Genomic DNA, 55855 nt, shown 5'->3' with positions numbered 1-55855 from the left:
ACAGTACGGCGGTGTGGATCGTGCTGCGGCTGCTGGCCGGTGTCGCCAGCGCCCTGATCTTCGTCATCGCCGTCAGCTCCCTCCACAGCCATCTGCGCGAGCACCCCGCCCACCTGCCGGGCTGGGCCTTCGGCGGAGTAGGTGCCGGTATCGCCCTGTCCGGCTGCGCATCGGCTTCCCGGACCGCGCGGTGGTGGTGCGACACGGCGCCGCCGCACCACAGTCGACATCCGGGGAGGATGTCGCGGACCCGGACAGGGGTGGTGTCCGAGGAGCCGGGTCCCGGTAGGGCCGGATCCCGGCGCGGCCACCCGCATGCGCCCCTTGTCCCGCCCACCGCGTGTCCCGCGGCGGGCGGGCGTCAGACACCGGCCACGGCCTCCCGCGGCGCACGAGCGCCGAGCAGGGCAAGGCAGTTCGTCCACAAGGGACCGAGCTGGTGGGTGCTGTTGTAGAGCTTGGCGAACAGCACCTGCCCCTCGAGCTGGGCGACCACCGCCCGCGCGGCTTCCCGGGTCTCGGCCACCTCGACTTCCCGCCGTTCAAGAGCCTCGGTGATGACCGAGTCGACCATCTCGACCTGCTCGTCGAAGATCTCCTGCAGCCGAGCGCGGATGGCCTCGGTCTGGTTGCTCATCTCCAGGGTGAGGTTCCCGAACAGACACCCCGAGACGGTGCCGCAACTCCGCTGGGCGGCGCGGAGGCCGACCTCCGTCTCCTCGAACAGCCGACGCAGACGCAGCAGCGGTTGAGCCCCACCGCTGAGAGCCGTTTCCCAGGTGCGTTTCTGCCCGGTCCAGTGCTCATCGATGACGGCCAGCGCGAGGGACTCCTTCGAAGCGAAGAAGTAGTAGAAGCTCCCCTTGGGCACACCGGCCGTCCTGCATATCTCGGCCACCCCAAGGGCTGAGTAGCCATGGGTCTCGATGAGCGACCGAGCGGCGCTCAGAATTCTCTCGCGAGCATCACTGGTCCGTCCCATGAAGCCAGTTTACGACCGGTCGACTACTACGCTTCCGTGTCCCTGTGATCAGGGGTGTCACAGGCGGTCGGGGTGCGGGGTGCCCGCGCCGCGGAGGAGGGTGTCCACGACGAGCGTCGCGAGGGTTTCGGTGTCCTTCTCGCTCTCGTTCCTGCTCTGTGCGGCCTCGTGGATGAGGGCGTAGTAGACGCGCCGGGTCCACGGGATGTCGATGTCGGCGCGCAGGACGCCCGCCTCCTGGGCCCGGCGGAACAGCCGTTCACATGTGTCCCGTACATCGCTGTGGATGCGCGCGACCTCCGGGTTGACCGATGACGCCTGGCTCATCGCGAATCCCCAACCGACCTTGACGCCCAGGACGTTCGCGGTCGTCTGGTAGAGGGCGACCAGCGGCGGAGCCGTGTCGGGGTGGGCGGCGTCCACCGCTGCGGCGAACCGCTGGGTGGCCCACCCCGCCAGGGCGTCGATGAGCGCTTCGCGGGTGGCGAAGCGCCGGTGCACGGTGGTGCGGGCGACGCCGGCGGCTTCGGCGATCTGTTCCATCGTGGCCGAGGGGTCGCGGCTGAGGGCGCGTTCGGCCGCTTCCAGGATCGCCGTCATCGTCCGCTCGGCGTCCGCGCGCAGCGGACGGCTGCCGGCGGGGGTCGACTGCCTCTGCGTCTTCATGGGGAAAGCATACGGCAGCGTCACGGTTCACTTCAGACTTGCGTCACTAGTGTTGCAAGTCGTACCTTCATTGCATCCTGCTTGACGCGACTATGACGCGACGAGCACCACCTCCTGAAAGGTTGGAGCACGTGGAGTACACCCGCCTCGGCCGCAGCGGACTCTCGGTGTCCCGGCTCGTCCTCGGCACCATGAACTTCGGGTCGCGCACGTCCGAAGAGGACAGTCGCGCGATCATGGACCGTGCGCATGAGCGCGGCATCAACTTCTTCGACACGGCCAACTCGTACGGCGCCCAGCAGGGCGAAGGCCTCACCGAGCAGATCCTGGGCCGGTGGTTCGCCCAGGGCGGCGACCGGCGCGAGAAGACCGTCCTCGCCACCAAGGTCTACCTTCCGATGGGGGAGTGGCCCAACGACAGAGGGCTGTCCGCGCTGCACATCCGGCGCGCCGTCGACGCGTCGCTGAAGCGGCTGCGGACCGACTACATCGACCTGTACCAGATGCACCACATCGACCGGGACACGCCGTGGGAAGAGATCTGGGAGGCGTTCAGCGTCCTTCGCCAGCAGGGAAAGGTGCTCTACTTCGGCTCGTCCAACTTCGCCGGCTGGCATATCGCCCTGGCGCAGGAGGCCGCCCGGTCGCGGCACTTCCTCGGGCTGGTCAGCGAGCAGTCGATCTACAACCTCATGGCGCGCTGGGCCGAGCTGGAGGTGTTGCCCGCCGCGCGCCACTACGGGCTGGGCGTGATCCCGTGGTCGCCGCTGCACGGCGGCGTACTCAGCGGTGTTCTGCGCAAGCAGCGTGAGGGGCTTGCCGAACGCAGCGGCTCGGGGCTGTGGGCCGCCGCGCTCGCCGAGCAGCGGGAGGCGGTCGAGGCCTATGAGAAGTTGTGCGCCGAGATCGGCGAGGACCCGGCGCACGTCGGACTGGCGTGGCTGCTCGCGCAGGACGGGGTGACCGGGCCGATCGTCGGACCCCGGACGGTCCAACAGCTCGACGGCACGCTGCGCGCACTGGAGATCACGCTCGACGACGGCACCCTGGCCGAGCTGGACCGGATCTTCCCGCCGCCCGCGCCCAACGGGGCCAAGCCCGCGCCCGAGGCGTACGCCTGGTGAACCCGTGGCCCCCGGCGAGGAGGCCGCCGGAACGGCCAGGGCCTGGAGTGGGCTCACCTGGCCGTTCGGCGGTGGCGGGAGGACGCCGGTCGCGCTACGGGGATTCGCCCGGCCCCGCCTCGTCGACCAGCGTGTCGACCCGGCTCAGGACCTGGTCGATGATGTGCAACCCCTCGCGGGCCTCGGATTCGGTGACGGTGCACGGCGGTACGAGGTGGATGCGGCCCGAGTTGGTGAACGGCAGCAGCCCGAGCTTCTTCGCGGTGCGCACGGCCTCGGCCATCACCGGGCTGCCGCCCCCGGTCGGCGCGACGGGCCGGCGGGTGTGCCGGTCGCTGACGAGCTCGATCGCCCAGAACACGCCGCGCCCGCGGACCTCGCCGACGCTGGGGTGGCGTTCGGCGAGCCGGAGCAGTTCGGGGCCGATCACGTCGGTGCCGATGCGGCGGGCGTTGTCGATGATGCCGTCGCGCTCCATGACGGTGATCGCGGCCACGGCCGCCGCACACGCCAGGGGGTGCCCGGAGTAGGTGAGCCCGCCGGGGTAGGGGCGGTGCGCGAAGTGTTCGGCGATCCGGTCCGCGATGACGACACCGCCCAGCGGGACGTACCCGGAGTTGACGCCCTTGGCGAAGGTCAGCAGGTCGGGGACCACGCCTTCGTCGTCGCAGACGAACCACGCGCCGGTGCGGCCGAAGCCGGTCATCACCTCGTCGACGATGAACACGATGCCGTACCGGTCGCACAGCGACCTCACGCCCGCGAGATAGCCCGGCGGGGGCGGCATGATGCCGGCCGTCCCGGGGATGGCCTCCAGCAGGATCGCGGCGATGGTCTGCGGCCCTTCGAGTTCGATGACCTGCTCGAGGTGTGCGAGGGCCCGCCGGCACTCCTCCTCTTCGGTCGTCGCGTCGAAGTGGCTGCGGTACAGGTAGGGGCCGAAGAAGTGGACCACCCCGGAGGTCCCCTCGTCGTTGGGCCAGCGGCGCGGGTCCCCGGTCAGGTTGATCGCGGTCTGCGTGCCGCCGTGGTACGAGCGGTAGCGGCTCAGTACCTTGGGCCGGCCGGTGGTCAGACGGGCCATGCGCACGGCGTGTTCGTTGGCGTCGGCACCGCCATTGGTGAAGAACACCCGGTTCAGATCGCCGGGGGCGCGTTCGCAGATCAGGCGGGCCGCCTCGGAGCGCTGGTCGTTGGCGTGCTGCGGGGCGACGGTGGCCAGGGTGCGGGCCTGGTGGGCGATCGCCTCCACGACATAGGGGTGCTGGTGGCCGATGTTGGTGTTCACCAGCTGGGAGGAGAAGTCGAGCAGCCGGTTGCCTTCGCCGTCCCAGATGTACGAACCCTCGGCGCGGGTGATGACCATGGGGTCGAGTTCGGCCTGGGCGGACCAGGAGTGGAAGACATGGCGGCGGTCGAGCTCGTACGTCCGGGCGACGGCCTGGGGATTGAGCTCGTGGTGGACGAGAGTCATGGCGGGCGTCTCCTTCAGGCGGTCTGCGGGAAGCCGAGGTTGAGGCCGCCGTGGCGGGGGCCCCGCCAGCGGGTGGTGACGACCTTGCCGCGGGTGAAGAAGTGCACGCCCTCGGTGCCGTGCGCATGGGTGTCCCCGAACAGGGAGCTCTTCCAGCCGCCGAAGCTGTAGTAGGCCATCGGCACGGGAATCGGCACGTTGATGCCGACCATGCCGACCTCGACCTCGTTGTGGAAGCGGCGCGCGGCCCCGCCGTCATTGGTGAAGATCGCCGTGCCGTTGCCGTACGGGTTGGCGTTGATCAGCTCCAGGGCCTCGTCGTAGGAGTCGACCCGCAGGATGGACAGGACAGGGCCGAAGATCTCGTCGGTGTAGCAGCTCATGGTGGGGGTGACGCGATCGACCACGGTGGGGCCGAGCCAGAAACCGTCCCGGCCGCCGTCGGCCACGACCTGCCGTCCGTCCACGACGATGGCCGCGCCCTCCTGCTCGGCCCGGTCGACGTAGGAGGCGACCCGGTCGCGGTGCGCGGCCGTCACCAGCGGCCCCATGTCACAGTCCCGGGTGCCGTCGCCGGTCTTGACGCGCCGGGCGCGCTCGGCGATCTTCGCGACCAGCTCGTCGGCGACACCGCCGACCGCCACGACCGCGGAGATCGCCATGCAGCGCTCCCCGGCCGACCCGAATCCGGCGTTGACCATGGCGTCGGCGGCGAGGTCCAGGTCGGCGTCGGGCAGCACGACGGCGTGGTTCTTCGCCCCGCCCAGAGCCTGGACCCGCTTCCCCGCGGCGGTTCCCGCGGCGTACACATACCGGGCGACCGGCGTGGAGCCCACGAAGCTGATGGCCTTGACGGCCCGGTGGGACAGCAGTTCGTCGACCGCGACCTTGTCACCCTGCAGTACGTTGAACACGCCGGGCGGCAGTCCGGCCTCGGCCCACAGCTCGGCCAGCCACAGGGCGGCCGAGGGGTCCTTCTCGCTCGGCTTGAGCACCACGGTGTTGCCGGCCGCGATGGCCACGGGGAAGAACCACATCGGCACCATGGCGGGGAAGTTGAACGGCGAGATGATGCCGACGACCCCGAGCGGCTGCCGGATCGAGGTCACGTCCACCCCGGTCGAGGCGTTCTCGCTGAACCCGCCCTTGAGCAGATGCGGGATGCCGCAGGCGAACTCCACGACCTCCTGGCCGCGGGTGACCTCGCCCAGCGCGTCGGACAGGACCTTGCCGTGCTCACCGGTGATGATCTCGGCGAGCTCGCCCTTGCGCTCGTTGAGCAGCTCACGGAACCGGAACATGATCGCGGTGCGCCTGGCCAGCGAGGTGTCGCGCCAGCCGGGGAAGGCTGCCGCGGCCGCCTCGATCACCGCGTGTGAGTCCTCCACATGGGCGAGGGCCACCTCGCGCGTCACCGCACCGGTCGCGGGGTTGGTCACGGCGGCGGAGCGGCCGCTCGTGCCGGGGAAGGCCTTGTTGTTGGCCCAATGGCCGATGCGTGACAGATCGCTGGTCGCCACTGATTCCTCGCCCTCGCTCGGTCGTTCACGACGCCGCCGTCCGGCGCCTGGGAAGGGCCGTCGGCCTGCTTGCTGTGAGGCTGCCAGAGCCCGGGCGGACAGACTGTAAAACCATCCGGCCGACTGCTTACACTTCGGCAATGCAGCTGACCATCCGGGAAGTCCTCGCGCTCCCCGTCATGGCCGCGGGCCGGCCACGTGTCATCGGCGGCCGGGACCACCTCGACCGACCGGTCCGCTGGGTCCACATCAGCGATCTCAGCGACCTCACCGATCTGCTCGAGGGCGGTGAACTCGTCCTGACCACCGGTCTGCCCCTGTCCGTCGGTGCCCGCCAGGCATCCGCCTACCTGGCCATGCTGGCCGAGCAGGACGTGGCGGGGCTCGTCGTCGAACTGGGCACCCACCTCAAGAGGGCGCCCGACCACCTGGGGACCCTGGCCGACTCCGTCCGCCTCCCGGTCGTGGTCCTGTCCGCCACCATCCGCTTCATCGAGGTCACCCAGCAGGTACACCGGCTGATCGTGGCGGACCAGTACGACGAGGTGGAATTCGCCCGGACCACCCACGAGGTCTTCACCTCGCTCAACATCGCCCGCGCCTCCACCACGGACATCGTGACGCGCGCGGCGCAGACCCTGGGCGCCCCCCTGGTCCTGGAAGATCTCAGCCGGCATGTGCTGGCCTTCTGCGCGCTGGGCACCCCGACGGCGCGACTGCTTGACCAGTGGGCGGAACGATCACGCCTCCACGCCTCCGCGGACACCCACACCACCGCGTCGGCCTGGTCGGCCGTCCCGGTGGGCGTCGGCTCCGAACGGTGGGGCCGACTCGTCCTGCCCACCCGGACACCGAACGCGTCCCGCGCACGCATGGTCCTCGAACGCGCCGCGCAGTCCCTGCAGCTGCACCGGATGATCCAGCAGGAGCGCGACGCGCTCGTCGTCCACGCGCTCGGCGGCCTCCTGGACGACCTGCGGGGCGGCCGGATCAACGACGACACCGAGGCCCTGGCGCGGGCGAGCGCCCTCGGCCTCACCCCGAGCACCCACTATGTGCCGCTCTCCGTACGGGTCCCCGGGCGGCCCGATGCCGACGCACTGACCCAGGGCGAGGTCGACCGCCGGCTGCTGAGCGCCGTACGGCAGGCGGTCGCCGCCGCCGGTCAGAGCGCGATCGTCTCCATCCGCCGGGAAGGAACCGTCTCGGCGATCATGTCGTGTCCCCCCAAGGGCGCCGACAGCGCGCTGGGCGCCGTGTGCGGCGGTCTGCGCGAGCGGCTGACCGGACGAGGCGGCACGGACGGCTGGGTCGCCGGCACCGCACCCGCCTCCCCGAGCCTCGTCGCCGCGGCCCAGGGCATCACCGAGGCGGAACACGTGGCCGACGTCGGGCTGACCATGCCGGAGACCAACCGCCTCTACCGCTCGACCGACGTACGTCTGCGCGGGCTCGTCGCCCTCCTGCGCGACGACCACCGCGTCCAGGCGTTCGCCGAGACCGAACTGGGCCGCCTCCTCGACCACGACGCCCGCACGGGCGACACCCTCGTGGCTCTGCTGCGCACCCACCTCGACTGCGCGGGCTCCAAGACGCACACCGCTCGGCTGACCGGCCTGAGCCGCCCCACCCTCTACAGCCGCCTGCGGACCATCGAACGCATCCTTGACGTGTCACTGGAGTCCGCCGAGTCACGCACCTCGCTCCACACCGCCCTCATGATCATCGACGCCCGCTGAACCGTCACAGGCGGTAGATCTGCCCGGTCTGTGCCCCCTCCACCGACCGCACATACACCTGGGCGACGTCCTCCAGCGGCACGGAGCCCATGCCGGGGAAGAAGTCGCCGTAGGTGTCCAGAGACTCGGTGAACACGTTGGGGGAGACCGCGTTCACCCGCAGGGGTGCGATCTCGATCGCGGCGGCCCGGACGAAGGCCTCGACGGCGCCGTTGGCCAGCGACGCGGCGGCACCGGTCGGGATCGGCTCGTGCCCGAGCACACCGGTGATCAGCGTGAAGGAGCCGCGCGCGGCGACATGGTCGAGACCCTGGCGGACCAGCTCGATCTGGGAGAGCACCTTGCCGGTGAAGGCGGCCTGCCAGTCCTCGGGGCGGAACTCCGCCAACGGCTTGAACGGCACCGAACCGGCCGCGCTGACCACGGCGTCCAGCGGTCCGGCGGCCTCGTACAGCGCGCTGATCTGCGCCGGATCGCCGATGTCGAAGCGCAGGTCACCCGAGGTGCGCCCCACGGTCAGGACCTGGTGGCCGCGGGAGCTGAGGGTCCGGTGCAGGGCGTGGCCGAGCGTCCCGCTCGCGCCGATCAGGAGGATGCGCTGCTGTGGATTCGTCATGGCGGCCACGCTAGGCGGGCGCCCCGCGCCGAAGAAATGCTTTCCGCGCACTGCTTATGCTTACCGGTCATGAATCTGGAGCTGCGCCATCTGCGGGCCCTCGCGGCGATCGGCGATGAGGGCAGCCTGACCGGTGCCGCCCGCGCACTGCACACCACGCAGCCCGCCCTTTCCCGCACCCTCGCCCAGCTCGAACAGCGCCTCGGCGTACGGCTGGTGGAGCGGACGACGCGCAGGGTGCGCCTGACCGAGTCCGGTGAGCGGCTGTGGGAACACGCGCATCGCATTCTCGGCCAGCTCGACGACGCCGTCGCCGAGGTCGTGGGGGACCGCCGGCCGCGTCCCCTGCGGCTGGCCTTCACCTGGGCGGCGCTGGGCAGCCACACCGTGCCGCTGCTGCGCACCTGGCGCGAGCGGCACCCCGAGGTTCCGGTGCACATCCGCCGGGCCGACGACCCGGTGGGACTGCTCCGCCGTGGCGAGGCGGATCTGGCGTTCGTGCGGCTGCGCCCGGAGCCGGACGACCGGCATGTGGTGCACAGCGAGCTGACCCGGGAGCGCCGCATGGCCGCCCTGCCGATGGGGCATCCGCTGGCGGACCGCGCGGACGTGGCCCTCGCCGACCTGGGCGACGATACGGTGGCGCTGTGCGCGACGGCCTCGACGACCAGCGCGGAGCTGTGGCCGGAGGGCCGCCGACCGCGTACGGTGACCGTCCCCGGCGTGGACGAGTGGCTGACGACGATCGCGACGGGCGCGGCGATCGGGGTGACCGCCGAGGGGACCGTGCACCAGCATCCGCACCCGGGCGTGCGCTACGTGCCGTTGCGCGACGCCGACCCGGTCACCGTCCACCTGGCGTGGCCCGCGCGCTCCGCCCACCCGGCGACGGCCGCCTTCCTGCGCCACACCGAGCGCCATGTCGCGGGGAACGGCGGGCCGCCCACGTCGGGAGGGTGACCCGGGGGGTTGCGGCGGTACGCCGGGAGCGGCGGCGAGGCCGAGGTGTGTCAGCCGACCAGGCTCGCCGGCGCCGGCGCGAGGGCGATGGTGTGGTGGGTGTGCTGGACCTTGGCGCGCCGCCCGACCAGGTACGGGCGCTCGCCGACGGCCTCGGCGAAGCGAGCCGCCGGATGACCGCCGGGCCCGGCGGAGCCCGTGCCGGGGCCGACGGGACCGCGTGCCCGGGTGCCGGCGCCGGTTGACCGGCTCAGCGCAGGAGTAGCCCCTACGAGTACGAGAGGAACACGCGGTGCGGTACGAGGACGGGTCCCCTTACGCGTACACCCCCGGCATCGGGGTGGCCCACGGCGTCCAGGCGGTCAATGTGGGGTGGTTGGAGAGGCAGGACGAGTTTCCCCGCGGTGCGGTGCCGGCGGAGTTCGTCCGCGCGCTCGGGGTCCTCTGCCGGGACAACTCGACCAACCGTACGCGGGGTTGGCAGAGCTGCACGCTGTCGCATCCCGAAGGGAAGCCGCCCTATCCCGTCGTGGCGGATGTCGACGGTACCGAGGTCACCCTCGGCAGCGCCGAGATCAGGGTTCTGGCCCGGGACGGCAGGTGGCTGATCGCCCCCAATCTCGTCCTCCACTACGTCATCGCCCACGGCTACCTCCCGCCACAAGAGTTCATCGAGGCGGTGATGGCGCGGCGGGTCATCCCGGAACCGCCCTCCCGAATGCCCGGGTTCTAGCAGGAGCGCGCCGCGGACCTGCCGGACGCCTGACCGGCCGGGTCATTGCGTACGCTTTCGTCGTTCGGCCTCGCCGACCCGGGCGAGGATCCGCGGCGGTCTGGGGGACGGGCCTTCGTGGAGTGGTGCGGTGTCCCGAGGTGACGATGGCGATGGCCGACAGGACGAGGCGGGACGAGCAGGTCAGTGCGACGCGGGTGGCGCTGCTGGACGCGGCGGAGCGGCTGTTCGCCGAGCGCGGGGTGCACGCGGTCGCCAACCGCCAGATCAGTGAGGCCGCCGGGCAGGGAAACAACGCCGCGGTCAGCTACCACTTCGGCACCAAGGTCGACCTGGTGCGTGCCATCACTCGCCGGCATGCCGAGCGGGTGGAGGTCGGCCGGCTGCGCATGATGGCCGAGATCGGTGACTCGACTGATCTGCGGGACTGGGTGGCGTGTGCGGTGCGTCCCGTGACCGAGCATCTGGAGGCCTTGGGCACTCCCAGCTGGTACGCGCGGTTCATCGCCCAGGTCACGGCGAACCCGGCGCTGCGTGCCATCCCCACGGAGGAGTTCGCGGCCGGCTCGTCGTCGATGCGGCGGTTGCAGGAGGGTTTTGACCGCTGTCTGCCCGGTCTGCCGGCTGAGGTGCATGCCGAGCGTGCGGCCATGACGCGGCATTTGATCGCGCAGGTGTCCGCGGAGCGGGAGCGTGCCCTCGCGGACAACGCCTTCACTCCACGCGCCAGTTGGCGCGAGGCGGCGAACGGGCTGATCGATGTCGTCGTCGCCCTGTGGCAGGCGCCGTTCACGCGCGAGGACTGATCGGCGGCCCCGCCCGAGGCTCATGCCACCGTCGGCGGGGGAGCGGATGCTCTGAACACTCGGACTCGGGAACCATCTGAATTCTCGGAGTATCGTGGCCGTGGACTGGGAGGGAGCCGCGATGGTCCGCCTGACTCGGGCGCAGCAGCAGGAACTCACCCGCGCGACGGTGCTGGCCGCGGCGAGGGAGGAGTTCGCCGACCACGGATACGCCGAGGCGAAGGTCGACCGGATCGCCGAGCGAGCCGAGCTGACCCGTGGCGCGGTGTACTCGAACTTCCCGAGCAAGCGCGCGCTGTACCTCGCGGTGCTGGTCGACGTGGCGCAGGCGTCGGCGGCTGAGGAGCTCCCGCGGTCCTCGCCGGAGTCGGTGGCCGATGCCCTGGGGGCGTTCGCCCGGGTCTGGCTCGAACGGCTGCCTCTGGTCGGCGAGCCTTCGGCGGGCGGCCATCTGCGCCTGCGCTCGCTGTCCGGCGTGCTCGACGACGAACCGGCTCGGACCGGGCTGGCCCAGATCGTCCGGCTGGAGGCGCTGCTGCTCGCGCTGGCGCTCGAATCACACCGTCCACGGGGCGCGAAGCGGGTGCGCCGGGTGAGGCTGGCGGAGTTGGTGCTGACGCTGTTGAACGGTTCGGCGGGTCTGGCGGAGACGGCGCCGGGGTTCGGCGACCCCTTCGACGTGGCGCGCGCGTGTGAGCATCTGGCGGGGATCGACCTCGCGGATGTGTGGGACCCGCCGCATCTGCCCTACGTGGACCCGGCGCGGCCCTGCGACGAGGACTGGACCCCGCCGGCCGAGGTGTTCGACGAGATCACCGGCCGCCCGGTCGCCCTCGACGCCGATGGCGTGATCGCGGTCCTGGGCACCGGCCGGCTGGCCGCGGCCGAGGAGGCCGTCCGCGGCGCACGCCCCGGCGAGCAGGTGACCGTGGCCGTCGTGACGAGCGATCCGGCCGAGATCGGACGGCTCGTCCGGCTCAGGGTCAGCGATCTCAGCGGCTGTCTGCGGCGCGTGTTCGCCGCCGACGCGTGGCCGGGCCTGCGTCTGGTACTCGACGACCACGCCCTGACCGCCTCGTCGGTCGGCCTCACCGAAGCCGGCGACGCGACCGAAGCGGCGGTGCGCGTCCGCGACGGCAGGGTCGTGGCCCGGGCCGAGGGCCGGGGCGCGGCCCACGCCGCGGCGACCACCGGCCCCTCGAAGACCGCACGATAGTGCTGGAGGGGCGGCGGCCGGCCGTGCGTCGGGTCCGGACTCAGCTGCCGGGCGTGAGCTCGAGCGTGTCGAGCACCCCGTACACCCCGAGGAACAGGATCGCCGCGCTGCTCACCACGAGGGCGGCGGTCAGCCAGGGGTTGGCGCGGAAGCGGGGCGGCACGCCGGTGTAGCGCAGGCGCCAGACCGCGACCACGACCGCGAGCAGGAAGACACCACCGCCGATGCCGCCGATCTGCACCATCAGGACCGGGGACTGGACCCACAGGAAGATGCACATCCACACCGGGGGCAGGCAGCAGGTGAGGATGCGGATGGTGCGCGTGCGTACGCGCATGTCCTTCCAGTTGATCACTCCGAGCAGACCGAGGGTGTTGGTCCACAGACGGGGGACGCTGGCCGACGAGGCGACGGTGACCGAGAAGAGGACCGCGATCGCGCCACCCAGGAACAGGTACTCGGCCCACGGGCCGAGCGTGTCGGTGTAGATGTGCGAGAGCGTGGTGATCATGCCGTTGCCCTCGGGCACCAGGCCCTGCGGGTGGAGCACCGAGGCCCCGATCACGTAGAAGGACAGGGTGCAGACGGTGCACACGATCCAGGAGACGCCCACGTCGAGCCGCATGACCTTGAGCCAGCCCTCGGCCCGCCGGGCGCGCTCCTCGCTGCCGTCGTCGGGGCCGGTCCAGCGGGCGTAGCCCTTCTCCATGCACCAGTAGGTGTACGTCGTCATCTCATCGGCGCCGACACCGGTGATGCCGAACATGGCGAGTGCGATGCCGATCGTGCCCGCGGGGATCTGGAAGCTCAGCCCGTCGGCGAACTGCTCGGTGCCGTACCCGAAGGCGGTGAACGGCAGGGCGAGCGCCAGGCCGACGGTGATGACCGTCTTGAGCGTGATGCCGATGACCTCGACCCGCTCGACGACGTGGTACTTGCCCGTCTGGAGGATGAGGATGGCGACGCCGGTGACAATCAGGGCCCAGATGGTCAGGGACGATGTGCTCAGCGCCGCCCCGTGGATCGGCAGCAGGATCGAGCAGGCCGCCGCGGTGCCGCCGATGATGCCGCCGCGCTGGAACATCTTGGCGAAGTCCATGCCGATCCAGAGCCAGTTGATCCAGCTCAGCCGGCCGATCCGGGGGCCGACGTCACGGAAGCCGTCGAGCGCGGGGCGGCCGTTGAGAATGGTCCAGCGGGCCAGCTCCATCTGCACCCACACCTTGACCGCGGTGGAGACGATCACCAGCCACAGCAGCGCGAACCCGGCCTTGGCGCCGAGCGACGTGGTGGTGATCAGCTCACCGGAGCCGACGACGGCGGCGGACAGCACGAGACCGGGGCCGAGCTCGCGCACCCGGCCGCGAAAGCTCTCGGGGGCCGGGCGGGCGTCTTCGGCGCGCAGCGCGTACGGGTCGGCCTGCGCGGGGGGTGGCGCGGCCGTGGTGCCGTCGGTCGTGGTGGCCATATCAGGTCCTTAGAGGGATTTTCCGGCGTCGTCGCCGGTATCCGGAAACGGGGACGGGGGGTGGCGTGGGGGCGTGTGGCGGGGTGTCTCAACGCGCCTGGTGGTGCGGCTCCTCGCCCGCCAGGACACGGACGACGTCCTCGGCCACCATCGTGCCCATGGCCTGGTTGGCCTCGGGCGTACAGGCGGCCATATGGGAGGTCAGCAGGGTGCGCGGGGCCTCGCGCAGCGGGTGGTCGGCGGGCAGCGGCTCGGTGCTGAACGCGTCGAGGGCCGCGGCCCCGAGGTGGCCGGAGCCGAGCAGGTCGGCGAGCGCGTGTTCGTCGACGAGGCCGCCGCGCGCGGCGTTGACCAGGATCGCGCCCGGTTTCATCGCCGCCAGGCGGGCGCGGTCGAGCAGCGGGGCGCCCGACGGGTCGGGCGGGGTGTGCAGGCTGACGGCATCGGCGCGCGCCAACAGGGCGTCGAGCGCGACCGGTTCGGCGCCCTGCGCCCGGACGTCTGCCTCAAAGACGTACGGGTCGTGGGCAAGGAGCTCCATCCCGAAGGCACGGGCGTAGCCGACCAGCAGACGGCCGATGCGGCCGAAGCCGACGATGCCCAGCGTCTTGCCGTGCAGTTCGGGGCCGAACAGCTTCGGCCAGCCGCCCGCCGCCACCGCGGTGTGCGAGGCGGTGAGGGAGCGGGCGGCGGACAGCAGCAGGCCGAAGGCGTACTCGGCCACCGCGCGCGAGTTGCTGCCCGGCGCGCAGACGACCGGTATCCCGCGCGCGTGGGCGGCGGCCACGTCGATGGTGTCGACCCCGACGCCGTGCTTGGCGATCACCTTGAGGCGGGGCGCGGAGTCCATCACTTCGGCGGTGATCGGGTCCATGCCAACGATCAACGCGTCCGCTCCGGCCGCGCGCTCCAGGAGTTCGGCGGTGGGCAGCGCCACGTCCTCGCGGGGGCGCAGGGGGCCCGCTCCGGCCTCCTGGAGGATCTGCCAGGGGCGCTCCGAGTACCGGGCGAAGGTGGGGGTCGTGATGAGCGTGGTCGGCATCAGCGCGCCTGGCCGCGTGCCGCCTGGAGGTGGGACGTCGCGATCTGCTGCAGATGTACGACATCGGCCGCGACCGTGGCGAACGTGAACCCCTCGGCGAGGCGGCGGGCGGCGCTCGCGCCGTCGGCGTTGTGGATACCGGCCGCGATGCCCGCCGCCTCGGCCGCCTCGCGGACGCGGATGAGGGCCTGCTCGAACTCCTCCTGTACGGACGGGTCGGTGGAGGTCGCGCCGCCGATGGCCAGGCGCAGGTCGGACGGGCCGACGTAGACGCCGTCCAGACCGGGGGTCGCGCAGATCTCCTCGACGTTGGCCAGGCCGTCGGCCGTCTCGATCATCGCGAGGACGGCGGTCTGCTCGTGTGTGTCGGCCGGGTTCGGGCCGATGCGCAGCTGGGCGCGCATCGGGCCGTACGAGCGGCGGCCCAGCGGCGGATAGCGCACGGCGGCGACGGCGTCGGCGGCGTCCTGGGCGTTGTCGATCAGCGGGACGATCACGGCGCTCGCCCCCGCGTCGAGCGCCTTGCCGATGTAGGTCAGGTCGTTGGCCTCCACGCGCACCATGCCGACGGCGGTGCTGCCCTTGGTGTCGGTGGCGAGGAGGTTGTTCAGCATGCCCTGGTAGCCGAAGAGACCGTGCTGGGCGTCGAAGGCCAGGTAGTCGTAGCCGACGCGGGCAAGGCGCTCGGCGGCGATCGGCGAGTCGAGCAGCGACCAGTAGCCGATGAGCTGCTCGCGATTGCGCAGTGCGGCGGTGAACTCGGCGGACGTGCGGCCGGTGGCCATGTGTGTCTCCATTGCGAGGTGGGCTACGAGGTGAGCGGCGTGGGGGCGAGGTCAGCGGTTGTAGGCGGGCATCGGGCCGCGCAGGCGGGCGCCGACCTCGTCGCAGGCGGCCAGGACGTCCGCGGGCAGCGGGCCGGCGGAGGCGGCGGAGATGTTGGCCTTCAGGTGCTCGACCTTGGAGCCGCCGAGCAGCAGCGCGTCGGTGGAGGGCCGCGACAGCAGCCAGCGCAGGGCCAGGTCGGTCAGCGGCAGGCCCGCGTCGGAGGCGATCCGGGTGAGGTCCGTGACGGCGCGGAACAGATCCTCGTTCCAGTACCGCTCCCGGTACATCGCGGCCAGCTTGGAGTCGCCGAAGCGCCCGCCCGCCGGTGCCTGCTCGAAACGGTGGCGGCCGGTGAGCAGGCCGCCGCCGAGCGGGTTGTAGACCATCGTGTGCAGTCCGGTGACGGCGGCGAACTCCGTGTACTCCTCCTCGACGCGGCGCGCGAGGAGATTGTGCAGCTGCTGGGCTACGACGGGGCGCGGGGCGCCGACCTGGTCGGCCACGCGGTTGAGTTCGGCGATCTGCCAGGCGGCGAAGTTGGAGACGCCGAGGGCGAGGACCTTGCCCGCCGCTACGAACTCGGCGACGGTCGCCAGGGTATCGGCGAGCGGTGTCCTGCGGTCCGGCTGGTGCAGATAGAAGAGGTCGACGCGGTCGGTGCCCAGACGCTTGAGGCTCCCGTCGAGCGCGGCGCGCAGGCCCTCGGGGGAGAGCGGCGCGTGTTCGCCCTGGTCGGGGTGTGGAATGCCGGCCTTGGTGGCGAGAACCACCCGGTCGCGGCGGCCCGGCAGCAACTCGGCGAGCATGCGCTCGCTCTCCCCGCCCGCATAGCCGTTGGCGGTGTCCACACCGGTGATGCCCGCGTCGAGCGCGGCGTCCACCATCGCGGCGGCCGTCGCGCGGTCGGCGGTGTCGCCGAACGTCATCGTGCCGAGCACGAGACGGGACAGCGGGACGGGGACGTGCGGGAGTTCTGGGCCGACGGTCACGGCGGGTCCTTCCGAGGCGGGTGGTGCGGGTGGTGCGGTCTCGTGCTGATCGCGCGATCTCATGCGTGATGTGCGCATCACGGATGGTGCCGTGCGGCTGCGCGGCCCCGACCGGTCGCCGAGGTGGTTCCCGGCGGTGCCCGCGCTGCGGCCATGTACGGCGCGACGTGCAGGGTAGCCCGTACGCGACGCGCCCACGAGGGCGACACGGTCCGCGGGTGACGGCCGTCGACGCCACGGGAACGCTCGCACGGCTGCGTAATTCGCGCAAGAGGTCTCGCGCGCTTCACGCAAATTGTGTCATGATCCTAGCCGGGCGGCCCAGGCCGGGCGCGCCCAAGGAGGTTCGATCCCGTGCCCCGCCCCCACCCCCGCATCCGTCCGGCTCGCCGCCCGTACCGCCGTATGTCGTCGCGCTCGCGGACGACCTGTCCGGCGCGGCCGCCTGCGCGCTCGGCGGCCCGGTCCGTCTGTCGCTCGACACCGCCGGCATCGCCACACCCCCGCCCGCGCCCGCCCGGGACGGCATCCCGCTGCTCTTCGTCGTGGGGACCGCCGAGCCCGGCGCGGTTGCGCAGATCGCGCGCCTCACCGCGCCCGGCGCACACCATGCGCCACTGGATCCGGCCGGCCTGGCGGCGGGCACCGTCCGCCTGCCGCCCACCGCCACCGCGCCTGTTCTGACCGTGTTGTCCATCGACGGCTCGGCAGGCCCGCGCCCCGGCGCGGGGCGGGCCCTCAGCACCGCCCTGGGGGCGCTCGCCGCCGGGTACCCGGGCCGCCCCGATCTCGTCCTGACCGGCGGCGAAACCGCCCGCGCCACCCTGGACGCGCTGGGCGTACGCGAGCTGGAACCGCTCGGCCGCCTCCACGGCAGCCGCCTGAACCCGTCACCCACCCCTCCCGCCTAGGAGCTGTTCTCATGACCGCCCCCCTCCCCCTGATCGCCGTCACCATGGGCGACGGTGCCGGCATCGGCCCCGAGGTCGTCGTCTCGGCCCTCCTCGACGACGCCGTCCTGACCCGCTGCCGCCCCGTCGTCGTCGGCGACGCGCGGCGGCTGCGCGAGGCCGCCCGCGTCCTCGGCCTGGACTGCGAGATCGCCGCCGTCGACCACCCGCGCGACGCCGCGTTCACGCCCGGCCGCGTCAACGTGGTCGACCTCGGCCTGCTCCCCACCGACCTGGCCTGGGGCGAGCTGTCGCCGGTCGCGGGCGGCGCCGCGTACGCGTACATCGAGCGCGCCGCCGAACTCGCCGTGGCGGGCGAGGTGCACGCCATCTGCACCGCACCTCTCAACAAGGAGGCCCTGCACGCCGCGGGACACATCTACCCCGGCCACACCGAACTCCTCGCCCATCTGACCGGGACCGAGGAGGTCTCGATGATGCTCTCCACCGAGAAGGTGAAGGTCATCCACGTCACCACCCACATCGGCCTGATCGACGCCGTCAACCGCATCGAGCCGGGCCTCGTCGAGCGCACCGTGCGCCGCGGCCACGAGGCGATGGTCCGCGCCGGAAACCCGAACCCCGTCATCGGCGTCTGCGGCATCAACCCGCACGCGGGCGAGAACGGCCTCTTCGGCTACGGCGAGGAGGACGAGAAGATCGTCCCGGCCCTGGAGAAGCTGCGCGCCGAGGGCGTCGACGCCCGGGGCCCGCTCCCCGCCGACACCGCCTTCTTCCTCGCCGCGCGCGGCGACTACGACCTGATCGTGGCGATGTACCACGACCAGGGCCACGGCCCCGTCAAGGTGCTGGGCATCGAGGCGGGTGTCAACCTCACCGTGGGCCTGCCCGTCATCCGCACCTCCGTCGACCACGGCACCGCGTTCGACATCGCCGGAACGGGCACGGCGGAGGCCGGCAGCATGGTCGAGGCGCTGCGCCAGGCGGCCGAGATGGCCACGGTCCCGGTGTCCTAGCCGCGGGGCGCCACCGCCGGCGCGATCGAGGCCGGTGGCATGCTCGGCGCCGGGCACACCGTGGTGCCCGCGAAACTCGCATGACGGTGGCCCACGTGCTCCCTAGGATGGGATCTTGTGCGTTCCCGTCCTTCCTTCATCAATGATGAGGCGATCGCGAGTGCGATTGCCGCCCACTGGCTGCCCGAGGTGGTCGACATCGACTACCTGCCCTGGGGTTTCGGCGCGTACCACTGGCGGGTGGCCGGTGGCGGTCAGACCCTGTTCGTGACGCTGGATCAGCTGGCGCCCCGTCACACCGCCGCCTCGCTGGAGGCCGCCTACACGGCGGCGGCCGCCCTGGCCGCCGGTGGTCTGGAGCTGGTGTGCGCGCCGTTGCCCGCGCGGTCCGGGCGGCTCACCATCGATGTCGGACCCGGTGTGCTCAGCGCGACGCCGTGGCTGGACGGCCGGTCCCCGACCGAGGCGGAGGCCGGTGCGCTCCGGCACGTCCGCGAGGTGATCGCGGTGCTGGCCGCCTTGCATCGCGCCGCGCCACCGGAGGGCCTGCCGTGCTGGACTCCACGGGTCGGCCCGGAGTTCGCCGACGAGCTGCGGGCGCGCACCGCCCGGCCTTGGGCGTCCGGCCCGCTGGCGGAGGAGGCCCGGGGCGCCCTCGCCGCACACCATGACGCGATCAAGCGCTGGACCGGCCGTTATCGGGAGCTGGCGGACATCGCGTACGCCCGCCGGGACACCTGGGTGCCGACCCATGGCGAGCCGCACAACGACAACCAGGTCGTGGTGGCCGGTGGACTGAAGCTGGTCGACTGGGAGTCGCTGGCCCTCGCGCCGCGCGAGCGGGACTACGCCGATCTGCTCGACACCGATGAGGGCGAGGGATTGGCCGCCGATCCCGCGATGGCCGAGCTGTTCGCGCTCGACTGGCGGCTTTCCGAGCTCGTCGACTACGCGCGCTGGTTCGCCGCTCCCCACACGGGCACCGACGACGACCACATCGCGCTGGAAGGGCTGTACGAGGAACTGTCGGAGGCCACCGATTGACACGGCGGGGCGGAGCGCGGCGTTCGCCGCGCTCCGCCGGCCGGGCTTTGAGCGTCGTGGCGTCAGAGCCTCATGAACCGGTGACGGCGAGCGTCCCGGAGACGGTGACGGTCTCTCCCCGGCCGTCCGCGGGGGCGGCGGTCAGGATCCAGGTGTAGGCGCCGTCGGGGGCGGTGGCGCCCTCGTCGGTGGTGCCGTCCCAGGAGACCTTGACGGTGCTCGCGGCCGCGTCGCCGGTCCAGGTGCGCACCTCGGTGTCGGTGTCCGGGTCGTGCAGTGTCAGCTTCCAGGACGCGGCGGGCTTGGACAGCCACCACTGGGCCCTCCAGGCGGTGGTGTCCTCGGCGCGGTCCCAGGTGGCGGGGGCGCTGCGGTCCGGGACGGACAGCGCGGACACGCCGTGCTGGGGCGCGAAGACGTGGACGGTTTCCGCCCTGTCGACATAGGCGAGCTTGCCCGCGCGGCGGTCCACCGCCCAGGTGACGCCCCGGCTGTCGGCGGCGGAGCCGGACTTCACCCCGAGGACGGTGCCCAGATCGGTGGTAGTGCCGTCCTCGCCGAGCCCGGTGAGGCTGAGTGCCCCGTCGGTGTCGTTGTACCGGGCGATGAAGCCGTCGCCGAGGAGGACTTCCTCGGCCGGGGCGGAGTAGGCGCGCCCGGAGGCCGGGTTCTGGACGCCGGCCTTGCCCTGTTCGGGGCAGCTCCAGTAGAGAAGTGTGCCGTTGCTCTGCAACTCCTCAGGTGTGCAGGAGGCGCCGAGCGACACGGTGTCGGTCTGCTTCCCCGTCCGCAGATCGGTGGCGATCACGGTGCCGGGCCGGTCGGGGGAGGCCGTCCAGAGGGTGGAGTAGTCCAGGGCCGCGGCCTGGACGGCCTGTTCCTCGACGATCCGGTCGCGCACGATGTCGATGACGTACTGCCGCTGGTAGGGGCCCTGCGACTGGTAGAGGACGTACTCGGGGGAGACGTCCAGGATGCGGCCGTCCGAGGCGGGCAGCGGCAGCCGGTCGACGGGCCGGTCCGGGTCGTCACCGGTCACCAGCACGTCCTTGCCGCCGTTGTCCGGGTCCGCCACCAGCCGGGCCAGGCCCTCGTCGCCGCCGTCGGCGAACCGCCCCGGCGCGGAGTCGCCGTGGACGGGCAGATCGTCCCCGGCGGACGGGTCCAGCGCGGTGCCGACGTCCTTGCCGTGCAGCCGCTCCGTCTGCTGCAGCGCGTTGACGTAGCGGACGGTTCCCCGGTCCAGTCCGAGCGCCTCGATCGAGCCGTAGGCCAGCGTGACCGGTGTCACCTCGCGCAGCCGCTGGTCGAACACGAGCCCGCTGCCGTCCACGGTGAACCCGTGGATGGTCCGCTTGCCGTCCGCGTCGCGGCCCAGGGCGGTGAGCGTGCTGTCGCCCCCCTGCAGACCCTGTTCGATGTCGGTGAGCAGGACGCGCGGGGTCTCCGCCCCGTCGATCGGCGTCAGACGCAGCGGGCCCCGGTCGCCCTCGTGCCACAGCACGTTCCGGCCCACCGTGTAGGCGGTGATCTCGCTGTCGGGGGACTGCGGGGTGAGCGGGACGATCCGCGGTGTGCTCGTGGTGCCGTCGCGCGGCAGCACACGTACCCCCTGCCCGTCCTGCCGGCTGAACCACGTCACCGTGTCACGTGTGATGCGGAAGCTGCTCGCCTCGCCCGTGACCGGCAGCGGGGTGACCGCGCCGGTGATCCCGTCGAGGATGCCGTAGCCGTGGGTGGAGCCGGTGCGGTAGCGGATGAGGAGCGAGGTGCCCTCGCCGCCGAACAGCACCGGTTCGGACTCGGCGGTGGCGTCCGCCGGCAGCCGCACCTGCACGTCGTAGGGCGTGCCGCCGGTGCGGGGCCGCAGCACCCGCAGTTCGTCCGAGCCGTCCTCCCCGGTCCGGGAGGCGAGGACGAACCCGCCGTGCACCCGGGGGTGGGCGTAGCCGTCCGGCAGTCTCAGGGTGGCCGTGGTGTTCCGCTCGATGTTGAGCAGGGTGATCGAGGTCCCGCCGTCCTCGCCGGTGGTGGCGTAGGCGACCCGGTTGAGCTCGTCGTAGCTCGAGAAGATCGACTCCCGTGGCACACCGTCAAGCGCCTTCACCGGAACGGTCCGGCGGTTGTAGGTGTTGGTCCACAGGTAGCTGTTGGAGCCCTGCTCCTGGTGCAGCACACCGTTGGCGCCGGTGAACAGCAGCGTCTCGGCCCGATCGCCGTAGGCATCGGGCGACGGGATGACCACCTCGGTGGCGTCGGCCGCCTGGGCGGTGGCCGGCGGCAGCGATACGGCCACGCCCGAGGCGAGCGTGAGCACGGCCGCGGCCAGCGCCGCGGAGCGTCTGAGACGCGATTGACGTACGTTCATTTCTCTTCCCCCTCGCTGATCGACCAGCGGCGACCAGTCGCCTCCCGGTCACCCGTGGGCCTGCCGACCGGGCAAGGCCCACGTCAGGGTAAGGACAACTTCCCCGCTGCGGCGGCTCTTGCCGAAGATTGCGCATCGGGTGGACCGGAGTCTGATGATCGAGTAGAGGCGCCGGGCCGGGCGGACGCGGACGCGGATCCGGTGGGATGCGGGCCTGCTGCTAGGCTGGAGCGGACGTAATCGTGTACCGAGGAGCGGTTGACATGGTGGGTGACGACGACATCTGCGGGTGATACCCGGATGTGAGCGGCCACCGGCTGGTGCGGAGGAGCATCGCCGACGTGGCCCGGCCGTCGTTCCCTTTTCCTGTCTGCCCGGGGTAGAGGTCTCTTTCCTCCCCCTCTCACATCGCACGAGGTCACCCCATGTCCGATGCTGCCATCGTCTGCTCGAACCTCTCCTTCACCTGGCCCGATGACACCCCCGTCTTCCAGGACCTGTCGCTGACCGTGGGCACCGGCCGTACGGGGCTGGTCGCTCCGAACGGCTCCGGCAAGAGCACCCTGCTCAAGCTGATCGCCGGCGAACTGCGGCCCGGCGCCGGGTCCGTATCGGTGCTCGGCACCCTCGGCTATCTGCCCCAGAACCTTCCCCTCACCGGCACACTCACGGTGGCCGAGGTGCTGGGCGTCGCCGAGGTGATCCGGGCCATCGACGCCGTCGAGTCCGGCGACGTCGACGAGAAACACTTCACCACCATCGGCGACGACTGGGACATCGAGGAACGCACCCGCGCCCAGCTCGACCGCCTGGGCCTGACCGACCTCACCCTGGACCGGAGGCTCGCCACACTCAGCGGCGGTCAGGTCGTCTCCCTCGGACTCGCGGCCCAGTTGCTCAAGCGGCCCGATGTGCTGCTGCTCGACGAGCCCACCAACAACCTCGACCTCGAGGCGCGCCACAAGCTCTATGACGTGCTGGAGGACTACAACGGCTGCCTGCTGCTCGTCAGCCACGACCGGGCCCTGCTCGACCGCATGGAGCGCATCGCCGAACTCGGCGGCGGCGAAGTCCGCTTCTACGGCGGCAACTTCACCGCGTACGAGGAGGCGGTGCGGGCCGAACAGGAGGTCGCCGAGAAGAACCTCCGCAACGCCGAGCAGGAGCTGAAGCGGGAGAAGCGGGAGATGCAGCAGGCCCGTGAGCGCGCCGAGCGCCGCGCGAGCAACGCCGCCCGCAACCTCAAGAACGCCGGACTTCCGCGTATCTTCGCCGGCAACATGAAGCGCGGAGCCCAGGAGTCCGCGGGGCGGGCGGGGCAGATGCACGCCTCCCGGGTCAGCGAGGCCAAGGCCCGGCTGGACGAGGCGGGGCGGGCGCTGCGCGACGAACAGCGCATCACCGTGGACCTTCCGGACACCGATGTACCCGCCGGGCGCACCCTCTTCCTCGGCGAGGCCATGCAGGTCCGCCACGGCGAGCGGCCCGTGTTCGCCGGCAAGGGCGTCGACCTGACCATCCGAGGGCCCGAACGCATCGCGCTCACCGGGCCCAACGGAGCGGGCAAGAGCACACTGCTGCGGCTGGTCAGCGGCGACCTGACGGGGGACAGCGGCGAGATCAAGCGAGCCGACGGGCAGATCGCCTACCTCTCGCAGCGGCTGGACGTACTGGACCGCGACCGTACGGTCGCGGAGAACTTCGCCGCCTTCGCCCCCCAGCGGCCGCAGGCCGAACGGATGAACCTGCTCGCCCGCTTCCTCTTCCGCGGCGCGCGGGCACATCTGCCGGTCGCGGTCCTCTCCGGCGGCGAACTGCTCCGAGCCACCCTGGCCTGTGTCCTGTGCGCCGAACCGGCCCCCCAACTGCTGCTCCTGGACGAGCCGACGAACAACCTGGACCTGGTCAGCGCGGGCCAGTTGGAGAGCGCCCTGGGCTCCTACCAGGGCGCTTTCGTGGTGGTCAGCCACGACCAGCGGTTCCTCGCCCGGATCGGCGTCGACCGGTGGCTTCGGCTGGCCGACGGCGAGCTCACCGAGACGGGCGCACCTCAGCAGTAACGGGCCGACGACCGCCGGCCGGGCCCGCCGAGGTGTGTCACCCGGCGGGCCGGGCACCTTTCACCCGGGACGGATCACCATGCCGCAATCACCCCTGCTCGCCCACGACCTCGTCCGCACCCTCGGCAGCAGACGGGTGCTCGACGGCGTCTCCCTCGCCGCCTCCCCCGGCCACCGCGTCGGGTTGATCGGGGAGAACGGCGCCGGGAAGTCAACGCTGCTCAGGCTGCTCGCCGGGGCGGACACACCCGATGCCGGACGGGTGACACGCCCGGCCGGCCTGGGCTTCCTCCAGCAGGAGATGCCCTTCGACGCCGGGGCCACCATCGCCGACGTCATGGACGACGCCCTGCGCGAGGCGCGCGAGGACCTCGCCGAGCTGGAACGCCTCTCCGGGGAACTGGCCCGCACACCGCAGGATTCCCCGGCCTACGAGGAGTTGATGGAGGGGTACGGCAGGCGGCTGGAGCGGGCCGAGGAGCGCGAGGCGTGGGACGCCGACCGGCGGGCCGCGCTCGTACTCGACGGGCTCGGTCTCGGCGCGCTCGCGCAACGCCTCACCCTCGGGTCGCTCTCCGGCGGCCGGCGCGGCCGGCTCGCGCTGGCCGCCCTCCTGGTCCGGCGGCCCTCGGCGCTGCTGCTGGACGAGCCGACCAACCACCTCGACGACGATGCCGCCGCCTTCCTGGAGGAGCAGGTGCGCGGGCTGCCCGGCGCCGTGGTGCTGGCCAGCCACGACCGGGCCTTTCTCGACGCCGTCTGCACCGATCTGATCGACCTCGACCCGGCCGTGGACGGCCCGGTCCGCTACGGCGGCAACTACACCGCCTATCTGTCGGAGAAGAACGCCGAGCGGCAACGCTGGGAGCGGCGCTACGCCGAGGAGCAGCAGGAGCTCGAGGCGCTGCGGCAGACGGCCGGTGTCACCGCCCACGCGCTCGCCCCGAACCGCGAGCGCCGCGACAACGAGAAGATGGGATACGGCCACCGCGCCGGCCGGGTGCAGAACCAGATCTCACGCCGGGTGCGCAACGCGACCCGCCGGCTGGAGGAACTGGAGCGCGCACAGGTCGGCGCGCCGCCGTGTCCGCTGCGGTTCCAGCGCACCGCGCTCGCGGCCGAGTCGGCGGACGGCACCCTGGTGGCGCTGCGCGACGCGCGGGTGGCGGGCCGCCTGTCCGTCGGGCGTCTCGAGGTCTCGGCGACGGAACGGCTGCTCGTCACGGGTGGCAATGGAGCGGGCAAATCCACGCTGCTGGCCGTGCTCGCCGGGCGGATCACCGCACAGGGCGAGGTACGGCGGCGCCGCGGGCTGACGGTGGGGCTGCTGGCCCAGGACACCGTGTTCGACCGGCCGGAACGTACGGTTCGGGACACCTACGCGCTCGCGCTCGGCGCCGAACGGGCAAAGGCCGTCCCACTGGACTCGCTCGGTCTGATGCACGAGGCGGACCTGGACAAGGCGGTCGGGCATCTGTCGGTCGGTCAGCGGCGCCGCCTTGCTCTGGCGCTGCTGGTGGCGCGCCCGCCCGCGCTGCTGCTGCTCGACGAGCCCACCAACCATCTCTCACCGCGGCTGTGCGACGAGTTGGAGGAGGCCCTGGGGACCGGCCCCGGTGCGATCGTGGTGGCCAGTCATGACCGGTGGCTGAGAAAGCGCTGGCAGGGCCGGGAGATCCGGCTGGACTCCGGCGCGCCGTGAGCCATGGCGTAAGGCTCCGCTCCGCCTCTTCGCCAAGCGGGCCGCGGGAGCGTCAACACCGGATGGCCGTGTGGTTCCGCTGGAAGGCGTCCACCTTCAGGTCCCGGGTGCGGGACAGATGGTGGATCATCGTCGTGCGCGCCGCTTCCGCATCGCCTCGGCGGATGGCGTCCAGGATCGCGAGGTGTTCTTCCTGACCGGCCCGGAGGGCCTTGTCCAGGTGGTCGACCGGCGTCATCTGCGCGTCGTAGATCTGCTGGAGGACGCCGAGTCCGTCGAGCAGCCGGGACATCGTGCCGTTGTGTGCCGCGGTGCGCAGGGCCTGGTGCCACTCGGTGTTGAGCCCGAGGTGCTTCTCCGGGTCGGTGCAGTGTTCGGCCTCGGCGGTGATGCGCTCCAGTGACGCCAGGTCGCGGCGGGACGCCTGTTCCGCGGCCGCCGCCGCGCAGGCCGATTCGAGGGTGATCCGGACGTCGTAGATCTCGCGGATCTCTTCCGGGGTCCGTGTCTTGACGACGTAGCCGCGGATCTCACGGTTGATCAGCTCCTCCTGGGCCAGCCGGGCGAGTGCTTCCCGTACGGGGGTGCGGGAGACGCCGAGCTTCTTCGCCAGGGCCGTCTCCAGGAGGACGGCGCCCGGGGGGAGTTCACCGCCGACGATCATGGCGCGGATGGATTCGTACTGCGCGGCGGCGGAGTCGTAGACGCTCATGTGAAGGTCACCGGCCCGTGTGCGGTGTCAACGGTGAAGGAGAGCCGCAGCGGGCCGGTGCTGAGCGGCAGGCTGGTGCCCAGGGCCAGGATGAGGGCACGGACCCCGTCCGGGTCCGGGGTGCGGGCGGACAGGTCCAGCAGGGGTGTGTGCGGGAGGGCGGCCTGGGTGGGGTGGGCCGATCCGGTCCAGTCGATGAGGAACGGGACCAGGCCGGAGGGGTGCGCGGTGTCGGAGGAGGTCAGGCGCCAGGTCAGCAGGGCGCCATCCGGTCGGCGGCGGCTCATCGGGAGTACCGGCCCCGGGTCGTAGCCGACGGCGTGGGCATCGGCGACGGCCTTGTCCAGGTCGGGCGGGCAGATGGCCCAGGTCACCGTTTTTGGGCCGGTCAGCCGGTCGATGCCGAAGGGGCGGGGGAGTGGCGGCTCGGGCTGTTCGGGGTCCGGGCCGATGATCTCCAGATAGCCGGAACCGCCCAGCGACACCAGGCAGTTGCGGGTGCCGCGGCCGGGGTGGGCACCGCCGGGGGCCGGCTGGACGCCGGTGCGCCGGGCGAAGTCGGCGACCGTCGCCTCGAGATCGGGCGTGGCGAGGACGATGTGGTCGAGGAGTCCGGGATGCGCGTTCATTCCGAGGAGATTACGTACACGCGTGTATACGTTCAAGCCTTGACGTGGAAGAACGCGCACGGCTACGGTCGGAGCACATCGAGTCCGAGGATCTGACGGGAGGGAGCTGTCGTGAAGTCCGCTGTGTACGACGCCCCCGTCCGCCTCGTCGGCTTCGCCCGCGCCCTGCGGCGCCACATCGATCTGCTGCGGGTCTCCGGCACGCTCTGTCGCGTCTGATCTCGGCCGGGTCCGTCCCGCCTCAGATGGATGGCGTCCGGCTTCGCCCGCGGCACTGCCTGTCTCCTGTGGGCTCCTGACCCGCCATACGGCGTTTTTCCGCCTTTTCTCCCTTTCTCTTCTCTTCCGGCCATTGCCGTGTGCGCCCGTACGTCCGGGCGGCGGCTACCCGGCGTTGCCATGTCTTCATCAGGAGTACGACCGTGATATCCAGCAAGAGACGCCTGCTCATCGGGGCCCTGACGACCACCTCCCTGCTGGCCCTGTCGGCGTGCGAAGGCTCCGGCACATCGGCCGACGGCACCGGCCCCGTCTACTTCGGGGTTTCGGCTCCCGTGACCGGCCAGTACGCCGAGTACGGGAAGTTCTACAAACAGGGCTTCGACCTCGCGCTCGACCAGATCAACGCCGACGGCGGCATCAACGGCCGCAAGGTGAAGCTGAAGTGGGAGGACAGCCAGTCCGACCCCAAGCAGTCCGTTCCGATCGCCCAGAAGTTCGTCAACGACAAGAGCATCATCGCGGAGCTCGGCGACTTCTCCAGCCCCGCCTCGATGGCCGCCTCGCCGGTCTACGAGCGCAACAAGCTGGTTCAGTACGGCTTCACCAACTCCTCGCCGAAGTTCACCCTCGGCGGGCAGTACATGTGGAGCCCGGGCATCTCACAGGCCACCGCCGAGGTCCAGCAGACCGATGAGCTGGCGAAGTTCGGCAAGAAGGTCGCGGTGGTCTACCAGAACACCGACTGGGGCAAGCAGGTCTTCGAGATCTTCCGGAAGCGGGCGGAGAAGCTCGGGCTGACGGTCACCTACAGCTCCGCCTACCTCCCCTCCACCACCGACTTCCGGCCGCTGCTGATCAAGGCCCGCGACTCCGCGCCCGATCTCGTCTACGACATCGGCTATGACAACGACGCCGCGGCGATCCTCACCCAGGCGCCCAAGGCGGGGGTCACCGCCAAGATCTTCACCGAGCAGCTGACGGCCACGGGCATCAAGCTCGCGGGCCAGAGCGCCGAGGGCGCGCTGACCACGGCGACCTGGTTCCCCAACTCCACCGAGCCCCGCGTCAAGGCGTTCACCAAGGCGTTCAAGGCGAAGTACGGGCATGTCCCGGGCGCGTTCGAGGTGTACGCGTACGACGCGCTGACCCAGCTGGTGCACGCGGCCAAGAAGGGCGGGGCCACCCGGCAAGGCGTGTACCAGGGGCTGAAGAGCTCGACCGATCTGCCGAGCGTGCAGTACGGAAAGTTCCGCTTCCAGTCCGACCGCCGTCCTGCCGACCCGCCGACCCCCGTCGCGGTGATCGTCAAGAACGGCGAGCAGGTCCCGGCCGAAGGATGACGGTCGAAAGATGATCGACACACTGCTCGCCGGGATCATCCACGGCAACACCTATGCGCTCGTCGCGATCGGACTCTCGCTGATCTTCGGCGTATCCAATGTGGTCAACTTCGCCCAGGGGTCGGTCTTCGCGGTCGGCACCATGTCCGGCTGGTGGCTCATCGCCGAGCAGCACTGGCCGCTGTGGGCGGCGATCGTCGGCGTCTGCGCCTTCACCGCCGTCCTGGGCCTGGTCGTCAACGTGCTCGCGGTCCGGCCGCTGGCCAAGGTTCCGCCCATCGCCGCGCTGCTGGCCACGTACGCGGTCTCGGTCGTCCTGGACAACCTCTCCCAGGTGGTGTTCGGCCCCGACACCCGGCGGTTCCCGCAGGCCCTGGACACGCTCAACTTCCAGGTGGGGGGCTTCCGTTTCGGCACCCTCGACGTGGTGATGTTCGCGGTGAGCGTCGGCTGCATCCTGCTGCTCGGCGGCTTCCTGAAGTTCACGAAGTACGGGCAGGCCATCCGCGCCACCGCCCAGGACTCCGACGCGGCGCTGCAGATGGGCGTGCCCGTGGGCAGGGTGCGGAACCTGTCGTTCATGCTCGCCTCGGCGCTCGGCGGCCTGGCCGGTGTCCTGGTCGGCATGTACAACAGCAACATCTCGCCAAGCTCCGGTACGGCCGCGGGGCTGACCGCCTTCACCGCCGCGACCCTCGGGGGCCTCGGCAGTCTGCCCGGAGCCGTGCTCGGAGGGCTGGCGCTGGGCATCGTCGAAGCCTTCGGCATCTCGTACTGGGGCGCCGGGGTCGACAACCTCATCATCTTCGGCGTCCTGTTGCTGGTGCTCTGGCTGCGGCCCGGGGGACTGCTGGGCAAGGTGCCCCTGATCTCCGCCGAGCCGCTGACGGGGACGTTCCTCGGCGGCGGCCGGCCGGTCCGGCTGAGGTGGTGGCAGGTCGTGGCCCTGGCCGGAGCCGCCGGCGCCGTGCCATGGGTGGCGGACGACTACCAGCTCACGACCGGCACCCAGGTGCTGATCTTCGCGATCCTGGCGCTCTCCCTCACCCTCGTCTCCGGTTCCGCGGCCCAGGTCTCACTCGGCCAGGCCGGGCCCATGGCGGTGGGCGCCTACACCTCGGCGCTGCTCGTCGGGGAGCACGGCTGGCCCTTCCTGGCGGGGCTGTTCGCCGCCGGCCTGGCGGCCGCGGTCGTCGGCACCGTGCTCATCTCACCGACATGGCGGCTCAGCGGCCACTACGTGTCCATCGCCACCCTCGGCATCGGAGCCGTGACCGTGGCCGCGATCCTCAACCTCGACTGGCTGACCCACGGCCCGCTGGGCATCACGGCCATCCCGCCGCCCAGCCTCCTCGGCCACCAGATCATCACCCCCACCGAGACCTATCTCCTCGACCTGACTGTTCTGCTGGTCGCGCTCGGGCTCGTCGTACGGCTGCAGAAGTCCTTCCTGGGCACCGTCTGGTCGGCGGTCGGCGCGGACGAGACGGCCTTTGGCGCCTCGGGTCTGCGCCCGGCCGACTACAAGGCGCTCGCGTACGCCGTCGGTGCCTTCGTCGCCGGGCTCGCCGGAAGTCTGCTGGCCCACCAGTACAGCTATCTGGACCCGACGATGTTCAGCCCCGACCTGTCCATGCTGGCCCTGACCATCATCGTGCTCGGCGGGATGAACAGCCCGTTCGGCGCCGTGCTGGGCGCGGTGGTCCTCGTGGGCGCCCCCGAGTTCCTGCGGATGGCGCAGGACGCCAGACTGCTGACCTACGGAGTGCTCTTGCTGCTGCTCATCCGATTCCGGCCGCAGGGCCTGTGGGCGAGGCGGGCATGACGGCCGAACGCCCTCCCACACCCGCGCCCGTACTCGAAGTCACCGCTCTCGCCCGCTCCTTCCGCGCCGTACGCGCCGTGAACGGCGTCTCGTTCCAGGTCCGGCAGGGCGAGGTGGTCAGCATCATCGGCCCCAACGGCTCCGGCAAGACCACGACGCTCAACCTGCTCGGCGGGCTGCTCACCCCCGACAGCGGCGAGATCCGGCTGCACGGCCGCCGCATCGAGCGGCTGCCCGCCGAGCGCAGGGCGGAACTGGGCATCGCCCGCACCTTCCAGAACGGCCGGGTCTTCGCGAGCCTGCCTGTCGCGGACAATGTCTACGTCGGTCAGTACGCCACGCTGAAGCACACCCGGCCCTTCCCCCGGCTGCGCCATCTGCCCGTGCTGCGCTGGCTCCCCCTGCTCGCCGAACTGCTGCTGGCCCTCGTGCAACCGCCGGCCGTGCGACGCGAACAGTCCGAGGCCGCCGCGCGGACCGAAAAGCAACTCGCCCGCTTCGGGACCCGGCTGCTCCCGCGCGCCGACCACCGCGCGCACACCCTGTCGTACGCCAACCGGCGGCGCACCGAGATCGCCCGCGCCCTCGCCCTCGAACCGACGCTGCTGCTCCTGGACGAGCCGACGGCCGGGATGAACCAGACCGAGACGGCGGAAGTGCTGGCCCAGCTCCTTGAGTTGAAGGCCGAAGGACAGACGATCGTGCTGGTCGAGCACAAGATCGACCTGGTGATGACGGTCTCCGACCGGGTGATCGTGATGGACGAAGGACAGGCGATCGCCGCCGGGACGCCCGCCGAGGTCCGTGACGACGAGCGGGTCGTCGAGGCCTACCTCGGCCGACGCCGTGCGCAACGCGAGGGGGTGTCCCGGTGATGGCGTCGGCGTCGGCGCCGGTGTCAAACCCGCCGCTGCTGGAACTGAAGGACATAGACGTCTTCTACGGCCCCTCAAAGGCGCTTGACCAGGTGTCCCTGCAGGTCGGACCAGGTGAGATCGTGTCCCTGCTCGGCGGCAACGCCTCCGGCAAGTCCACCACCATGAAGACCGTCCTGGGCCTGCTGCGGCCGGCCGCCGGCCAGGTCGTGCTGGACGGCGAGCGGATCGACACCCTGCCCACGAGGGCCCGGGTGCGCCGGGGCATCGCCTCCGTCCCCGAGGCCCGACGGGTCTTCACCGGTATGACGGTCGAGGAGAACCTGCACCTCGGTGCCTTCACCCGCGCCGGACGCGGCGAGATCCGCCAGGACATCGAGCGGCTCTACGAGTCCTTTCCGCGCCTGGCCGAACGCCGCACCCAGCACGCCGGCACCCTCAGCGGCGGCGAGCAGCAGATGCTGGCCTTCGCCCGGGCGCTCATGAGCAGACCGCGGCTGATCTGCATGGACGAACCCACGATGGGGCTCTCCCCGCTCTTCGTCGACCGGGTGCTGGACATGATCGCCGACGTCAACCGCACGCTGGGCGTCGCGGTGCTCATCGTCGAGCAGAACGCCGAACTGGCCCTGTCCATAGCCTCCCGCGGCTATGTGCTGCGCACCGGCTCGATCGTGCTGCACGGGCAGGCGGGCGCGCTGCTCGACGACCCGTCCGTCCGCGAGTCCTACCTCGGAAAGGCCACCTGATGTCCGAACGACAGCCGTTCCGGCTGGGCGTCTTCACACGCCTGGTCGACGACGCCCCGCCCGCCGAGCTGTACGCGCGGGCCCTGGAGGTGTTCACCACCGCCGAAGCACTCGGCTTCGACACCGGCTGGGTCGCCCAGCACCACCTGCGCGACCAGGGCGGGTTGCCGTCGCCCCTGGTCTTCCTGACGGCCGCCGCGGCGCGTACGACACGGCTGCGGCTCGGCACCGGGATCATCACCCTGCCCCTGGAGAGCCCGTTCCGGCTCGCCGAGGACGCCGCGGTGCTCGACGCGCTCAGCGGCGGACGGCTGGAGCTCGGCTTCGGCACGGGCGGCGGCGACCTCGTGTTCTCCGTCTTCGGCCAACGGGTGGAGGACCGCCGAGACACCTACGAACGGGCCCTGCGGGTGGTGCGCGACGCGCTGTCCGGCAAGGAGCCCGCGTCCGGCGCCCCGCCCCTGTTCCCACCCGCCGAGGCCCTCGGCGACCGGCTCTGGGAGGCCACCTTCGGGGAGGCGGGGGCGGTACGGGCCGCGCGCAACGGCAGTGGTCTGCTGCTCGCCCGTACCGCTCTCAGCCCGGTGCCGGACGGTCGGCCAAAGCCACCCCGCGTACCGCTCGGCGATGCGCAACACCCCCTGGCCTCGGCCTACCTGGAGCACTGGGCGCGGCCGGACGCCGCTCCCCGGATCGGCCTGTCCCGGTCGGTGTACGTGGCCCCGAGCCGCGCGGAGGCGCTGGCGGACGCCGAGGACGGCTTCCGCCGGTTCGCCGCGGTGGCGGGCGAGGCGGCGGCCCGGCGCACCCAGGACGACGCCCATGTCGGCAGCCCCGAGGACGTCATCGCCTCGCTCGGCGCCGACCGGCTGCTCCCGCTGGCCAGTGACCTGATCGTCCAGGTGCACTCGATCGACCCGTCGCACGACAAGACGCTCCGGTCGCTGGAGCTGATCGCCACCGAGGTCGCCCCGGCGCTGGGCTGGCGGCCCGGCCATCACGACACCCACCGCCACGGCCAGGAAACCGTGCCCGGGCGCGGCGCCACCACCACCGATTTCCCCGCCGAGGAAGGCCACCCACGATGACCACCCGATCCGGGACACCCACCGATCTGATCGACACCCTGCTCGGCAGCGCACCGGGCTCACCCCTGGCGCGGCTGCGCGCCCGGCGACCGGAGGCGACCGGCCACACCCAGGGCAGCTACGACGCGCTCTTCGCATCCGCCGCCCCCGCCACCGCCGTGACCGCCACCGAGCGGTTCGCGGCCGCGCTGCGGGTGGCGCGGCTGCACGGGGACCAGCCGCTGGGCGAGCACTACACCGGGCAGCTGCTCGGCACGGCCGGTGCGACGAAGGAGCTCGTGACGGCCGTCGAGGACCTTCGACCGCTGCCCCGCGCCACCGAACCGCTCGCCCCTGGAGCGCAGTCCGACCGGCCGCTGCCCGACCGGCTGCGCGCCATCCTCGCCCACGCCGATCTGCTCGTCCTGCGGCCCGCGGCGGCCACCCCCGCCGACCTGGACGCCCTGGCCGAGGCCGGGCTGGACGCGGCGGAGATCATCACGGTGTCGCAGCTCATCGCGTACGTCAGCTTCCAGGTCCGGCTGCTGGCCGGCCTGGCGCTGATCCGCGGCGACGAGCGGCCCGCACCGGGCCCCGCACACGGCCCGCTGGACGCGCCCCAGGCCGGATTCACCCAGGAACAGCTGGGCTGGACGCCCTGGCTGGAGCCCGTCGCGGTCGAGGAGGTGACGGAAGAGCAGCGCGCGGTCCTGCCCGGACAGCGCCTGCAGTCCCCGTACTTCCGGCTGCTCGCCCTGGACCCGGCGGTGCTCGGCGAGCGCACCGCCACCGACAACGGCATCTTCTACACCCGAGGCGGCCTGCCCCGGCAGGAGCGCGAACTCGCCGCCACCGTGACCTCGCGGGTGAACGGCTGCGTGTTCTGCGCGTCGGTGCACAGCCGCTTCGCCTCCCAGCTCTCCAAGCGGGACGGGGACGTCCAGCGGCTTCTGGACGAAGGCGTGGACACCCCGCTCGACGACCGCTGGCGCGCCATCACGGATCTCGCGGCGGCCCTGACCACGACACCGCCGACCGCGGACCAGTCCCATGTCGCCGCCCTGCGCGCACTCGACCTCGACGACCTGGACATCCTCGACGCCGTCCAGGCCGCCGCGTTCTTCGCCTGGGCCAACCGTCTGATGCTGACCCTCGGCGACCCCGAACCGTCCGCGCGGCACTGAACCGAAGGAGCCACCGCCATGTCCCCCACCGCGACAGCCAACGCCACCACCCGCACCAAGAACAAGGACGACGAGCTTCAGGCACCGGACCAACTGCTCGACACCGCCGCCGACCCCCAGCCCGGACTGCGCGCCTACCTCGAGGTCAAGCGCGCCGCGCTGCTCGCCAAACGGGAGGCCGAGCGCACCGCCCCCGCGACCGAGCCCAACCGGCTGCGGGCCAGGACCAAGGCCGAGGAGCGCAGCGGTGTGCGGCGCATCCGGATCCGCCACCACCAGATCCTCAGTGACTCCCCGCTGGACTTCGCCGGGTACGACCTCGGGCCCGCCTCGCCCGAGATCCAGCTCGGCGTACTGTCCAGCTGCCTGACCCACATCTTCCTCATCCAGGCCTCCGACCTGCGGATCCCCCTGGACTCCCTCGAAGTCGAGGTGCAGGCCGACCAGGACCCGCGCGCCGGAGCGCCCGGGTTCGAGCAGGTGCCGATCTACCCGCACAACATCTCGTACACCGTGCACATCACCTCACCGGCCACCAAGGCGCGCATCCGCGAGCTGCACGAGACGGTCGAGCGCAAATGCCCGATCTACAACCTCCTCATCAACCCGCAGAACATCACCGGCCGAGTCGTCCTGACCGGCAGTCCGGAGGAGATATGACCGCCCCGCGCATCCGGCTCGGCTTCCTCACCCACGCGAACGGGCCCGTCGACACGCGCGAGACCTACCGGGGCCTCCTGCGAGTCTTCCAGGCCGCCGACGAACTCGGTTACCACACCGGCTGGATCTCACAGCACCACTTCCAGGACGACTACGGACGCGTTCCCTCACCGCTGCCGTTTCTGGCCGCCGCCGCCGCGCGGACCAGCCGTATCCGGCTGGGCACGGCGGTCGTGATCGCCCCCTTGGAGGATCCCGTACGGCTCGCCGAGGACGCCGCCGTCGTCGACGAGATCAGCGAAGGGCGGCTCGAACTCGGGCTCGGCAACGGGGGATTCGGCCCCGAGGCGGAGAGGGTCTTCGCGGCATTCGGCATCGACCCGGCGCTCCGCCGGGAACGGGGCTCACAGGTGCTCGCCCGGACGCTGCGGACCCTGCGCGGCGAACCGCTGGGAGACCGCCCGGACGGCCCCGTCCTCCAGCCGCCCGTCCCCGGGCTGGCCGACCGGGTGTGGTGGTCCTCCGCCCATCCGCACGGCGGTGCGGAGGCCGGGGACCGGGGCGCGGGACTGCTGCTGGCGCGCCGCGCGCTCGGCGTGGAGGGCCCGACGGACCTCGACCAACTGCGCGTGGTCGAGCGCTACCGGGAACACCTGGCCGCGGGGCCCGGAGCGCCGCCGCGCATCGCCGTCTCACGCGCCCTGTTCGCCACCAAGGACCCTGCGGCGAGCGAGGGGGAGTTCCGCCGGATCGTCCGCCACTATCTCGAAGGGCCCCTGCGCAACGGCGAGTTCCCGCCCGGCCTCGGCTTCGACGACTACCTCGCGCGGTCCAACTTCTTCCACGGCCATCCGGAGCAGATCGCCGAGCAGCTGAACCGTGACCGGATCCTGCCGTACGCGACCGAGCTGATCGTGCAGGTCCACTATGGCGCGACGGTGGAGGAGTCGCTGCGCAATCTGGAACTCGTCGCCACCGAGGTCGCCCCGCTGCTCGACCCTCCCACGGAGTCTCCCGGGAAGGTTCCCGTGGGCGCGGCGGTGAGCGCGGAGGTGCGCCCGTGACCACGGCGACGAGGGCGGCACCGCCCGGCACCCACCGGGCCGGGGAACCGCCGGCGCGGAAGACCGGCCCCGACCGCGGGCGCCGACGCGGAGCCTGGAGGCCGGACCCGCTGCCGTGGCTGCTTCCGCTCGGTGTGCTCGTGGTGTGGCAGCTGGCCTCCTGGAACACCTGGATGGATCCGCTGCTGCTGCCCTCGCCCGGCGCGGTGGCCCGCGTCCTGTGGGACTCCGCCGGCGACGGCACCCTGTTCACCGACCTGTCCGCGAGCGTCGAGCGCTGGGCCTCCGGCTTCCTGATCGGCGCATCACTGGGGCTGCTGCTCGGCTCGCTCGTCGGCCTGTCCACGCTGTCCGAGCGGCTGCTCGACACCTCGGTGCAGATGCTGCGCACCGTACCGGTGTCGGGCCTGTCGCCCCTGCTCATCGTCTGGCTCGGACTGGACGAGGCGCCGAAGATCGTGCTGGTCGCGGTGGGCAGCTTCTTTCCCGTCTACATCAACACCTTCGGCGGCATCCGCAACGTGGACCGCAAACTCGTCGAGGTGGGCCAGGTGTTCCAGTGGAACCGGCCCACGGTGCTGCGCCGGATCGTGCTGCCCGCTGCGCTCCCGGAGATCCTCAACGGCATCCGGTACGCGCTCGGCGTCGCCTGGGTGCTGCTGGTCCTCGCCGAACTCCTCGGGGCCACCTCGGGGCTGGGGTTCATGCTCAACCAGGGACGCGAGCTGTCACGGGTCGATGTGGTGATCGCGGCGCTGTTGGTCTTCGCCGTCGCGGGCAAGGCCGCCGACCTGCTCGTACGGGCCGCGGAGCGACGGCTGCTGCGCTGGCGCGACCTGCAGGCGGGGGCGTGAGCCGAGCATGAGCATCGCCTTGTCCCTGCGCGGCTACGGCCGTACGTTCACCACCCCGGCCGGTGCCCTCAGGGCCGTCGACGGCGTCGACCTGGACATCGCGCCGGGCGAGTTCACGGCCCTGGTGGGCCCGTCCGGCTGCGGCAAGTCGACCATCCTGCGGGCCATCGCGGGCCTGGACACCCGGGGCGACGGGGAGGTGTCCGCTGGTGGTGAACCCATCACCGGGCCGCATGCCTCGCGCGGCCTGGTCTTCCAGGAACACCGTCTCTTCCCGTGGCAGTCCGTCGCCAGGAACATTGGCGCCGGGCTGCGGGGCGACCGCGCCGCGCGCGGTCGACGGGTGGCCGAGCTCCTGGACCTCGTCGGCCTGGAGGGCTTCGCCGACGCCTACCCCGGTCAGCTGTCCGGCGGTATGGCGCAGCGCGTGGCCATCGCCCGCGCACTGGCGCCCGCTCCGGACGTCCTGCTGCTGGACGAACCGTTCGGCGCCCTGGACGCGTTCACCCGGATCCGGCTCCAGGACGCCCTGCACGACATCTGGGCCGCCCACAACGTCACCGCGGTCCTGGTCACCCACGACATCGACGAGGCGGTCGCGCTCGCCCAGCGCGTCGTCGTCCTCGACCCCCGCCCGGGGCGTGTGCGGCGCGTCCACGAGATCGGCCTGCCCTACCCGCGGGACCGGGCCTCGGCGCGCTTCGCCGAGCACCGCGCCGCGCTGCTCGGGGACTTCGCGCTGAGTGGCCTTACGCCACGCGCGGATGCCTCACGCGCGGATGCCTCCCCCACCGATTCACCACGCACCGATGCCCCACGCACCGATTCCTCACACACCGATCCTTCCGAGGAGAAGCACCATGCCTGACCTCCCTGTGTCCCGGCGCGGACTGCTGCGAGCCGCGGTGGGCGGCGCCGCCGCGACATCGCTCGCGGCGTGCGGGCCCGGCGCCGAGGCCTCCGGTTCGGCGGCGAAAGGTCTCGCGGGGCAGCTGAGGATCGGATTCCAGCCGCCCTACATCGTGATGGACGTGCTGCAGAAGCAGAAGACGCTCGACTCCGCGCTGCGCGGCGACGGCACCGACGTCTCGCTCAGGGTCCTCGACCCGACCGTCATCCAGCAGTCGGTGGCGGCCCGCGCGCTCGATCTCGGGCTCGGCGGGCTGGGGCCGATCCAGCTCGCCGGCCAGCCGTTCACCGTCGTCGCCCTCGTCGAACACAGCCCGCGGACCCAGGCGCTGCTGGTCCGCAAGGACTCCGGTATCACGAGCGTCGCCGATCTCAAGGGCAGGAAGCTGGGCTCCTACGGCACCACGGTCAACGCGAACCTGTTCGTCCTGCGCGCGGCGGAGAAGGCGGGGATCGACACGGATGAGATCAGGTTCGTCCCCCTCACCACCGACCAGATCACCGCCGCGCTGCTCTCCGGCTCCGTGGACGCCGTACAGACCTGGGACCCGTTCGCCGCCCAGCTCGAGGCGTCGAAGCGCACCCGTACGCTGCTCACCGGCCAGGGCCTGGTCGAGAACTATGTGGTGCTCTACGGCCACCGGGACTATGTGAAGAAGTACCCGAAGACCATAGCCAAGGCGCTCCGCACCTACCGCAAGGCGCTGGCCTGGGTCAACGCCCACCACGACGAGGCGCTGCGGCTCTTCGCCTCCGCCAACAAGCTGAACACCGAGGTCGCGGCGGCCACCTTCCGCCGCCGTGAGTACCTGCTCTCGGCGCCGGACGAGCGCTTCCTCGCCGATCTGAAGCGTCAGGAGAGGGAACTCAAGGCATCCGGAGTCCTGACCAAGAGTGTCGACTGGGACGCGGCGATCGACCACACGATCGCCGCGAAGGCCCTGGCCTCGGAGGGGTGATCCGAGCGGTGTTCCGGAAAGGCGGCGGGCGGAGATCTGGCTGAAACCGATGGTCAACAGTTGTGGACCATCGGGTAGTCGCCCATGGCGGGTGCATGACACGAGCCTGGGAGGCCGGACCTTGGGAGACCTGGAATGGTGGCGGAACGCGGTGATCTACCAGCTGTACGTACGCTCATTCGCGGACTCCGACGGCGACGGCGTGGGCGACATTCCCGGCATCGTGTCTCGTCTGGACTACCTTTCCTGGCTCGGAGTGGACGCCATCTGGTGCACCCCGGTGACCGCTTCTTCCAACCATGACCACGGCTATGACGTGACGCACTACCGGGCCATCGAGCCGTCGCTCGGCACCATGGAGGACTTCGACCAGCTCATCGCCGAGGCCGGGAGCCGGGGCATCCGGGTGCTGCTCGACCTGGTGCCCAACCACACGAGCATCGAGCACCCGTGGTTCACCTCGCCGCGCACCAGGCGCTCCTACTACGTCTGGGCCGACCGCCCCAACAACTGGGTCAGTTCACTCCATATGCCCGCGTGGTCGTACGACGAGACCGAAGGCTCCTACTACCTGCACAGCTATCTGCCGCAGCAGCCCGATCTGAACTGGTGGAACGAGGAGGTGCGGGCCGAGTTCGATGACATTCTCGCCTTCTGGTTCGACAAGGGCGTCGCGGGTTTCCGGATAGACGCCTGCTATGTGATGGTGAAGGACCGCCGGCTGCGCGACAATCCCGTCGCGCGCAAGGGCGACCACATGTGGGACCTCAACCGAGGCCAGCGGCCGGTCCACAGCGCCCATCAGCCCGAAGTCCACGACGTCTTACGGCGCTGGCGCTCCATAGCCGAGCGATATGACCCACCGCGGCTGCTGATGGGAGCCACATGGGTGCCCGAACCGGCCGACCTGGTCGCCTACTACGGCAAGGGCGACGAGCTTCAGCTGCCCCAGTACTTCCAGCTTCTCTTCTCGGACTTCGACGCCGACGCCCTGCGCGTCTGCGTGGAGACCTGGCTGGAGACACTGGGCCCGGGCGACACCCCCGTATGGCTCGCCTCGAACCATGACCTGTCCCGTTTTCCCACCAGGTGGTGTGACGGCGACGACCGCAGGACCCGCCTCGCCCTGGCGATGCTGCTGACCCTCCCGGGCGCCTGTGTGCTGTTCCAGGGCGATGAGATCGGGATGGAGGACACCGTCGTCCCGGCCGGACGGCTGCGCGATCCGGCGCCCTGGCCGCGTGACGCCAGCCGTACGCCCATGCCCTGGGAGCGGGGCCGCCGGGGCGGCTTCACCACCGGGGAGCCCTGGCTGCCGCTCGGCGACACGGAGCGCAACGTCGCCGATCAGAGGGCGGACCCCGCCTCGCTGCTGAACGAGACCCGCAGGCTCATAGCGCTCAAGAAGCGGCTCACCGGACCGTACAGGCCACTGCCCGCGGAAGACGGCCACTGGCGCTATCAACGCGGCGACGTCGCCGTGGACCTGGACTTCGCCGGAGCGGCGGTGTGTATCGATGGCTGAGATCACCCCCGTGGAGGTGCCACTTCCACGAGACACACCCTCCACCCGGGACGAGGTGGTCGCGGCGGCGCTGGACGCCCTCGGCGGCCGTACCGTCTGGCACATCAACACCACCGCGGTCGGCGGCGGCGTCGCCGAGCTGCTGCGCTCCGCGATGTCCCGGCACGCACGGGCGGGGATGCGCGCCCGCTGGTTGGTCATGAACGGGGAGCAGGAATTCTTCGGCATCACCAAGCAGCTGCATCACCTCTTCCACGGCAGCCCCGGCCATGGACGGCCGCTGGGCGAGGACGAGTTCGCGGTGTACGAGCGCACGACCCGCGAGGCCGCGGCCGAGGCGCTGACCTGCATGGCCCCCGGTGACCTGGTGCTGCTGCACGATCCACAGACTCTCGGGATGGCGCCGGCGCTGCGGCAGGCGGGCATGCGGGTGGCCTGGCGGAGCCATATCGGCACCTCTTTCCCGGGCCCCGAGGTGGCCGCCGCCTGGACGTTCCTGGAACCCTTCCTGCGGGCCCCGCTGCGCTGCGTCTTCTCCCTTCCGGACTACGTTCCACCCGGCCTCGACCGTGCGCGGGTGTCGATCATCGCACCGGCCATTGACGGCGTGTCGGACAAGTGCCGGCCCATGGGGGAGGGGGAGGTGCGGGGCGTGCTGGCGGCTATCGGGCTGCTCGGCTCGCCCGGCGCCGAGCCCGTGGGGGAAGCGGCCGAGACCTCGGTGGCGTCCTACGCGGCCCGCCGCGTCACGGTGTGGCAGGACGAGCCGCTGCCGCCCGGCGCTTCGACCGTACTGCAACTGGCGCGGTGGGACCCGCTGAAGGACATGGCGGGCACCCTGGCCTCCTTCGTACGCCACATCGAGCCGGCCACCGGCGCGCACCTGGTCCTGGCCGGTCCCGACCCGGCCGATGTCGCCGACGACCCGGAGAACCTGGCCGTGTTCGGCGCGGTCCTGCGGGAACGCGCGACGCTCCCGACCGACGTACGCCGACGCGTTCACCTCGTCGGCCTGGGGCTCGCCGACGACACCGCCGAACTGCGGGCCAACGCCCTGATCGTCAACGCCTTGCAGCGGCATGCGACGGTCATCGTCCAGAAGAGTCTGGAAGAGGGGTTCGGGCTGGCGGTGGCCGAGGCCATGTGGAAGGGACGCCCGCTGGTGGCGAGCGCCGTCGGAGGCATCCGTGCCCAGGTGACCCACGGTGCGACCGGCCTTCTGGTCGACGACCCCACCGATCTCGCGGCCTTCGGCCGGCAGGTCGGGCGGCTGCTGCGCGACGAAGCGCTCCGCGACAGGCTGGGGCGGGCCGCGCATGACCACTGCGCGCTGCGCTCCCTGGCGGAACGCGAGTTCCGCGACCACGCGTCGCTCTATCTCGACCTGTGCCGCGCCGCCACGGCGGTGGGGCGGTGACCGCGCCCGGTGCCACTCCCTGGCTGACCCCGCGCCAGGAACCGGATGTCATCATCGTCGGGGCGGGCACGTTCGGCTCGGTTCTCGCCTGGCAGCTCGGCCAGGGTGGGGGCGGGGTGTCCACGCTGCTGCTGGAGTCCGGCCGGCTGGCGCGGACCGAGCATGTGCAGAACGCCCCGCCGGCGGAGGAGACCGTGCCTCCACCGTGCCTGTTCGAACCGGTGACCGCCCACGGTGCCGAGTCCGCGCCCGCCGGGAGAGGCCGATGGCGGGTGCCGTGGCGTTCCGACCTCCCGTACCACGGCCTTGCGTACGGGGTCGGCGGCCGGTCCTTGTTCTGGGGCGCCTACTGTGTGTGGCCGGTGCTCGACCAGGAGGGCATCCGGGACCGCTGGCCGGCCGGCGTGATGGCCGAACTCACCGACCGGTACCTGCCCGCCGCGGCGAAGCTGCTGGGCCTCTCACGCGCCGCACCGCACTTCGACGGTGAGCTCAACCGCCGACTGCGGGGGCGGTTGCTCGGCGCGCTGCTGGGGAACCGTCTGCCGGGACTGCTCCCTCCGAGCGAACTGTCCGATCCGCCTCACACCCATGAAGCCGCCGGCAGCGGCCGCACATTCGGCCGTGCGGCACGGCTGAACATGCCGTTGGCGATCGACGCCATGGAGGGCGAGCGCGAGGGCGAGGGCGAAGGCGAGGGAGCGCTGCGGCTGGTGCGGTTCAGCTCCGCGCCGCTGCTGACCGAACGGCTCGGCGACGGCACCGGCGACCTGGAACTGCTCACCGACTGCCATGTCACCGGCCTCCAGGCCGACGGTGACAGGATCACGGCGATCGACACAAGCCGCGGAAGGCTGCGCGTGCCCGACCGCGCCGTGGTCGTCCTCGCGGTGGGCACCATCGAGAACGCCCGGCTTGTGCTCGGCGCGGGCGGCCTGGCGCACCCCGCGGGCCAGGCGCACACCCTGACCACCCATCTGCGCTCCAACCTGACGGTGCGCGTTCCCTTCCCCTTCGACTCCCACCGGGAACCCGCGCGGGCGTGGGGCGCCGCCGCGTTGCACACGCGCGGCGCGTGCCGGCATCCGTCGGGTCCCGACACGCGCTTCCACCACCAGATCACCGCCTATGGAGTCGGGTCGTTGCCCGAGGAGGCCGCCCGGCGGCTCTACACTGAAACGCCCAGACACGACGTGGAGGCGCTGGATCGGATGCTCCGTGTCCCGCCTCGGCATCTCGTCGTCACCCTCGCCGGCGTGGCGGAGATGGCAGGGGACGGAACCGGCGAAGTGAGCCTGCTGGACGAGCGGGATCACCACGGCTCCCGCCTCGCGTATGTTCGGCTGTCGCCCGGTCCGGCGGATCTGCGGACCTGGGACGCCATGGACCGTTCGGCCGAGGCCGTCGTGCGGACCCTGGTCGGTGACGGCCCCGTGGAGGTGTTGCGCTCGGGACGGTTCGTGCCCGTCGCCGACGGCCGGCCGGCCGCCCTGCCGGCGCCGGAGGAGCGGCGGGAACCCCTCGGCTGCGGCCACCACGAGATGGGCACCCTTCGTATGGGCGACGACCCCTGTGACGCGCACACCGACGCCGACGGACGGATACACGCCACACGGAACCTGTACGTCGCCGGACCGGCCGTCTTCCCCGCCCTCGACTCGGCCGGCCCGGTGCTGCCAGGGGTCGCGCTGACGCTCCGCCTCGCCGATCACCTGCGGCACACCATCCCCGCCGGCCACCGGCCGGGAAACGGAGCGGTCCGGTGCGTGAGGTAGCCGGCCGTGTGCCCGCGCCGCTGCGGCGGGCGCGGACGGCCGTGTCCGCGATCTTCTTCGTCCATGGTGCGATCTTCGCCTCCTGGGCCGCCCGGGTACCCGCCGTGCAGGACGGACTCGGACTGTCCGCGGGGGTGCTGGGCCTGGTGCTGGCAGGCCCGGGGCTCGGCGCGCTGATCGGCAGCCAGGCGGGCGGGCTGCTGGTGCGGCGCCTCGGCAGCCGTACGGTCAGCGCGCTGGCGCCCGTGGTGCTGTGTCTGCCGCTCGGCCTCGTCCCGACGGTGCACTCGGCGTGGTCGCTGATGGGCGTGCTGCTGCTGCTCGGCGCCGCCGACGGGTGCACTTCCGTGGCGATGAACGCACAGGCGGTCTTCGTCCAGGGGCAGTACGGACGCGCCGTGCTCAACTCCATGCACGCCATCCGCAGCATCGGCGCCGTCGCGGGCGGCCTGGCCGGAGTCGCCACGGCGTCCCTCGGCATGACGCTGACGGCGCAGTTCGTGTCCGTGGCCGTCCTGCTCGCCGTCGTCTCGGCGGTGGCGGCCTGCGGGCTCCAGCCGGACGGGGAACAGGCGCGGCAGCCCGCGTGCCCAGGGCCGGGCGACCAGGCCACGGCGGTGGAGGAGACGGAGACGGCGGAGGGCTCCGCCGGGCCCGGGGAGCCCGGGGCCCGGACCGTGTCCGGCCGTCTGCCGGACGCGGACGGACGGGCCCCGGCCGGCGGGAGGCCGAACAGGCGGCTGACCGTGGCGCTGCTGGCGCTGATGACCTTCCTCGCCGCCCTGGTGGAGGACGCCCCCGCGTCGTGGAGCGGGGTGTATCTGCGGCATGTGGGGGCGGACGCCGCGATGGCCGCGGCCGGGTACGCGGCCTTCTCGGCGGGCTCGGTGGTGACCCGGCTGTTCAACGACTGGCTGGTCGATCGCCTCGGGTGGGTCCGTCTGATCCGGATCGGCACCCTGTGCTGCGCGGCCGTGCTGACCATCGCCCTGCTCCTCGGACGGCCCGGCATCACGCTGGCGGCGCTCGTCGTCGCCGGTGCCGGGATCAGCGCGGTCTTCCCCGGCGCGTTCACCGCCGCGGGCGCGCTCCCCGACTCGGCACGGGTGATGGGCCACGTCGGCTTCGCCGGAAACCTCGGCTGGCTGCTGGTCTCCCCGATCATCGGCGGTCTGTCGACCGTCGTCGGACTGCCGACCGCCCTCGGCCTGCTGGCGGTCGCGGCGGTGATCATCGCCGGGCTGGCCCCGGTCACCTGCTCGGTGGCGCCCGCGCGTACCCAGGAGCGGCAGGCCGTCCCATGAGCGGCAGACCGTCCCATGAGCGGTCGGCCAGGCCGGCCATGAAGGAGGCCCGTACTCGTGGCGTCAACCACATCGACCACCCAGGTCCTGTTGACCGGCCCCGGCCGGGTCGACATCAGACACAGGCGGCTCGAGCCGGTACGCACCGGCCAGGCTCTGATCCGGGTCACCCAGTGCGGTCTGTGCGCATCCGAGGCCGATCAGTGGCTGGGCAGATCAGATCACTATCCCGTCGAGATAGGTCATGAAGTCGCCGGTGTGGTCGAGGAGATCGCGCCGGACGACGAGGGAGGGCCGCTCACCGTCGGCGATCACGTCGCGGCCTGGGTACCCGGCGGCGGATTCACCGAACTCATGGTCATCGAGACGCGTCACGCCGTACCCGCCCGCCCCGGCAACGTCTTCCCGGCCGTGACCGAGCCGCTGTCGTGCTGCGTCAACGCCGTCGAACTCGCCGCTCCGCGGGTGGGGGCCGATGTGGTGATCATCGGAACAGGCTTCATGGCCCTGCTCATCCAACGTCTGTCCGTCCTGAAGGGCGCCCGATCGGTCATCGTGGCGGGCCGCCGACCCGCCGCCCTGGCCCGCTGTGCCGAGCAGGGCGCGACACGCGTGGTGGACCTGCGCACCGAATCGCTCGCCACGGTCGTCGCGGCCTCCACCGGGCACGGGGGCGCGGACGTGACGTACGAGGCCACCGGCGCCCAGGACGCCCTCACCCTCGCCGGCCAGGTCACCCGCACCAGCGGCACGATCGCGATCGTCGGCTACCACCAGGGGGAGCCCCGGACGGTCGACCTCGCGAGCTGGAACGAGCATGCGTTCCGGATCGCCAACGCACACTTTCGCGATCCGACCACGATCCTGGCGGGCATGCGTACCGCGATGGCGCTGGTCGACTCGGGCCAACTGGACCCCTCCGACCTCCTGACACACCGCTACCCGCTCCATGAGACGCCCGCCGCGTTCCGGGACGCGGTCCGCAGGCCGGATGGGTTCATCAAGGCGGTCATCGAACCCGCCGCGCCGGCCGCGTGGTGATCGGGCGTCACGGCCGGCGCGCGGTCGCGCGCGACCCCGGGGCGGGCAGGTCGTTTTCGAACCAGACGGTTCTTCCCGCGGAGGTGTCGGAGCAGCCCCATCGCGTGGTCAGCCTCTGGAGGAGGGTGATGGCGCAGGGGGAGGCCTGGCCGCCGGGGGTGTGCGGGAGCATGGGCGTGATCTGCTGGTCGCCGGTGACTTCGCACAGGAGCGTGTCGGTGTGGACCAGGCGCAGGCCGACCGGGTGCGTGGTGTGGCGGATGGCGTTGGTGAGCAGTTCGCCGGCGAGGAGTTGGGTGGTGTCACACAAGGGGTGAAGACCCCAAGCCGTGAGGGTGTCGCGCACCCGTCGCCGGGCGACGCTCACCTGCTCGGGCCGCGGCGGAAAGTGCCAGGTGGCCACCTTGTCGTCGGGGATGCTGTGGAGGCGGGCCATGAGGACGGCGATGTCGTCGTGGTCGCCGTTGGGGTGCTGTTGCCGGAGAAGGGATTCGCATGCCTCCTCCAGCGAGGGATGGGCCGCGGTGAGGCCACAGCGCACCGCGAGGAGCCCTTCCTCGATGTCGTGCCCGCGTGCCTCCACCAGGCCGTCGGTGTAGAGGACGAGAAGACTTCCGGAGTCGATGGACACGTCCAGCATGTCGAAGGCGGTGCTTCCCACGCCGATCGGAGCCCCGACGGGAATCTCGAGAAGTTCGTCGGTGCCGTCGGGGCGCAGGAGGACGGGCGGCAGGTGGCCGGCGCTGGCGAAGACGGCTCGGCGCGCGAGGGGGTCGTAGATGCCGTACAGACAGGTGGTCAGGGGGACGTGGCCGAGGTGCTGCGCCAACTGGTCGAGCTGGGCCAACAGCTGGGCGGGGGGAAGGTCCATGGTGGCGAGGGTCCTGACCGCGGTGCGCAGCTGGCCCATCGCCACGGCGGCGTGCAGCCCGTGGCCCGCCACATCGCCGATGACGAGGCCGACCCGGTGGCGGGGCAGCGGGATGACGTCCAGCCAGTCGCCGCCCACCTGGGTGGTGCGGCTGCAGGGGTGGTACCGGTAGGCGATCTCCACGCTCGGCAGGCGGGGCGGCCGCGTGGGCAGGAGGCTGCGCTGCAGCACGGCGGATGTCCTGGCCTCATGGCTGTAGAGGCGGGCGTTGTCCAAGGACAGGGCCGCCTGCTCCGCCATCTCCTGGCAGGCGGCCAGATCCACCGGGCCGAAGGCGAGCCGCTCCGGTTTCCGTCCGAACACCAAGAAGCCGAGGACCAGGCCGCGCACGGTCAGCGGCACCAGCATGACGGAGGAGCCGGAGAGCACCGACCGGGCGGCCGGGCTGTCGAGCTCCTGCGGCAGCTGCCGCAGGATGTCCTGGTCGACCCGGGGGATGAGGACGGGTTCGACAAGTGCGAGAAACCGGGTCATGGCCGTGTCGGCCCGATAGATGAAGGTCCGCTCCGCGTGGAGTTCTCCGGCGCCGGGGTCGTCGGTGTGCGCGCTCGCCACACGGTGCATCACCACAGAGCCCGGCGGCTGCTGCGGCACGGTGGCGTCGTCCTGGGCGGTGACGTGATCGTGCAGGTGGACGGAGGCGAAGTCGGCGAACCGCGGGACGGCCGAGGTGACCAGGGCGCGGGCCGCGTGGCCGAGGTCCAGGGTGGCGCCGATACGGCTGATCGCCTCCCGGAGGAACGTCATTCTGGCCGCATCCGCTTCCGCTCGCGCACCGACCGTGTCCGGCCGGTCCGGGCCGACGCGGTGCGGAGCGCATGGTGATGCCTCAGGCAGCAACGAGGCCCCCTTGACGTAGTGCCGGGCGCCGGTCGGGCCCGTGTGACGACGAGGGAACGGCGGCCGGCCGCAGGTCCGGCAACTGGTCCGGATCTTCCCGCAAGACCGTATCGCCTGAATCGGCATGATGTGGTCACCCACAGGGGTGATCCGCTCCCAGCGGATGATCAGGGCAATTCGCGCAAGTCCTGTGTCGAAGCTCGTTCAGCGAGGGCGAGGGCGTGTTCCACCGCGGCGGGGATGTCGTGAATGGGGAACAGCGCGTGCCGTACGGCGCGGTCGGGCCCGATGACGAGGATCAGCCGCTTGACGCGCAGGTTCTGTCCCGCGCGGAAGGTCGGCAGGCGCAGCGCGGCGGTGAGCTGGAGCTGGGCGTCCGACAACAGGGGGAAGGGCAGGTCCTCGGCGTGGGCGAAGGCGGCCTGCTCCCGGGGTGACTGGGTGCTGACCCCGCGGACGGCGATGCCGGCCGCCCGGAAGTCGGGCCAGGCGGCGCGGAACTGGCGGTTCTCGAGCGTGCAGCCCGCGCTGCCGGGGACCGGCGGCCCGGTGGGGTCGGCGGGGACGCCGGGGGTGCCGGTGGCGGGGTAGGCGAACAGGACGGTCGTCCGGGCGGTGACGGGGTCATGGTCACGGCCGTCGGTTCCGGGCAGGCGCAGGCCGGCCGGGACGGGCTCGCCGACCAGGGCTGCGACCCGGCGGGCCTCGGCGCCGTCGTCGGGGGAGTGGCCGGTGAGGGTGCCGTCGCCGAGCAGCCAGCGGTCGGCCCAGTCCTGGAGCGAGACCAGGACGGGCACCAGCCCGCGGCCCTGTTCGGTCAGCACGTACTCATGGCGGGGCGGGCGGTCCTGGTAGCGGCGCCGTTCGAGGACGCCGTGGTCGGTCAGGGTGCGCAGCCGTTCGGCGAGGACCTTGCGGGAGAGGCCGAGCTCGTCGGCGAGCCGGTCGAAGCGGAGGTGTCCGCGGGCGATCTCCCGGAGGATGAGCAGGCTCCACCAGTCGCCCACCACTGCCGCGGCCTGCGCGATGCCGCAGGCGTCGTCGGCCACACGCCGTGGACCCATATCGCCCTCCTCAAAACACGGTTGACAGGCTGTCCCGCCCCCATAGTAGGTTCCCATAGGAAACTCAGTGCGTACAGAAAGGGAACCCACTCGTGTCCCAGCAGACCTGGACCGCCGTCGACGACTACTTCAACAGCCTGCTCGTCGAGGAGGACGCCGCCCTCCTCGCGGCCGTCACCGCGAGCGGAGCGTCCGGTCTGCCGCCGCACCAGGTCGCACCGAACCAGGGCAAACTGCTGCATCTGCTCGCCAGGACGCAGGGCGCCCGCACGATCCTGGAGATCGGCACCCTCGGCGGCTACAGCACCATCTGGCTCGCCCGGGCCCTGCCCGAGGGCGGGCGTCTGGTCACCCTGGAGGCCGACGAGCAGTACGCGGCCGTCGCCGCCGCCAACTTCGCGCGCGCCGACCTGGACCACGTCATCGACCTGCGCGTCGGCCGGGCACTTGACACCCTGCCCCGGCTGGCGGACGAGGGCGCGGGCCCGTTCGACCTGGTCTTCATCGACGCCGACAAGCCGTCCAACCCCGACTACCTGGAGTGGGCGCTGCGGCTCACCCGGCCCGGCAGCGTCATCGTCGGCGACAACGTCGTCCGCGAGGGCGCGGTCACCGACCCGGCCAGCACCGACCCCCGCGTCCACGGCGTGCGCCGCTTCACCGAGCTCATCGCCGCCCACCCCCGGCTGGCCGCCACCACCGTGCAGACCGTCGGCGCCAAGGGCTACGACGGCTTCACCCTCGCCCTCGTCACCGACTGACGAAGGGAGACGACATCCATGGCCCGCGTTGTCGAGCTGTCGTACTACCCCGTCAAAGGGTGCGCCGCCACGTCGGCCGACGAGGCGCTGGTGACGCCCGCCGGCCTCGCCCACGACCGGAGCTTCATGGTCGTCAGTCCACAGGGCGTCTTCCGCACCCAGCGCCGCGACCCCCGGCTCGCCCTGATCCACCCCGCCATCAGCCCCGACGGCCGCCACCTCACCCTCGACGCCGTCGGCGCCGAGCCGCTGAACCTGCGTGTCGACACCGCCGGCCCCGCACGCCCGGTCGACCTCTTCGGCACCGCCTACCGTGGCATCGACCAGGGCGACGTCGCGGCCGAATGGCTCTCCGAATCCCTCGGCACACCCAGCCGCCTGGTCCGGGTGCCGCCCGACCACCACCGGGTGACCGACGGCCGCACACCGGGCACCTCCGGCTACGCCGACAGCTGCGCCCTGCACGTCATCTCGCGCGCCACCCTCGAACTGCTCGACCGGAAACTGGCCGAACGCGGCGCGCCACCCGTCCCCGCCAACCGCTTCCGCCCCAACATCGTGGTCGACGGCTGGGACGAGCCGCACACCGAGGACCAGGCCCACCGCCTCACGATCGGTGAGGCCGAACTCGGCTACGCCAAGCTCGCCATCCGCTGCGCCGTCACCATGGTCCAACAGGAGTCCGGGAGGAAGGACGGCCCGGAGCCGCTGCGTACCCTGGCCGGCTACCGGCGGGCGGCCCAGGGCGGGGTCGCCTTCGGCGTGAAGCACGCGGTCCTCCGGGCCGGCAAGGTGTCCGTCGGAGACGAGGTGACCGTCACCGCATGGGGCGAGGCCGAACTGTAGCCGGGTGACGGCGGGGAAGCCCTCGCCGACCAGTCTGCCGACGATTGCGCGCCCTTCCCGGGGACCCAGTGCTCGCCCAAGCGCTGGCCGCGCAGGGAATCACTTCCGAGGACGCCGACGATGCGGCGGACGAGGTGGCCCGGGCGCTGAGGACGCTGCTGCGGGACACACAGCTGGATCGCTCGGTTCTCCGGCAGACCGTGGCACGCGCCGTCGTCGCGAGTGCCTGGCAGGCCGAGTTCGACGACCTGCTGGCGACCCTGGACATATCGGAGCGTGCCGAAGCGGCGGAGCAACTGCGGCTGGTGGTGGAACTGATCAGCGATGATGCGTCCGCGGAGGGCGGGCAGGAGTGGGAGACCGAGCCGTAGTCGCCCAGCCAGGCACCGGCCGGACACGGCACAGGCGCGGTCAAACGTCGGCGCAGCTGGTCGCCGCAGCACCGCCGGACCCGCCTGCCCGGGCAACTGTTACAGCGTCAGGTCCCAGACGCGTACGACGCCGTCGCGGCCGGCGGTCAGGGCGACCGGGCGATCGCGCATCGTGGTGACCGCCACGGCCTCGACGCTCGCATCGTGGCCGGTCAGCGACGGCCCGATCGGTCGGCCGCCGGCCAGGTCCCAGATCCGCACGGTCCCGTCCTCGCCGCCGGTCACCGCGATCGCCCGGTCGCCGACCATGGCGATGTCCAAGGCGTTGATCCTGCCCTCATGACCGGTGGCCGGTTCGTGGACCGGCTCGTCGTCTTCGTTCCCGAACAGGTCGAACACGTACAGCTGTCCGGAGTCCGTGCCCGCCACGACGACGGGACGGCTGTCGAGCTGGGAAAAACCGACAGCGTAAGCTTCCTGCCCGTCGTCCACATAGAACGACGCGACCTGCTCGCCATTCGCGACATCCCATACCGTCACCCCCTCTTCCTCGCCCCCGGCGACCAGCGAGCGGCCGTCGATCCGTGCGGTGGCGAGCCCCCAGACGCAGCCGGCCTCCAGCTCCGTCGGCGGCTCCCCGCCGGGCCCCCACACCCGGACTCCGTCCCAGTGGACCCCACTACTCGCCACGAACAGCGGTGGCCCCTCGTTCTTCACCGTGGCGATGGACGAGACATAGGGCGTGTTGTAGGCCGTCCCGGGCAGCAACTCGCCGCTGTGCAGGTCCCAGATGGCCGCTCCCTGCTCATCACCGCCGGCGGCCAGCACCACGCGCCCGTCAAAGGTGGCCACGGCAACCGAGTCGATGTCGTTCTCGGCAGCCGGGTACTCGGCGAAAGCGTACGCCAAGGGCCGCTCCAGCCATTCGTCCCGCAGCGGAGCCCACGTCCACAACTTGTAGAAGCCGGTGCACACCACCAGCGGCTCCCCGTCCACATCGACCACGGCAAGGTCGTCGATCCGGCCGCCGGGCGCCACGCTGCTCAGAACCAAACGTGTGTCAGACATCCGGGCAGGATAATCGGTCGCGCGTAGCGGTTCGGCGGGCGCGGTGGTTGGCGACGTTGACGCGGTTGCCGCACAGGCCGGGCATGCAGTAGCGGCGGCTGCCGGGGCGGGTGGTGTCGATGAACACCCCCCGGCAGGTGGGCGCGGTGCACGGGCGGAATCGCTGTTCGCCGAGGGTGTGGACGGCCCCGAGGATGCCGATGCCGCAGATCAGCGAGAGGGCGTCGGCGATGGTCGCCCCGTCGCGGAGCGGGGCGGCCCAGCGTGTGCGGTTCCTGCCCGCGGGGTCGGGGATCAGGGTGGCGCCCCGGGCGGGCGAGGTGAGGGCGGTGGCGCCGGCGATGAGGTGGTCGCGGTCGGGGTGGTCGATCAGGCCGCGCACGGTCGTCCTCAGCGCGTGGACCGCGTCGAGGTCGGCCGTACGTGCGCGGCGGGCGAGTTCGGACAGCGCGCCGGGTACGCCGTCGTGCGGGGACTGGCCGCCGTGCAGATCGGTGAACGCGACGAGGGCGGCGAGGTCGGGCAGGTGGTCGTCGCCGCGCCAGACCTCGGCGGTGGTGTTGACCAGCTCGGTCGCGACTCCCGCGGCCCACACGTAATCGTCCAACGCGACTTGCATCCTCTGCGGACCTCCCCTACGTTCGGCTAAAAGCCAGTTTAGCCCTTACAGCTCGTCCGGGAGGCCTCGCCCATGCCAGAGCCGGCGATTGACGCCGTCGTGTTCGACGTGCTCGGCACGCTCGTCGACGAACCCACCGGACTCCGCGCCGGCATCCGGGCACTCGACCCGTCGCTCGACGACGCCGGGACCGAGCGGCTTCTGTCGCTGTGGCGGCAGCACATCGACCGCGAGCAGCGCCGTATCCTCGAAGGCGACCGGCCCTACCTCGCCAGTGACCTCCTCGACCGGGAGGCCGCCCACCTCGTCGCCGACGCCGCCGGTATCGACGACCCGACCGCCATCGCGGCCCTGGCCGAGTCGGGTCGCCGGCTCCCGCCGTGGCCGGACACGGTGGCGGGGCTCGCCCGGCTCGCCGAACGGTTCCCGCTGATCGGACTCTCCAACGCGAGCCGGACGGCGCTGCTGGGGCTCAACGCCCACGCCGGACTGCGCTGGCACCAGGCCCTGTCCGCCGAAGACGCCCGCACCTACAAACCGGACCCGGCGGTCTACCAACTGGCTGTCACCGTCTCCGGTCGACCGCCGGAGCGGCTGCTGATGGTCGCCGCCCACGCCTGGGACCTGCGCGGAGCGCAGGGCCTGGGCCTGCGCACCGCCTACGTCGCCCGCCCCGTCGGCGACCCGCCCACCTCCTCGGACCGGTTCGACCTGTACGCCGACGACCTGGCCGACCTGGCCGGCCAACTCGACGAGGCCTGAGGGCCGCCGCTCCGTCCGCTGCCCGAACCGCCGCGGAACGGGCGGCAGCGGGCCGGTGCTCAGGCCGTGTGGCCCTCGATCGCCACGGGCAGGTGGCGGGGGCCGCGCAGCACGGCGTTGGCGCGGTAGGGCGGCGGGTCCTCGAGCAGCCGGAAGTTCGTGACCCGGCGGAACAGTTCGGGCAGGGCGAGCCGCGCCTCTATGCGGGCGAGCGGGGCGCCGAAGCAGTAGTGGATGCCGGTGTAGAAGCCGAGGTGCTCGTTGTCCTTGCGGTCGGGTATGAACCGGTCGGGGTCATCGAAGCGTTTGGGGTCCCGGTTGGCCGCGGCCAGCATGAGCCAGACCGGGGAGCCCTTGGGGATGGTGGTGTCGGCGACGTCGATGTCGGCCAGGGCGGTGGTCCACGGGACGAACTGGACCGGGGGCTCGTAGCGCAGTGCCTCCTCGATGAGGGGGGTGGCCAGGTCAGGGTCGTTCTGCAGCCGCCGGAGGACGTCGGGGTGGCGCAGCAGGGTGAGTGTCGTGTTGGTGATCAGGTTGACGGTGGTCTCGTGGCCGGCGACCAGGAGCAGCACCGCCGTGGCCACCAGGTCCGCCGGGGCCATGCCGCGGCCGGGGCCGGTTTCGGGGGCGAGGGCGCTGAGGATTCCGGGGCGGGGGCGGTGGCGCGAGGCGTCGATCAGGTCGGACAGATAGGCGCCCAGCTCCTGGCGTGCCTCGTCCGCCCGCTCCTGGCCGCTTTGGCCGCCGTCGTCGCCGGGGTGGGGGTCGACTCCCGACGCCAGGGCGTCGGCCCAGCCGTGGAAGCGCGGTTCGTCCTCGCGCGGCACGCCGAGGACCTTGCAGATGGCCGTGACGGGAAGGGGGTAGGCGAAGTCGTCGACGATGTCGACCTGGTCCTTGCCCTCGAAGGCGTCGAGCAGTTCGGTGACGACCTCGGCCAGGTCAGCGCGCAGGTCGTGGAGGAACGTGGGGCTGTGCGGGGGGCCGAACGGGCGGTTCGCCGTGTCGCGCAGCCGGTCGTGTTCGGGCGGGTCGGTGAAGATGAAGCTCGGTGGCAGGCCCGTGTCCTGGCGCGACTCCCCGAAGCGGGCGTGGCCGGGTGCGCGGTTGCGTGTGTCGTTGCTCAGCCGCGGATCGTTGGCCAGGCTCTTCACCTCGTAGTAGGTGCTGACCAGACAGGTGCCGTCGTCCTCCCGGAGGACCGGCTGTTTGCGCAGTTCCGCGAAGAGCGGGTAGGGATCGGCCCGGTTGGCGTAGTCGTTGATGCGCGCGGACATGCTGCCGAGCGTCATGGTGTCTCCTAGGGGCTCCGGGCGGCCCAGGGCCGGTGGTCGTCAGGCCCGCGACGGGACGAACTGGACACGACGCTCGCTCGGTGAGTGGCCCGTCAGCGTGACGGTGGGCTGGTGGGTGGGGAGATGGGGGTCGGGCAACGCGGGATCGACCGGCTGCAGCGTCTCGGTGCGGCGGTCGACCACGCGGTACTCCGGCGGGAACGGCGCGTTGGCCTCGATCTGCTCCCGGTAGAACCCCAGCCACTTTCCCCTGTTGAAGGAGGCCGCGGCGATGACGCGGCCGCGGTACCCGTACACCGCGACGAACAGCTTCTCGGCGAGTGTCCCCTGGGTGACGACCAGTTGGTCGCCCATGGTGGGGACACCCACGGACTTGACGTTGACGCCGAACTGGGCGGACCAGAACGTCGGCAGCCACAGGTGCGGGCTGCGGTCGGGCGCGGCGCAGATCATGTTGTGGGCGGCGATCTCGGCCTGCTCGACCGCGTTGCCCCAGTGTTCCAGCGCCAGGAACTGGTAGTCGAACAGCGGGTGGGGGGTGCGTGCCACATCACCGGCGGCGTAGACGTCATCGGTGACGATGCCGTTGACGTCGAACACCCGGCAACCGGCGTCGCAGGCGATCCCCCGGGGACCGGCGGCCAGCCCGGAGCCGGCGAGCCATTCGGTGTTCCGGATGGCACCGAGCGCGGTCACCGCCACGTCCACGTCGATCGCCGATCCGTCGGACAGGTGGGCGCGTCTGAGCCGTCCCGCCTGGTCGCCCTCCAGCGCGGTCACGCTGGTGCCACAGCGCAGATCCACCCCGTGGTCGCGCTGCAGCCGGGCCGCCACATCACCGACGACCCCGCCGAGCGCGCCCACCAGCGGCGCCGGGCCGCGTTCGGCGACCGTGACCTCCAGACCCCGCTCCCGGCAGGCGGAGGCCACCTCGGACCCCGTGAAACCGGCGCCGATCACCAGCACCCGGGACGGGCCGGCGACCAGCTTCCGGTACAGCCGGGTGGCGTCCTGGCGGGTACGCAGCACGAACACCCCGTCGAGCGCCGCCTGTTCCGGGTGGAACCAGGGCCGGGCCCGGGTGCCGGTGGTGATCAGCAGACGGTCGTAGGCAACGGTGTCGCCGCCGGCCAGGCGTACCCGCTTGGTGGACCGGTCCAGGCTCTCGGCGGCCACTCCCAGCCGCCACTCGGCGTCGATCTCGCGCCGCCGCGGCAGCGCGGTGTCCTCGGCGCGCGCCCGCCCCAGCAGCACCTGCTTGGACAGCGGCGGCCGATCGTACGGCTCGTACGGCTCATCGCCGATCATGGTCAGGGATCCGGTGAACCCCATGTCGCGCAGGGTCTCCGCCGCGCGCAGACCGGCCAGCGAGGCACCGACGATGACGATGCGGCCCCTTTGCCGAAGGACCTCGACGTCACTCTCAGCCGACACGGGGCTCCACCCCCTTCGTCGGCTCGTCCGAGTAGTCGACGAGGATGGCCTGGACCGGACACGCCGCCGCGGCCTGTTCCACCTGCTCACGCTGCGTCTCGTCGAACCGGGGGGAGAAGATCAGCGCCTCTTCGCCGTGCAGGGTGAACACGTCCGGGGCGAGAAACACACACTGCGCGAATCCCTGGCACCGATTGAGGTCGACGACAAGTCTCATCTGGAACCCGCTCCCTGCTCGGGCCACGCCCGCCCCAGGCTCCGCGGCCCCTGCGCTCGGTCCACACGGTCGGTCGGCATGCCTCCCCACCAGCATCGTCCCCTTGGGACTTGATCGCAAAGCGGGAGTGGCCCCGACGTCGCCGGAGTCCGCCGGGCCGCGCGCGGACGCGGACGGGGCCGCCCGGCGGGACGGGAGACGTCCGCCGGGCGGCTCCGGTTCAGGCGCAGTCGGCGGGGGTCGCCCGCGACGCGTCGTCGATCAGCGCC

General features: G+C 71.8%; 52 protein-coding genes and 1 pseudogene (2 of these 53 running past the window's edge). 33 read left to right on the top strand and 20 right to left on the bottom strand.

The features are described from left to right. Positions 1-209, top strand: a pseudogene (locus ACFZDL_RS04080) (YbfB/YjiJ family MFS transporter) (its annotated part extends 160 nt beyond the left edge of the window); the annotation flags it as partial. Between the two features lie 152 nt (positions 210-361). Here ACFZDL_RS04080 and ACFZDL_RS04075 read toward each other — a convergent pair. Next, complete coding sequence (locus tag ACFZDL_RS04075; protein ID WP_353591258.1) at positions 362-982, bottom strand: TetR/AcrR family transcriptional regulator; 621 nt, start codon at positions 980-982, stop codon at positions 362-364. 57 nt (positions 983-1039) lie between these two features. Continuing rightward, the gene (locus ACFZDL_RS04070) at positions 1040-1648 is read right to left on the bottom strand and encodes a TetR/AcrR family transcriptional regulator (protein ID WP_353591257.1); all 609 of its coding nucleotides are present in this window, start codon (positions 1646-1648) and stop codon (positions 1040-1042) included. A 131-nt stretch (positions 1649-1779) separates the two neighbouring features. Between ACFZDL_RS04070 and ACFZDL_RS04065 the strand changes: the two genes are divergently transcribed. Next, entirely contained in the window at positions 1780-2772 is a 993-nt protein-coding gene (locus ACFZDL_RS04065; protein WP_353591256.1) for an aldo/keto reductase, read from the top strand. A gap of 94 nt (positions 2773-2866) precedes the next feature. Here the strand turns inward: ACFZDL_RS04065 and ACFZDL_RS04060 are convergent, their stop codons facing one another. Continuing rightward, positions 2867-4246, bottom strand: coding sequence for an aspartate aminotransferase family protein (locus ACFZDL_RS04060; protein WP_353591255.1), 1380 nt, complete (start codon positions 4244-4246; stop codon positions 2867-2869). A 14-nt stretch (positions 4247-4260) separates the two neighbouring features. Next, entirely contained in the window at positions 4261-5766 is a 1506-nt protein-coding gene (locus ACFZDL_RS04055) for a CoA-acylating methylmalonate-semialdehyde dehydrogenase (protein ID WP_353591254.1), read from the bottom strand. A gap of 140 nt (positions 5767-5906) precedes the next feature. Between ACFZDL_RS04055 and ACFZDL_RS04050 the strand changes: the two genes are divergently transcribed. After that, positions 5907-7505: a PucR family transcriptional regulator ligand-binding domain-containing protein gene (locus ACFZDL_RS04050; RefSeq protein WP_353591253.1), complete on the top strand. Its 1599-nt coding sequence runs from the start codon at positions 5907-5909 to the stop codon at positions 7503-7505. Between the two features lie 4 nt (positions 7506-7509). Here ACFZDL_RS04050 and ACFZDL_RS04045 read toward each other — a convergent pair whose 3' ends face one another. Further along, complete coding sequence (locus ACFZDL_RS04045; RefSeq protein WP_353591252.1) at positions 7510-8121, bottom strand: short chain dehydrogenase; 612 nt, start codon at positions 8119-8121, stop codon at positions 7510-7512. Between the two features lie 69 nt (positions 8122-8190). Between ACFZDL_RS04045 and ACFZDL_RS04040 the strand changes: the two genes are divergently transcribed. From ACFZDL_RS04040 to ACFZDL_RS04020, 5 genes are all read left to right on the top strand, one after another. Beyond that, on the top strand, positions 8191-9081 hold the full coding sequence (locus tag ACFZDL_RS04040) for a LysR family transcriptional regulator (protein ID WP_353591251.1): 891 nt from the start codon (positions 8191-8193) through the stop codon (positions 9079-9081). Between the two features lie 101 nt (positions 9082-9182). Further along, positions 9183-9326 (top strand): hypothetical protein, encoded by a 144-nt coding sequence (locus ACFZDL_RS04035; RefSeq protein ID WP_353591250.1) that lies wholly within the window; start codon positions 9183-9185, stop codon positions 9324-9326. 47 nt (positions 9327-9373) lie between these two features. Continuing rightward, positions 9374-9814, top strand: a complete 441-nt coding sequence (locus ACFZDL_RS04030; protein ID WP_353591249.1) for a hypothetical protein — start codon at positions 9374-9376, stop codon at positions 9812-9814. A 152-nt stretch (positions 9815-9966) separates the two neighbouring features. After that, entirely contained in the window at positions 9967-10620 is a 654-nt protein-coding gene (locus ACFZDL_RS04025; RefSeq protein ID WP_353591248.1) for a helix-turn-helix domain-containing protein, read from the top strand. A gap of 121 nt (positions 10621-10741) precedes the next feature. Beyond that, the gene (locus ACFZDL_RS04020) at positions 10742-11836 is read left to right on the top strand and encodes a helix-turn-helix domain-containing protein (protein WP_353591247.1); all 1095 of its coding nucleotides are present in this window, start codon (positions 10742-10744) and stop codon (positions 11834-11836) included. Between the two features lie 40 nt (positions 11837-11876). On the opposite strand, the gene ACFZDL_RS04015 is transcribed toward ACFZDL_RS04020, so the two are convergent. The 4 genes from ACFZDL_RS04015 to ACFZDL_RS04000 all read right to left on the bottom strand — a co-directional run bounded on the left by ACFZDL_RS04015 (position 11877) and on the right by ACFZDL_RS04000 (position 16163). Then, entirely contained in the window at positions 11877-13304 is a 1428-nt protein-coding gene (locus tag ACFZDL_RS04015; RefSeq protein ID WP_353591246.1) for an Nramp family divalent metal transporter, read from the bottom strand. A gap of 88 nt (positions 13305-13392) precedes the next feature. Continuing rightward, positions 13393-14346: a phosphoglycerate dehydrogenase gene (locus ACFZDL_RS04010; RefSeq protein ID WP_353591245.1), complete on the bottom strand. Its 954-nt coding sequence runs from the start codon at positions 14344-14346 to the stop codon at positions 13393-13395. Then, the gene (locus ACFZDL_RS04005; protein WP_353591244.1) at positions 14346-15131 is read right to left on the bottom strand and encodes an aldolase/citrate lyase family protein; all 786 of its coding nucleotides are present in this window, start codon (positions 15129-15131) and stop codon (positions 14346-14348) included. Before ACFZDL_RS04005 ends, ACFZDL_RS04010 begins: the two co-directional genes overlap by 1 nt. 51 nt (positions 15132-15182) lie before the next feature. Then, positions 15183-16163 carry an aldo/keto reductase gene (locus ACFZDL_RS04000; protein WP_353591243.1) on the bottom strand — a complete coding sequence of 327 codons (981 nt, stop codon included), beginning with the start codon at positions 16161-16163 and terminating at the stop codon, positions 15183-15185. Positions 16164-16465: 302 nt separating this feature from the next. Between ACFZDL_RS04000 and ACFZDL_RS03995 the strand changes: the two genes are divergently transcribed. From ACFZDL_RS03995 to ACFZDL_RS03985, 3 genes are all read left to right on the top strand, one after another. Next, on the top strand, positions 16466-17074 hold the full coding sequence (locus ACFZDL_RS03995; protein WP_353591242.1) for a nucleotide-binding domain containing protein: 609 nt from the start codon (positions 16466-16468) through the stop codon (positions 17072-17074). An 11-nt stretch (positions 17075-17085) separates the two neighbouring features. Continuing rightward, a complete protein-coding gene (gene pdxA, locus ACFZDL_RS03990; protein WP_353591241.1) occupies positions 17086-18090 on the top strand; it encodes a 4-hydroxythreonine-4-phosphate dehydrogenase PdxA in 1005 nt (334 codons plus the stop codon). A gap of 117 nt (positions 18091-18207) precedes the next feature. Next, a complete protein-coding gene (locus ACFZDL_RS03985) occupies positions 18208-19134 on the top strand; it encodes a phosphotransferase (RefSeq protein ID WP_353591240.1) in 927 nt (308 codons plus the stop codon). 70 nt (positions 19135-19204) lie between these two features. Here ACFZDL_RS03985 and ACFZDL_RS03980 read toward each other — a convergent pair whose 3' ends face one another. Beyond that, positions 19205-21502 carry a FlgD immunoglobulin-like domain containing protein gene (locus ACFZDL_RS03980; RefSeq protein WP_353591239.1) on the bottom strand — a complete coding sequence of 766 codons (2298 nt, stop codon included), beginning with the start codon at positions 21500-21502 and terminating at the stop codon, positions 19205-19207. 425 nt (positions 21503-21927) lie between these two features. Between ACFZDL_RS03980 and abc-f the strand changes: the two genes are divergently transcribed. Continuing rightward, a complete protein-coding gene (gene abc-f, locus ACFZDL_RS03975; protein WP_353591238.1) occupies positions 21928-23562 on the top strand; it encodes a ribosomal protection-like ABC-F family protein in 1635 nt (544 codons plus the stop codon). 79 nt (positions 23563-23641) lie between these two features. Continuing rightward, entirely contained in the window at positions 23642-25264 is a 1623-nt protein-coding gene (locus ACFZDL_RS03970) for an ABC-F family ATP-binding cassette domain-containing protein (RefSeq protein ID WP_353591237.1), read from the top strand. Between the two features lie 52 nt (positions 25265-25316). Here ACFZDL_RS03970 and ACFZDL_RS03965 read toward each other — a convergent pair whose 3' ends face one another. Then, positions 25317-25976 carry a GntR family transcriptional regulator gene (locus tag ACFZDL_RS03965; RefSeq protein WP_353591236.1) on the bottom strand — a complete coding sequence of 220 codons (660 nt, stop codon included), beginning with the start codon at positions 25974-25976 and terminating at the stop codon, positions 25317-25319. After that, positions 25973-26605 (bottom strand): VOC family protein, encoded by a 633-nt coding sequence (locus tag ACFZDL_RS03960; RefSeq protein ID WP_353591235.1) that lies wholly within the window; start codon positions 26603-26605, stop codon positions 25973-25975. Before ACFZDL_RS03960 ends, ACFZDL_RS03965 begins: the two co-directional genes overlap by 4 nt. A gap of 422 nt (positions 26606-27027) precedes the next feature. Here ACFZDL_RS03960 and ACFZDL_RS03955 point away from each other — a divergent pair, with 422 nt between their 5' ends. The 16 genes from ACFZDL_RS03955 (at position 27028) to ACFZDL_RS03880 (ending at position 45375) form a co-directional block, all read left to right on the top strand. Beyond that, positions 27028-28167, top strand: coding sequence for an ABC transporter substrate-binding protein (locus ACFZDL_RS03955; protein ID WP_353591234.1), 1140 nt, complete (start codon positions 27028-27030; stop codon positions 28165-28167). A gap of 10 nt (positions 28168-28177) precedes the next feature. Continuing rightward, positions 28178-29992, top strand: coding sequence for an ABC transporter permease (locus tag ACFZDL_RS03950; RefSeq protein ID WP_353591233.1), 1815 nt, complete (start codon positions 28178-28180; stop codon positions 29990-29992). Further along, on the top strand, positions 29989-30867 hold the full coding sequence (locus ACFZDL_RS03945) for an ATP-binding cassette domain-containing protein (RefSeq protein WP_353591232.1): 879 nt from the start codon (positions 29989-29991) through the stop codon (positions 30865-30867). Before ACFZDL_RS03950 ends, ACFZDL_RS03945 begins: the two co-directional genes overlap by 4 nt. After that, positions 30867-31616 carry an ABC transporter ATP-binding protein gene (locus ACFZDL_RS03940; protein WP_353591231.1) on the top strand — a complete coding sequence of 250 codons (750 nt, stop codon included), beginning with the start codon at positions 30867-30869 and terminating at the stop codon, positions 31614-31616. The genes ACFZDL_RS03945 and ACFZDL_RS03940 overlap by 1 nt, the downstream gene beginning before the upstream one ends. Continuing rightward, the gene (locus ACFZDL_RS03935; protein ID WP_353591230.1) at positions 31616-32704 is read left to right on the top strand and encodes an LLM class flavin-dependent oxidoreductase; all 1089 of its coding nucleotides are present in this window, start codon (positions 31616-31618) and stop codon (positions 32702-32704) included. The genes ACFZDL_RS03940 and ACFZDL_RS03935 overlap by 1 nt, the downstream gene beginning before the upstream one ends. Next, on the top strand, positions 32701-33867 hold the full coding sequence (locus ACFZDL_RS03930; protein ID WP_353591229.1) for an alkylhydroperoxidase domain protein: 1167 nt from the start codon (positions 32701-32703) through the stop codon (positions 33865-33867). Before ACFZDL_RS03935 ends, ACFZDL_RS03930 begins: the two co-directional genes overlap by 4 nt. An 18-nt stretch (positions 33868-33885) precedes the next feature. Next, positions 33886-34527: an OsmC family protein gene (locus ACFZDL_RS03925; protein ID WP_353591228.1), complete on the top strand. Its 642-nt coding sequence runs from the start codon at positions 33886-33888 to the stop codon at positions 34525-34527. Further along, positions 34524-35591, top strand: coding sequence for an LLM class flavin-dependent oxidoreductase (locus ACFZDL_RS03920; protein WP_353591227.1), 1068 nt, complete (start codon positions 34524-34526; stop codon positions 35589-35591). Before ACFZDL_RS03925 ends, ACFZDL_RS03920 begins: the two co-directional genes overlap by 4 nt. Beyond that, the gene (locus ACFZDL_RS03915) at positions 35588-36445 is read left to right on the top strand and encodes an ABC transporter permease (protein ID WP_353591226.1); all 858 of its coding nucleotides are present in this window, start codon (positions 35588-35590) and stop codon (positions 36443-36445) included. The genes ACFZDL_RS03920 and ACFZDL_RS03915 overlap by 4 nt, the downstream gene beginning before the upstream one ends. Before the next feature lie 7 nt (positions 36446-36452). Further along, positions 36453-37313 (top strand): ABC transporter ATP-binding protein, encoded by an 861-nt coding sequence (locus tag ACFZDL_RS03910; RefSeq protein ID WP_353591225.1) that lies wholly within the window; start codon positions 36453-36455, stop codon positions 37311-37313. Next, the gene (locus ACFZDL_RS03905) at positions 37306-38313 is read left to right on the top strand and encodes an ABC transporter substrate-binding protein (protein ID WP_353591224.1); all 1008 of its coding nucleotides are present in this window, start codon (positions 37306-37308) and stop codon (positions 38311-38313) included. The genes ACFZDL_RS03910 and ACFZDL_RS03905 overlap by 8 nt, the downstream gene beginning before the upstream one ends. Before the next feature lie 121 nt (positions 38314-38434). Then, a complete protein-coding gene (locus ACFZDL_RS03900) occupies positions 38435-39838 on the top strand; it encodes an alpha-amylase family glycosyl hydrolase (RefSeq protein ID WP_353591223.1) in 1404 nt (467 codons plus the stop codon). Next, entirely contained in the window at positions 39831-41255 is a 1425-nt protein-coding gene (locus tag ACFZDL_RS03895; RefSeq protein WP_353591222.1) for a glycosyltransferase, read from the top strand. The genes ACFZDL_RS03900 and ACFZDL_RS03895 overlap by 8 nt, the downstream gene beginning before the upstream one ends. Then, positions 41252-43030 carry a GMC oxidoreductase gene (locus tag ACFZDL_RS03890; RefSeq protein WP_353591221.1) on the top strand — a complete coding sequence of 593 codons (1779 nt, stop codon included), beginning with the start codon at positions 41252-41254 and terminating at the stop codon, positions 43028-43030. Before ACFZDL_RS03895 ends, ACFZDL_RS03890 begins: the two co-directional genes overlap by 4 nt. Further along, on the top strand, positions 43018-44334 hold the full coding sequence (locus tag ACFZDL_RS03885) for an MFS transporter (RefSeq protein ID WP_353591220.1): 1317 nt from the start codon (positions 43018-43020) through the stop codon (positions 44332-44334). Before ACFZDL_RS03890 ends, ACFZDL_RS03885 begins: the two co-directional genes overlap by 13 nt. 57 nt (positions 44335-44391) lie before the next feature. Next, the gene (locus ACFZDL_RS03880) at positions 44392-45375 is read left to right on the top strand and encodes a zinc-binding dehydrogenase (RefSeq protein ID WP_353591219.1); all 984 of its coding nucleotides are present in this window, start codon (positions 44392-44394) and stop codon (positions 45373-45375) included. A 7-nt stretch (positions 45376-45382) separates the two neighbouring features. Here the strand turns inward: ACFZDL_RS03880 and ACFZDL_RS03875 are convergent, their stop codons facing one another. Further along, positions 45383-47053 (bottom strand): SpoIIE family protein phosphatase, encoded by a 1671-nt coding sequence (locus ACFZDL_RS03875; RefSeq protein ID WP_353591218.1) that lies wholly within the window; start codon positions 47051-47053, stop codon positions 45383-45385. A gap of 260 nt (positions 47054-47313) precedes the next feature. Next, on the bottom strand, positions 47314-48210 hold the full coding sequence (locus tag ACFZDL_RS03870; RefSeq protein ID WP_353591217.1) for a winged helix-turn-helix transcriptional regulator: 897 nt from the start codon (positions 48208-48210) through the stop codon (positions 47314-47316). 92 nt (positions 48211-48302) lie between these two features. On the opposite strand from ACFZDL_RS03870, the gene ACFZDL_RS03865 reads away from it, so the two are divergent. From ACFZDL_RS03865 to ACFZDL_RS03855, 3 genes are all read left to right on the top strand, one after another. Continuing rightward, complete coding sequence (locus ACFZDL_RS03865; protein ID WP_353591216.1) at positions 48303-48971, top strand: O-methyltransferase; 669 nt, start codon at positions 48303-48305, stop codon at positions 48969-48971. 18 nt (positions 48972-48989) lie between these two features. After that, entirely contained in the window at positions 48990-49817 is an 828-nt protein-coding gene (locus ACFZDL_RS03860) for an MOSC N-terminal beta barrel domain-containing protein (protein ID WP_353591215.1), read from the top strand. A 68-nt stretch (positions 49818-49885) separates the two neighbouring features. After that, complete coding sequence (locus ACFZDL_RS03855; protein WP_353591214.1) at positions 49886-50188, top strand: hypothetical protein; 303 nt, start codon at positions 49886-49888, stop codon at positions 50186-50188. A gap of 99 nt (positions 50189-50287) precedes the next feature. Here ACFZDL_RS03855 and ACFZDL_RS03850 read toward each other — a convergent pair whose 3' ends face one another. Then, positions 50288-51256 carry a hypothetical protein gene (locus ACFZDL_RS03850; RefSeq protein ID WP_353591213.1) on the bottom strand — a complete coding sequence of 323 codons (969 nt, stop codon included), beginning with the start codon at positions 51254-51256 and terminating at the stop codon, positions 50288-50290. After that, positions 51249-51863: a CGNR zinc finger domain-containing protein gene (locus ACFZDL_RS03845; RefSeq protein WP_353591212.1), complete on the bottom strand. Its 615-nt coding sequence runs from the start codon at positions 51861-51863 to the stop codon at positions 51249-51251. The genes ACFZDL_RS03850 and ACFZDL_RS03845 overlap by 8 nt, the downstream gene beginning before the upstream one ends. Positions 51864-51947: 84 nt before the next feature. Between ACFZDL_RS03845 and ACFZDL_RS03840 the strand changes: the two genes are divergently transcribed. Further along, positions 51948-52637 carry a haloacid dehalogenase type II gene (locus tag ACFZDL_RS03840; RefSeq protein ID WP_353591211.1) on the top strand — a complete coding sequence of 230 codons (690 nt, stop codon included), beginning with the start codon at positions 51948-51950 and terminating at the stop codon, positions 52635-52637. Between the two features lie 59 nt (positions 52638-52696). Here the strand turns inward: ACFZDL_RS03840 and ACFZDL_RS03835 are convergent, their stop codons facing one another. From ACFZDL_RS03835 to ACFZDL_RS03820, 4 genes are all read right to left on the bottom strand, one after another. Next, positions 52697-53932 carry a cytochrome P450 gene (locus ACFZDL_RS03835; RefSeq protein ID WP_353591210.1) on the bottom strand — a complete coding sequence of 412 codons (1236 nt, stop codon included), beginning with the start codon at positions 53930-53932 and terminating at the stop codon, positions 52697-52699. Positions 53933-53974: 42 nt separating this feature from the next. Continuing rightward, a complete protein-coding gene (locus ACFZDL_RS03830) occupies positions 53975-55369 on the bottom strand; it encodes an FAD-dependent oxidoreductase (protein ID WP_353591209.1) in 1395 nt (464 codons plus the stop codon). Beyond that, the gene (locus tag ACFZDL_RS03825) at positions 55359-55586 is read right to left on the bottom strand and encodes a ferredoxin (protein WP_353591208.1); all 228 of its coding nucleotides are present in this window, start codon (positions 55584-55586) and stop codon (positions 55359-55361) included. Before ACFZDL_RS03825 ends, ACFZDL_RS03830 begins: the two co-directional genes overlap by 11 nt. Positions 55587-55806: 220 nt before the next feature. Continuing rightward, positions 55807-55855, bottom strand: partial view of a PA14 domain-containing protein gene (locus tag ACFZDL_RS03820; RefSeq protein WP_353591207.1) — the 3' end only. It continues 2480 nt past the right edge of the window; only the last 49 of its 2529 coding nucleotides appear in the window; its start codon lies beyond the right edge, outside the window; the stop codon is at positions 55807-55809.

The sequence above is a fragment of the Streptomyces sp. NPDC007917 genome, assembly GCF_042959105.1.
Classification (GTDB): domain Bacteria; phylum Actinomycetota; class Actinomycetes; order Streptomycetales; family Streptomycetaceae; genus Streptomyces.
This window is presented reverse-complemented; position numbering and strand designations above follow the sequence as displayed.

Coding starts and splice junctions, on each gene's coding strand:
- ACFZDL_RS04075 (WP_353591258.1), bottom strand. CDS start 982: ATGGGACGGACCAGTGATGCTCGCGAGAGAATTCTGAGCGCCGCTCGG.
- ACFZDL_RS04070 (WP_353591257.1), bottom strand. CDS start 1,648: ATGAAGACGCAGAGGCAGTCGACCCCCGCCGGCAGCCGTCCGCTGCGC.
- ACFZDL_RS04060 (WP_353591255.1), bottom strand. CDS start 4,246: ATGACTCTCGTCCACCACGAGCTCAATCCCCAGGCCGTCGCCCGGACG.
- ACFZDL_RS04050 (WP_353591253.1), top strand. CDS start 5,907: ATGCAGCTGACCATCCGGGAAGTCCTCGCGCTCCCCGTCATGGCCGCG.
- ACFZDL_RS04045 (WP_353591252.1), bottom strand. CDS start 8,121: ATGACGAATCCACAGCAGCGCATCCTCCTGATCGGCGCGAGCGGGACG.
- ACFZDL_RS04040 (WP_353591251.1), top strand. CDS start 8,191: ATGAATCTGGAGCTGCGCCATCTGCGGGCCCTCGCGGCGATCGGCGAT.
- ACFZDL_RS04025 (WP_353591248.1), top strand. CDS start 9,967: ATGGCCGACAGGACGAGGCGGGACGAGCAGGTCAGTGCGACGCGGGTG.
- ACFZDL_RS04020 (WP_353591247.1), top strand. CDS start 10,742: ATGGTCCGCCTGACTCGGGCGCAGCAGCAGGAACTCACCCGCGCGACG.
- ACFZDL_RS04015 (WP_353591246.1), bottom strand. CDS start 13,304: ATGGCCACCACGACCGACGGCACCACGGCCGCGCCACCCCCCGCGCAG.
- ACFZDL_RS04010 (WP_353591245.1), bottom strand. CDS start 14,346: ATGCCGACCACGCTCATCACGACCCCCACCTTCGCCCGGTACTCGGAG.
- ACFZDL_RS04005 (WP_353591244.1), bottom strand. CDS start 15,131: ATGGCCACCGGCCGCACGTCCGCCGAGTTCACCGCCGCACTGCGCAAT.
- ACFZDL_RS03995 (WP_353591242.1), top strand. CDS start 16,466: ATGATCCTAGCCGGGCGGCCCAGGCCGGGCGCGCCCAAGGAGGTTCGA.
- pdxA (WP_353591241.1), top strand. CDS start 17,086: ATGACCGCCCCCCTCCCCCTGATCGCCGTCACCATGGGCGACGGTGCC.
- ACFZDL_RS03980 (WP_353591239.1), bottom strand. CDS start 21,502: ATGAACGTACGTCAATCGCGTCTCAGACGCTCCGCGGCGCTGGCCGCG.
- abc-f (WP_353591238.1), top strand. CDS start 21,928: ATGTCCGATGCTGCCATCGTCTGCTCGAACCTCTCCTTCACCTGGCCC.
- ACFZDL_RS03970 (WP_353591237.1), top strand. CDS start 23,642: ATGCCGCAATCACCCCTGCTCGCCCACGACCTCGTCCGCACCCTCGGC.
- ACFZDL_RS03965 (WP_353591236.1), bottom strand. CDS start 25,976: ATGAGCGTCTACGACTCCGCCGCCGCGCAGTACGAATCCATCCGCGCC.
- ACFZDL_RS03960 (WP_353591235.1), bottom strand. CDS start 26,605: ATGAACGCGCATCCCGGACTCCTCGACCACATCGTCCTCGCCACGCCC.
- ACFZDL_RS03950 (WP_353591233.1), top strand. CDS start 28,178: ATGATCGACACACTGCTCGCCGGGATCATCCACGGCAACACCTATGCG.
- ACFZDL_RS03945 (WP_353591232.1), top strand. CDS start 29,989: ATGACGGCCGAACGCCCTCCCACACCCGCGCCCGTACTCGAAGTCACC.
- ACFZDL_RS03940 (WP_353591231.1), top strand. CDS start 30,867: ATGGCGTCGGCGTCGGCGCCGGTGTCAAACCCGCCGCTGCTGGAACTG.
- ACFZDL_RS03935 (WP_353591230.1), top strand. CDS start 31,616: ATGTCCGAACGACAGCCGTTCCGGCTGGGCGTCTTCACACGCCTGGTC.
- ACFZDL_RS03930 (WP_353591229.1), top strand. CDS start 32,701: ATGACCACCCGATCCGGGACACCCACCGATCTGATCGACACCCTGCTC.
- ACFZDL_RS03925 (WP_353591228.1), top strand. CDS start 33,886: ATGTCCCCCACCGCGACAGCCAACGCCACCACCCGCACCAAGAACAAG.
- ACFZDL_RS03920 (WP_353591227.1), top strand. CDS start 34,524: ATGACCGCCCCGCGCATCCGGCTCGGCTTCCTCACCCACGCGAACGGG.
- ACFZDL_RS03910 (WP_353591225.1), top strand. CDS start 36,453: ATGAGCATCGCCTTGTCCCTGCGCGGCTACGGCCGTACGTTCACCACC.
- ACFZDL_RS03905 (WP_353591224.1), top strand. CDS start 37,306: ATGCCTGACCTCCCTGTGTCCCGGCGCGGACTGCTGCGAGCCGCGGTG.
- ACFZDL_RS03895 (WP_353591222.1), top strand. CDS start 39,831: ATGGCTGAGATCACCCCCGTGGAGGTGCCACTTCCACGAGACACACCC.
- ACFZDL_RS03875 (WP_353591218.1), bottom strand. CDS start 47,053: ATGACGTTCCTCCGGGAGGCGATCAGCCGTATCGGCGCCACCCTGGAC.
- ACFZDL_RS03870 (WP_353591217.1), bottom strand. CDS start 48,210: ATGGGTCCACGGCGTGTGGCCGACGACGCCTGCGGCATCGCGCAGGCC.
- ACFZDL_RS03860 (WP_353591215.1), top strand. CDS start 48,990: ATGGCCCGCGTTGTCGAGCTGTCGTACTACCCCGTCAAAGGGTGCGCC.
- ACFZDL_RS03850 (WP_353591213.1), bottom strand. CDS start 51,256: ATGTCTGACACACGTTTGGTTCTGAGCAGCGTGGCGCCCGGCGGCCGG.
- ACFZDL_RS03840 (WP_353591211.1), top strand. CDS start 51,948: ATGCCAGAGCCGGCGATTGACGCCGTCGTGTTCGACGTGCTCGGCACG.
- ACFZDL_RS03835 (WP_353591210.1), bottom strand. CDS start 53,932: ATGACGCTCGGCAGCATGTCCGCGCGCATCAACGACTACGCCAACCGG.
- ACFZDL_RS03825 (WP_353591208.1), bottom strand. CDS start 55,586: ATGAGACTTGTCGTCGACCTCAATCGGTGCCAGGGATTCGCGCAGTGT.